Below are 56,429 nucleotides of genomic sequence, written 5' to 3'. Positions count from 1 at the left end.
ACCCGGGTGAGTGATGTGGACAATGGGGATGAATTGCCCGGTCGTGCTGCGCCTGGCAAGGTGGCCCCATGGCTGATCGGGGAGCGAGCGCTCCGTCACTCCCGGACGACTGGCCCGCACACCCGGACCACCCGATCCTGGCACTCAACCGCCTGGGCACCTTCGACTGGGACCTGGACGCCGGTCTGTTCCACATGGACGCGCAGGCGTACGAGGTCTTCGACCTGCTCCCCGAGGAGTACGACGGGCGCCCCGAGAGCCTGGCCGTCCGGGTGCCCCTGTCGGAGGGCAGCCGGCTGGACGCGGTGGTGGCCCAGGCCATCAAGGACGGCAGCGAGAACTACGGGGCGTACTTCCGCATCCGCCGCCGCGACGGCACCCCGCGCTGGACCCACACCCAGGGCTACATCCGGCGGGACGCCACGGGCCGCCCGCGCCGGGTCGTGGGCATCGTCCGGGACGCCACCCGGGAACTGGAGGACAGCGAGGCGCGCAGCCTGCGGGCCGCCCAGGACGAGGCGCTGCGGCAGCAGACCAACGTGGTCCAGGTGATCACCGTCGCGCTCGCGCACGCCCGGAGCGTCCAGGACGTCATCGACGCCCTCAAGGACGCCCAGGGGATCCCCAACCTCGGGGCGGCCAGTCTGGTGATGGGCCTGCTGGAGGCGGGCCGGATCCGGCTGGTCGCGGAGGGGCCGGCGGGCAGCTTCGTACCCGGTACCCGGATCACCCGGGTGGAGGAGCCCTACCCGATGGGCGAGGTGGTGCGCACGCTCAGCCCCCGCTTCATCGAGTCGCCCGAGGACTTCGCCGAGAGCTACCCCGTACTGTGGCCGCACATCACCGGCCTGCGCATCACGTCGGCCGCCTACCTGCCGCTGATCGCGCAGGCCCGTCCGATCGGCGCCATGGGCCTGCTCTACGACGACCGGCTGGGCTTCTCCGACGAGGAACGCGCCGTCCTGGTCGCCCTCGGCAGCAGCATCGCGCAGAGCCTCCAGCGGGCCATGCTCTACGAGCAGGAGAAGGACCTCGCGCAGGGCCTCCAGCAGGCGATGCTGCCGCGCACCATCCCCAGCGTGCGCGGCGCCGACGTCGCCGTCCGCTACCGCTCGGCGAGCGCCGCCGGCACCCTGGGCCGGGACATCGGCGGCGACTGGTACGACCTGATCCCGCTGCCCGGCGGCCGGGTCGGCGCGGTCATCGGCGACGTCCAGGGCCACGACACGCACGCTGCGGCCGTCATGGGCCAGCTGCGCATCGTGCTGCGCGCCTACGCCGCCGAGGGCCACCCCCCGGCCACCGTGATGGCCCGCGCCTCCGTCTTCCTCGACGAACTGGACACCGACCGCTTCGCCACCTGCCTGTACGCCGAGGCCGACCTGTCCACCGGTGTCGTCCAGGTGGTCCGCGCCGGGCACATCGACCCACTGGTCCGCGGCGCCGACGGCGGGTGCCGCCGGGTGCCCGTGGAGGGCGGGCTGCCGCTCGGCCTGTCCGCGGAGTTCGAGAGCCTGGAGTACCCGGTGTCCACGCTGGAGCTGGATCCGGGCGAGACGCTGCTGCTGTGCACCGACGGACTGGTGGAACAGCCCGGCACCGACCTCGGTGACGGGATGCGGGCCCTGACCGCGCAGGTCGCCGCGGGACCGGAGGACGTACGGGACCTCGCCGACCGGCTGATCGAACTCGCCGAGGAGCGCGGCGGCGACGACGACGTGGCCCTGCTCCTGCTGCGCCGCCGCGGCCAGGACAGCACACGGGCCGTCGGCCGCCTCCAGCAGCACGTGGCCTCCGGCGACCCCGAGGCGCTGCGCCTGGCCCGGCACATGATCCGCGCCGCCGTCCGCGCCTGGGGCGCGGGGGACCGCGCCGACGAGATCGAGCTGGTCGCCGACGAGCTGATCACCAACGCGCTCATGCACACCGAGGGATCGGCGATCGTCACCCTCCGGGTCCTCGGCGGCAGTGAGCGCCGGCTGCGCGTCGAGGTCGAGGACTCCTCCAGCGCCCTGCCGCGCCGCCGCGAGGCGGGCGAGAACGGGGTGTCCGGGCGGGGGCTGCTGCTGGTCGACCTGATGACCGACGCGTGGGGCGTGGAGGCGCGCGGCGGCGGCAAGGCCGTGTGGTGCGAGTTCCGGATGCCGGAGAAGCCCGCCGGGAGCTGACCCCCGGCGCCCCGGGTGGCACTCTGGACGCATGCCCGAACTGCCCGAGGTGGAAGCGCTCAGGGAATTCCTGACCGAGCACCTGGTCGGCCACGAGGTCATCCGCGTGCTGCCGGTCGCCGTCAGCGTGCTGAAGACGTACGACCCTCCGGCCACCGCCTTCGAGGGCAGCGAGGTCGTCGCGGTGCGCCGGCACGGCAAGTTCCTCGACATCGAGGGCGACGGCGGCCTGCGCCTCGTCATCCATCTGGCCCGTGCGGGCTGGCTCCAGTGGAAGGACCGGCTGCCGGACGGTCTGCCCCGGCCCGGGAAGGGCCCGCTGGCGCTGCGGGCGGCCCTGGAGACCGGTGCGGGCTTCGACCTCACCGAGGCCGGCACCCAGAAGAAGCTGGCCGTGTACGTCGTCCGCGAACCGCTGGAGGTCCCCGGCATCGCCCGGCTCGGACCCGACCCGCTCGCCGCCGACTTCGACGAGGCCCGGCTCGCCGCGCTGCTCAAGGGCGAACGGCGGCAGCTCAAGGGCGCCCTGCGCGACCAGAGCCTGATCGCCGGGGTGGGCAACGCCTACAGCGACGAGATCCTGCACGCGGCGAGGATGTCCCCGTTCAAACTGGCCGCGTCCCTGACGCCCGAGGAGACGCACGGCCTGTACGAGGCGCTGCGCGGCACCCTCACCGAGGCGGTGGAGCGCTCCCACGGCCTGGCGGCGGGCCGGCTCAAGGCGGAGAAGAAGAGCGGGCTGCGCGTCCACGGCCGGACCGGCGAAGCCTGCCCGGTGTGCGGTGACACCGTCCGCGAGGTCTCCTTCAGCGACTCCTCGCTCCAGTACTGCCCGACCTGCCAGACCGGCGGCAAGCCGCTCGCGGACCGCCGGATGTCCCGGCTGCTCAGGTGAGGGGCGGTCATTTGGGATCGACGGTCACGAGGCGCTGTCCGTCCGCGCTGCGCACCTCGTAGTGGTCGATCTCGTCGGGATGCATCGAGGAGCCGCCCGACATGGTGCTCGTCCGGTCGTCGTGGTCCCGTTCGGCCCAGGTGGTGACGATCTGCTCGGACCCGTCGGTGCCGACGGCGATCAGCCGGCAGGAACGCGGTCCGGCCGCGTCCTTCACCTTCAGCTCGACCACGGTGCCGGAGTCCGTGTCCGCCTCCTTCACCTGCGCCCACACGCCCGACTGGGCGTCGGTGGTCGCGGCGACCTGCACGGTGGGCACGGTCTCGTGACCGGCGTACGCCATGATGCCGGGGCCCGCGACCGCGAACACCACGGACGCGGCGAGGCCGTACAGCAGCCTGCGGCGCTTGGCGCGGTGCCGGGTGGCGACCTCGGCGAGCAGCCTGTCCAGCAGCCGGGGACCCGGCTGGGCCATGGGGTGCACGAAGCGCGGCGTGGCCCTGCGGTACAGCATCAGCTGCCGTGCCGCGGGGCCGAACTCTGTCACGTGTGCCGCGCAGCGAGGGCACTCCATGAGGTGGTCCTCGAAGCGGAAGGCCTCCGCCTCGTCCAGCACGCCGAGCGCGTACGCGCCGACGTCGCGATGCCTTTCCAGGGACCTCATGCCGAATCCTCGTGCCGAAGGGTGGGGGTGGTGTTACTCGTTGCTCCTTGCTCCCACCCGTACGCAGTCGGCAGAGGATTCACTCAAGGCACGTACAGAATCGTAATCAACGGATTCGGAGCGGCCCCGCCCGCGGATTGGTCCTGAATCAAAAAAGATGGATGGCGAGGTGTCCGAGGGGCAGACCGAGCCGCCAGGCGGCCGTCCACACCTTCGGTCCGTCGTCCTCGCCGAAGACCGAACCACCGCCCGGCACCGCGTCCAGGTCGGGCGCGAGCAGCTCGGTCTCCTCCAGCCAGCGCCACGCGGCGACGGCCAGGTCCAGGTCGGGCGAGGGGCCGCCCGACTCGGCCGTCTCGGCCGCCAGCCCGGCCATACGTTCCCTTACCCAGTCCTGCCACGGCTGGTCGTACGCCGTGAGCGAAAGCCAGGTCTCCAACTGGGACACGACCCGGATGCCCGACAGTTCGCCGTCCGTGTCGGAGAGGAAGATGGTCAGCGCCAGCGCGTCACGGCCGGCCCGGAACTCGAAGGACGTCGGTGGCATGAGATCGCCGGTGCGCAGCAGCTCGTCGGCGATGTACTCGGCGTACAACCAGGCCATCGGGACCGCCAGTTCCCCGCTCCCGGCCCCGCCCGTGCTCTCTTGACCTCTGTGCAGCATCCCGTCCTGCCTTCCTCCGGTGCGCGCGTGGCCCCGACCCCGGGTCCGTCCCTCTCCCGGTGCGGAACACGGATGAAGACAGCTGATTGCTCGAACACGGTCCTCAGCAAGGCGCTTTACCGAGGTTTGACCTGGCTCACGGTTTCATCCCAGGTCGGGTGCATAACCGGGAAGGACCCGGCGCAGGGCACGCAGCGCGTAGTACGCCCGCGATTTCACGGTACCGGGAGGAATCCCGAGCGTCCGCGCGGCCTCCGCAACACTCGCCCCTTGGAAATACACCAGCACCAGGACGTCACGGTGTTCCGGGGTGAGAGTCTTCACAGCCTCCCGGACGTCCAGGGCCGCGGCGGCGCGTTCGGCGTGGTCGCCGACGGCCCGGGTGTTCTCCAGGACCGCGTCGTGCACCTCGGGCGGGCGGGCCTGCCGGGCCCGGCGCGCGTCGATGGCGAGCCGCCGGCCCACGGTCAGCAGCCATGGCAGCACGGAGTCGAACTCGTCGGCGCGCAGCGCCTCGGGGTGCTGCCAGGCGCGGACGAGGGTCTCCTGCACGAGGTCCTCGGCGCGCTGCCGGTCCCCGTCGCTGAGCCGCAGCAGCAGCGCGAAGAGGGGTCGGCCGTGCTCGCGCTGGAGTGCGGCGAGCTCGTGCTCGGCGGTCGTCGTCCCGTCGCGAAGCCCGTCGGGAAGCCCGTGGGGAAGGGTGGTTCCGGCCGTCATGGCCGTATGGCATCGCAGGGCCGGGCGCCGGGACAGGGGGCGCACAGGGATCTGCGGCGGACGGTCGATCGCGTCGGCGAACGGTGCGACGAACGGTCCGTCCTGCCCCGTACCCGACCCGGATGGGTCAATCGGGGCGCCTGAGTTGTTTGGGTTCCCGCCCACCTTCGTACCCATTGATCTGTAAATAGGACGAGCCTTGCGACTCTGGGGTGCTCCTGATGATCAATCGCAGACGCCAGGCGGCCCTGGCCCTGACCGCCCTCCTCGCCACCGCGGCCGCCTGCACGAACCACGAACGGCAGGAGCGTGCGGCGCCGTCCGGCCGGCCGGCCCCCACCGCGGCCGCCGCCGGGGCCTTCACGCTCGTCGCCTCGGGTGACGTCATGCCGCAGAAGTCCGCCGTCGACCACGCGAACTTCGACGCGGGCGGCAGCGGCTACGACTTCCGTCCGATGTTCTCCGGTGTCGAACCCGTCGTCTCCCGGGCCGATCTGGCGCTCTGTCACCTGGCGACGGTCACCGGGGCCGACGGCGCTCCCGGCGGCCTCACCTCCCCGGCGCAGCTCCTCCAGGGCCTCGCCGCCGCCGGGTACGACGGCTGCTCCACCGCCTCCGACCGGGCACTCGACGACGGCGCCGCCGGCATCCGGCGCACCCTCGACGCCATGGACCGGGCGGGCCTGCGGCACGCCGGCACCGCCCGCACCGAGACCGAGGCCGGCACCCTCACCCTGCTGAGGGCGGGCGGCGCCCGGGTCGCCCAGCTCTCCTACACCTACGACGTCAACGGCAACGAGCTGCCGCCCGGGCAGCCCTGGGCCGTCGGCCTCCTCGACGAGAACCGCATCCTCGCCGACGCCCGCGCCGCCCGGCGGGCCGGCGCCGACGTGGTCGTGGTCTCCGTGCACTGGGGCACCGAGGGCCAGGACGCCCCCGACGAACAGCAGCTCACCCTCGCCAGACGGCTCACCGCGTCGGAGACCGGCGGCCGCCCCGACATCGACCTGATCCTCGGCACCCACGCCCACATCCCGCAGGCCTACGAGAAGGTCAACGGCACCTGGGTCGCCTACAGCCTCGGCGACCAGCTCGCCGGCGAGCTCAACGACAGCCAGGGCCGGCCGGACCCGCGCGGCAACGAGTCCACCATCGCCCGCTTCACCTTCGCCCCTCCCACCCGGCCGGGCGGCCGCTGGGAGGTGACCCGGGCGGAGTTCGTCCCCCAGCTGTACGACCTCGACGCCGGCCGGGTCGTCGACCTCGACGCGGCCATCGGCAAGGGCGCCGACTACACCGCCGCCCGGGACGCCATCCGGGACGTCGTGCTCAGCCGCGGAGCCGCCAAGGACGGGCTGACCATGGGGGAGTAGCCGAGGTCACTCGACGTCCACGTGGTCGAACGTCTTCAGCAGCTCCCGCAGCACCCGTACGCACGCCGTGAGGTCGGCGTCGGTCAGATCGCCCCCGACCTGCCGGTTCAGGGCGTGTTCACGGGCGAGGACCGCGGTGATGGTCGTCCGGCCCTCCTCCGTGAGCCGGATCAGCGAGGAGCGCTGGTGCGCCGGGTTGGGCGTGGCCTCGGCCCAGCCGCGCGCCACCGCGTCGTTCACCGTGCGCTGCACGAACTGCCGGCTCAGCGCCATGATCTTGCCCATCTGGGGCACCGTCATGGGCTCGTACCGGCGCAGCAGGTCCAGCACCGAGCGCACGCCGACGGAGGCTCCTTCGATCAGCTCGCCCTGCTCGATCTTGCGGAAGGCGCGCCGGTACAGCGGGCCGATCAGGTCGAACACCTCGGTGACGCGCTCGCCCAGCTCGTCGGGGTCGAGGGGTTCGCCGGGGGTCGGGGGCTCGTCGATGTCGTTCACCCGGCCATCATGCACCCCGCCCAACATGACAACCCAGTTGTCAAAACTCCGTGAAGATGACACCTTGGTTGTCATGAATGGTGCTGCGGACGTCCGCCTCTTCCCGTCCTCCGACGGCGACCTCGCCTACCTCGACACCGGCTCCGGCGACCCCGTGGTCCTGCTCCACGCCGGATACGTCGACCACCGCTTCTGGCACCGGCAGATCCCGGCGCTCGCCGCCGAGTACCGGGTGATCGCCCCGGACGTGCGCGGCCACGGCTTCTCCGCCAACGCGAGCAGGCCGTTCCGCTGGGCCGACGACCTCGCGGAGCTCCTGCGGCACCTCGACGCGGGGCCCGCCGTGCTCGTCGGCGTCTCGATGGGCGGGGTGATCGCCACCGACACCGTGCTGGAACACCCGGAGCTCGTCCGCGCGGTCGTCACCTGCGGCGCCGCCACCGGAGACTTCCGGTACACGGACCCCTGGCACAAGGAACTCCAGGCCGAGTACGCCCGCACCCTGGGCGCCGGAGACATCGCGGGCTGGCTCGACGCGTTCGTGAAGCTCGTCCCCGGCGAGCACCGCACCCTCGACGCGATCGACCCGGAGATCCCGCGCCTGCTGCGGGAGCTGGCCCTGCACTCCATCTCCAAGCACACACCGGACGAGCCGGACCGGCTCGTGCCCGTCACCGGCTCCTGGCCCCGGCTGCCGAAGATCGACGTCCCGGTGCTCACCGTCAACGGCGGCCTGGAACCGGCCGACCTGCTCGCCGCCGCCGAACGCCTGGCCCGCGAGGTGCCCGACGGCCGCGCCGAGATCGTCGAGGGCACGGACCACTACCCGAACCTGGAGAAGCCGCGGGAGTTCAACGCCCTCCTGCTCGACTTCCTCCGCGCGCTCTAACGCCCCGCCAGCCGGGACCTCTTGTACGAGTAGCCGAAGTAGACCACGCACCCGACCACGAACCAGACCGCGAACCGCACCCAGGTCTCCCACTTCAGGAACGTGATCAGCCAGAGCGAGAAGACGACACCCAGCGCCGGCACGAACGGCATCCCCGGGGTACGGAAGCCGCGCGGCAGGTCGGGCTGCCGGTAGCGCAGCACGATCACCGCCACGCACACCACCACGAACGCCAGCAGGATCCCGATGTTGGTGAGCTCGGCCGCCTCACCGATCGGCACGAACCCGGCGAGCAGGGCGGAAGCCACCCCGACGATCCAGGTCACCCGGGTCGGCACGTGCCGCGTCGGGTGCGTCTTCGCGAACCAGGCGGGCAGCAGTCCGTCCCGGGACATCGAGAACCAGACCCGGGTGACGCCCAGCATGAACGTGAACATCACCGTGAGGATGCCGATGATCGCGCCCACCGCGATCACGTCCGCGAGCCCGCTCAGCCCCACCGACTTGAACGCGGTGGAGAAGCCGCTCTCCGGATCGATGTCCTTGTAGTTCTGCATGCCGGTCAGGACCAGGCAGGCCGCCACGTACAGCACCATCGAGATCGCCAGCGAGTAGATGATCGCCTTCGGCATGTGCCGTTGCGCGTCCTTGGACTCCTCGGCCGCCGTCGACATCGCGTCGTACCCGAACACCGCGAAGAACACGGTGGCCGCGCCCGTGAACGCGCCGCTGACGCCGAACGGGAAGAACGGGTGGTAGTTGTCCGAGTTGATGTGGAAGACGCCGACGCCGATCACCAGCAGCACCACCAGCACCTTCAGCACGACCACGAAGGTCTCGAACCGGGCCGCGCTGCGGATGCCGAGATTGAGCAGGTAGGCGATCAGGAGGCAGAGCACCGCGGCGAACAGGTCGACGCGGTGCCCGGCGCCGGTGCCGGGGGCACCCAGCATCCAGTGCGGCAGGTTCGCGCCCATCTCCTCGACCAGGAAACTGAAGTACCCGGAGATGCCGATCGCGACCACCGCCACGATCGCCGTGTACTCCAGGAGCAGGTCCCAGCCGATGAACCAGCCCGCGAACTCGCCGAGCACCGCGTAGCCGTACGTGTAGGCCGACCCCGCCTTCGGGATCAGCCCGGCGAACTCCGCGTACGACAGCGCCGCGCAGGCGCTCGCCACACCGGCGATCAGGAACGAGACCAGGACCGCCGGTCCCGCCGTCTCGTTGGCCACCGTGCCGGCCAGGGTGAAGATGCCCGCGCCGATGATGCCGCCGACGCCGATCGCGGTCAGCTGCACCAGCCCCAGCGATCTGTCCAGCCGGGGGCCCTCGGTGACCTCGGTCTCCTCGATGTGCTCGATGGGTTTGCGACGGAGAATTCCTTCACCCATACGGAGCTTGGCCATGTGCCTCACCTCTTCGCCGATCGCGAACGGCCGCCGGCGGATCATGATGGCGCAGGGGCGTCACGGACGGAAGACGCCACGCACGGTCTCGGCCCAGCCGGGCACCCAGGTCCCGGTCACGGGCCGGGGCGGCCGGGTGTCCGTGAGATGGGCGCGCAGCGCGACCAGCCCCGGATGCGGATTGGCGGTCGTCCACACCAGGGAGTGCGGGTAGAGGGGGGTCGGTCCGGTCAGGGGGATCCGGCGCAGTCCGTGACCGTCCGGCCAGGCCAGTCCGGTGCGCTCGCTCACCAGGGTGGCCACGGTGCCGGAGCCCGCCAGCGCCTCCTGGAGGGCCCCGGAGAAGTTCGGGCCCGAGGCGTCGATGGTGAGACCGAACTCGGCGGCGAGGGAGGCGTAGTAGGCGGCCCACTCGGTGCCGTCCACGATGCCCGGCATCCAGATCCGGTGCCCGGCCAGCTCCCGGGGTGTGACCGAGTCCCGGCCGGCCAGGGCGTGCCCGGGGCCGGTGAGCAGCTGCACCGGCTCGTCGTACACCCGGACGGCCTCGACGCCCCTCGGCAGCGGCCGGCCGGGCATCGCGACGGCACGGAAGGACGCGTCCACCGCACCCGAGCGCAGCGCGGCCAGCGCCGAGTCCACGTCGAAGAGGGTGACCACGTCCAGCGCGACCCCGGGGTGCGCCTCGTGGAAGCCGCGCAGCAGCGCCGCGGGGGCCAGCCGGGCGCCGATCACGTCCACCCGCAGCGCGCGCCGGCCGGGCCGTACCGACGCCGCCGCCCGGTCCGCGGCCAGCAGCAGCTCGCGGGCGTGCGGCAGGAAGGTGCGGCCGTCCACGGTCAGGTCGGCTCCCCGGGCGGTCCGGGTGAACAGCCGCACGCCCAGCTCCCGCTCCAGGGCGGCGACCCGCTTGGACACGGCCTGCTGGGTGACCTCCAGCACCGCCGCGGCCTCCTGGAACTGCCCCGAGTCGGCCACCGCGACGAACGTCCGCACTGCTGTGAGGTCCACCCCGCCACCGTACAACCGCTGGTTGTGGCAGCCGGTCCGCCGGTTGTTTGATTCGGCGGCCACCTGCGCGTTTTCATATCCCGGGTCAACGGGAGGTTGTACATGGGACGGCGGTTCGGGTGGCTGTGGGCCGCCTACGCGGTGAGCGCGCTCGGCACCTATCTGGCCTTCGACGCGTTCTCGGTGATCGCCGTCGTCGCGCTGCACGCCGGCCCCGCCCAGGTGGCGCTGCTCGCCGCGACGGGGCCGGCCGTGGGCGCGGCCGCGGCGGTGCCGCTCGGGCCCTGGGTGGAGTTCCGGCAGAAGCGGCCGGTGATGATGGCGATGGACCTGGTCAGGTTCGGCGCCCTGCTGACCGTCCCCGCCGCCTACGCGCTCGGCGGCCTGGGACTCGGCCAGATGCTGCTCGTGTCCGTCGTCGTGGCCGCCGCCGACATCACCTTCGGCGCCGCCTCCGGAGCCTTCCTGAAAGGGCTGGTCCCCGCCGACCGGCTGCTCACCGCGAACGCCCGGTTCGAGTCCACGAACTGGACCGCGCTGGTCCTCGGACCGCCCCTCGGCGGCGCCGCGATCGGCCTGTTCGGACCCGTCACCACGGTCACGGCGAACGCGGTCAGCTTCCTGCTGTCGGCGCTCGGCATCCGCGCCGTCGGCGGCGGCGAGCCCCGCCCCGCGCCGCGCGGGACGGACCGGCTGCGCGCCGCCGACCTGGCGGAGGGCTGGCGGCACATCCTCGCCAGCCCGGCCCTGCGGCCCCTCTTCCTCAACAACCTCGCGGCCAACGCCCTGATCATGGTCGCCGCCCCGCCGCTGGCCGTCCTCATGCTCGGCCGGCTCGGCTTCACCCCGTGGCAGTACGGCCTCGCCTTCGCCGTGCCCTGCCTCGGCGGTCTCCTGGGCGCCCGGCTGGCCCGCCCGCTGGTCGCCAGGTACGGGCAGTGGCGGGTACTGCGCGCCACGAGCGTCCTGCGCGCCGTCTGGCCCCTCGGACTGGCCTTCGTCGGACCCGGACTGCCCGGACTGCTGCTGGTGATGGCCCTGGAGCTCGGGGTGATCACCTGCTCGGCCGTCTACAGCCCGGTGTACGCCACCCGCCGGCTGGAGCACACCCCGCACGACCGGGTCGCCCGCACCCTGTCCGCCTGGTCGATCACCGGCAAGGCCACCACGGCCGCCATGACCGCCCTGTGGGGTCTGCTGGCGAGCCTCACCGGCCCGCGCACCGCGATCGCCCTCGCCGGAGTCCTGCTCCTGGCGACCCCGCTGCCGCTGCTGCGGCGGACAGCTACGGCACCACCGTCACCGGCCACCGTCCCGCCTTCACCAGACGGATCGCCACAGAGCCGATGAACCGGTGCCCGGCCTGCTCGGAGGCCCCCACCACGACCGCGTCCGCCTTCAGCTCGTCCGCCGCCTTCACCATCCCGTTGTAGGCGTCGCCGCGGAACGTGTGGAACTCCCAGCGCACCTCGAATATCCCCTTGACCCGTTCGGCCGCGTCCCTGATCTGCCGGACCAGGTCCTCCGCGATCTCGTCGGTGGTCTCCGCCACCGGCGCCCCGAGCACCGCCCCCGCCGCGAGCACCGGCTGCACGTACACCACGGCCAGCAACGCGCGCTGCCGTCGCGCCAGACCGCCGGCATAGGAGAGTGCGCGCAGGGAGGAGTCGGAGCCGTCCACCCCGACCACGATGACCTTGGGCCCGTCCGTGCCCCGCTCGAACTGGTGTTGTTCCGCCACGGGCCAGAGGCTATCGGAATCCGCAGGTCCGGTGGGGGTCCGGGGCCGCTCGACGGGCGCGCCGGGCGCGCCCTTCCTAGAGTCGGAACATGGGTGCCGCCGTGGCGCCCGCCACGGGCAGGGCCCCGGCGGGCCCGACACGCCCGCCCGGCGGCGGGCGAACGACCTGGGTGCCGGAGGCCTTCGGGACCTTCTTCGGCGTCCTCGCCCTGCTGTGCGCCCTGCTCTCCTTCCTGGCCCCGCTGCGGGTACTGCTCCGGCCCGTCGTGCACTTCCTCAACGCCGTCGTGGTGCCGGTCAGCCCCAACCTCGCCTACGCCGTCTTCCTGTTCCTGCTCGGCGGCGCCACCGCCGCCCGCAAGAAGGTCGCCTGGTGGCTGGTGGTGGTCTACCTCGGCCTGCTGGTGCTGGCCGACATCGTGACGGTCGCCCTCGGATTCGACTGGTACTCGTTCAGCTCACTGCTGGTGTGCGGGCTCGCCCTGGCCCTGCTGATCGTGGCCAGGGGCGAGTTCTACGCCGCCTCCCGCCGGGCCGCGGTGCGCCACGCCCTCGCCGTCCTCCTCGTCGGCCTGCTGCTGGCGATCCTGGCCGGCTGGGGGCTGGTCTCGCTCTTCCCCGGCTCGCTCCCGCACGGCCAGCACCTCGCCTACGCCGCCGACCGGGTCTGCGGCGGCCTGGTCTCCGGCTACAGCTACGGCGGCCGGCCGCCGCGCTTCGTCGCCTTCCTGCTCGGCCTCTTCGGCGCCCTGGCCCTGCTCGACGCCGCCGCCACCCTGTTCCGTTCACAGCGCCTGGAAGCGGCCCTGCACGGCGACGAGGAGACCCGCATCCGCGCCCTCCTCAAGGTCTACGGCGACCGGGACTCCCTCGGCTACTTCGCCACCCGCCGCGACAAGGCCGTGGTCTTCTCACCCAGCGGCAAGGCCGCCGTCACCCACCGCGTCGAGGCCGGTGTCTGCCTGGCCAGCGGCGACCCCGTCGGCGACCCGGAGGCCTGGCCGCACGCCATCGCCGCCTGGCAGGACATGGCCCGCCGGCACGCCTGGGTGCCCGCGGTGATGGGCGCCTCCGAGGACGGCGCCAAGGCCTATGTCCGCGCCGGACTCGGGGCCCTGCAACTCGGCGACGAGGCGATCCTGCACGTCGCCGAGTTCGACCTGGGCGGCCGGGAGATGCGGGTGACCCGGCAGGCCGTCAACCGCGTCCGGCGGGCCGGCGCCACCACCCGGGTCCGCCGCCACGCCACGCTCACCGAGAGCGAGATGGAGGAGGTCGTCGACAAGGCCGACGCCTGGCGCGACACCGAGACCGAACGCGGCTTCTCGATGGCCCTGGACCGGCTCGGCGACCCCGCCGACGGCGACTGCCTGCTCGTCGAGGCGCTCGCCGAGGACGGCCGGCTGCTCGCCCTGCTCTCCTTCGTGCCCTGGGGCGGCGACGGCATCTCCCTGGACCTGATGCGCCGGGACCGCGCCGCCCCCAACGGGGTCATGGAGTTCATGGTCGCCGACCTGTGCGCCGCCGCCCCCAAACTGGGCGTCCGCCGCATCTCGCTGAACTTCGCCGTCTTCCGCTCGGTGTTCGAGGAGGGCGCCCGCATCGGCGCCGGACCGGTGCTGCGGCTGTGGCGCCGGCTGCTGCTGTTCTTCTCCCGCTGGTGGCAACTGGAGGCCCTGTACCGCTCCAACGCCAAGTACCGCCCCGAGTGGTACCCGCGCTTCCTCTGTTACGCCGACGCCGGCTCCCTAGCCCGGATCGGCCTCGCCTCCGGAATCGCCGAGGGCTTCGTCTCCGTACCGTCCCTGCGCAAACTCTGGGGAAAGGGGCACCCGAAGGCCGGACCGCGTCCCGTCGAGGGGCCGCGGTCCGCGCCGGTGCCAGGTCTCGACGGAGGGGACGGGGCCGGGCCCGGCGCCCCGGACACCGGCCTGCCGGACCAGTTCCGGGTCCGCCGCCGCAAGCTGGAACGGCTGCGGGCGGCCGGCACCGACCCCTACCCGGTGGCGGACGGCCGGCCGGTCCGCGCCCTCGCCGGGATCCAGGACGGCGAGACGGCCACCGTCGCCGGACGGGTCATGCTGGTCCGCGACTTCGGCGGCATCCTCTTCGCGGTCCTGCGCGACTGGTCGGGCGACCGCCAGCTCGCCCTCACCCGTGACACGTCGGGCCCCGCCCTCGACCGGTTCAGGACCGACACCGACATCGGCGACCAGATCACCGCCACCGGCCGGGCCGGCCGCAGCGACCGGGGCGAACCGACCCTCTTCGTCACCGACTGGCAGCTCACCGCCAAGTGCCTGCGCCCGCTGCCCGACAAGTACCGGGGCCTCGCCGACCCCGAGGCCAAGGTCCGCCGCCGCTACCTCGACCTCGCCACCAGCCCCGCCGCCCGGGACGTGGTCCGCGCCCGCTCCACCGCCCTACAGTCCGTGCGCCAGGGCCTCCTCGACCGGGGCTACCTGGAGGTCGAGACCCCGATGCTCCAGCAGATCCACGGCGGCGCCAACGCCCGCCCCTTCACCACCCACATCAACGCCTACGACCTCGACCTGCACCTGCGCATCGCCCCCGAGCTGTACCTGAAACGGCTCTGCGTCGGCGGCCTGGAGAAGGTCTTCGAACTCGGCCGCACCTTCCGCAACGAAGGCGTCTCGCACAAGCACAACCCCGAGTTCACGATGCTGGAGGCCTACCAGGCGTACGCCGACTACGACGTGATGCTCGACCTCGCCCGCGAGCTGATCCAGGGCGCCGCGACCGCCGCCTTCGGCGCCCCGGTGGCCCGCAGGGACGGGCAGGAGTACGACATCTCGGGCAGCTGGCCGGTCAGGACCGTGTACGGGGCGCTCTCGGAGGCGCTGGGGGAGGAGATCGGACCCGGCACCGAACTGCTGCGGCTGCACCGGCACTGCGACCGCGTCGGGGTGCCGTACACCGCCGACGACGGGCCCGCCGACGTGGTGCTGGAGATGTACGAGCGGCTGGTCGAGGAACGCACCGAACTGCCCACCTTCTACAAGGACTTCCCGACCGGAGTCGCCCCGCTCACCCGGCAGCACCGCACCGACCCGCGGCTCGCCGAACGCTGGGACCTGGTCGCCTTCGGCACCGAACTCGGCACCGCCTACTCCGAACTGACCGACCCGCTGGAACAGCGCCGCCGGCTCACCGCCCAGTCGCTGCTCGCGGCCGGCGGGGACCCCGAGGCGATGGAACTCGACGAGGACTTCCTCGACGCCCTCGAATACGCGATGCCCCCCACCGGCGGGCTCGGCATCGGCATGGACCGGCTGGTCATGTTCCTCACCGGCCTGACGATCCGGGAGACACTGCCCTTCCCGCTGGTCCGCCGCCGCTGACGGCTGCTTCGCCCGGAGGCCCACCGCTTCCCCCGCACCTCCTTGACCGTTTCTTTTCGAAACCTCTCTCCGCTGGTCCGTGCGGGTGTTTTCGCGCCGCCGCACCGGTGTCGAAGCGGTGCCCCGGAGCCCCGCCGGGCGACTGATGAGTCATGCAGAAGGATCAGTTGTTCACCCGGCGCCGGCTGCTGCTGGCCGGCGCCGCCGCCCTGGGGGCCGCGGGCACCGCCGGGATCGTCGTGGCCGGCAGCGGCGAGGAGGCGGGCCCCGCGGCCCCCGCGGCCGCCCCGGCCGCCGGGCCCGCGGCCCGCCAGGAGCTCAAGTCCTCCGCCTTCCGGCTCCAGCCGCTCACCGGATACGGGGCGCCGCGCACCAGGCCGCGCAAGCTCAAGGTCCGTAAGGAGCCCATCCTGAAGATCTCCGAACGCGGCAGGCAGATGATGCTGACGTTCGACGACGGCCCCAACCCGAACTACACCCCGCACATCCTGGACACCCTCGCCAAGTACGACGTGCGGGCGATGTTCTTCCTGTGCGGTGAGTGCGTCGTGGAGAACCGCGAGCTGGTGGCGCGGATGGCCGAGGAGGGGCATGTCGTGGGCAACCACACCTGGACGCATCCGCTGCTCACCACCCTGGACCGCGGCGAGATCCGGGACGAGATGGAGAGCACCAGCGACGCCATCGAGGACACCTACGGCGAGCGCCCGCAGTGGTTCCGCGCGCCCTACGGCGCCTGGAACAAGGCCGCCTTCCAGCTCGGCGCCAAGATGGGCATGGAGCCGATGGCCTGGACCGTCGACAGCACCGACTGGACGACCCCGGGCACCCGGACCATCGTCGACATCGTGGAGAACGGCGCCGCCCCCGGTGTCGTGGTGCTCTCCCATGACGCCGGGGGCGACCGCTCGCAGAGCGTCAGCGCCCTGCGCCAGTACCTGCCCTACCTGCTGGACAACGGCTACCGCCTGACCGTGCCGCGCCGGCGCACCTGAACCGCGCCCTCGCCCGCCCGGTCGCGCCGCCTCAGTGGACCTCGACCAGGCGGGCGAAGACCACCACGTTCCCGTCGTAGCCGTTCTGTTTGGAGAAGCCGCCGCCGCAGGTGATGACCCGCAACTCCGGTGTGCCCTTGGAGCCGTAGACCCGGTCGCCGGGGAAACCGGACTTCGCGAAGACCTCGATGCCGTAGATCTCGAACACGGCGGTACTGCCGTCGACGCGGTCGACCTCGATGCGGTTCCCCTTCTTCAGCGAACCGAGACCGTAGAAGACCGCCGGACCCTTGGTGTTGTCGACATGGCCGACGATGACGGACGTGCCCTTCTCCCCGGGGGAGACACCCCCGGTGAACCAGCCGGCCAGATTCGGGTCGTCCGGCGGCGGGGCCGCGACCCAGCCGTCCGTGTCCAGACCCACCGGCATCACCGGCGCGTCGACCCGGATCGCGGGGATACGGACCCGGTTCGCCGCCGAGAACGGCAGCGCCGCGGGTGCTGTGGCGAAGGTGCCCGGGATCGTGGTACGGCTGTCCGGGGCGGCGGCCGAGGCCGGTTGCGGCGGACCGACGTCGAACTCTCCGGAACCGTTTCGGATGAGTGCCAGACCGGTCAGCAGAACCAGCGCTATCACGCCCCAGGGGGCACGCTTCCGCCGCCGTTCCTCCTCTTCGGCGAACTCGGAGAATCCGGACGCAGACATTCGCCATCCCCTTTCCACGCGGCCGCCGCCACGTCCGTGTCGCGCATGGGAAAACGCTAAGTCCCACGCACGCGGGCGGCGACGGGGCGACGGGCGAACGGGTGGCCCCCCGCTGTCGTGGTGAGCCATCCGAGTTGCCGTTCCCAGGTTTTTTCTGACGGTCCGTGACCTGCGGCAATATCCGATTGTGCGCTTTTCCGTCGGCGTGTCCCCTCACCAGGACGGACCATTCTCGAAATGCGGGCGTGTTCCCGGCATCTGAGGGTCTGTTCGGGAGGTGCTTTCTCGCCGATCGACCGGGGACGGTTCCCGGGGCGCCTTCCGCGGAGGAAGAGATGCGAAACTCACGTGCGCTGGCGGTCGCGTGCACAGTGGTCGCCGTTCTCGGGGCCGCCGCCCCCATGGCCGTCGCGGACGGCATGGGCAACGGCGGCGGCCCCGCCAACACCCAGGCCCCGGTCGTCGGCGGAGCCGGCGTCAACCCGGGGGTCGGCGTCGCTCCCGGCACCGGTGTCGGTGGCGTCGGGGTCGCCCCCGGCGTCGGTGTCGCCCCCGGAGTCGCGGCGGTCCCGGGAATCGCGGTCCCCGCGGTCCCCGGGTTCGGCGTGGGCGGATTCAACGGGCGGGGCAGGGACGACTTCAACGGCCGGGGCAGGGACGACTTCAACGAGCGGGGCAGGGACCGCTCCGACTGCCGGGACGAGGAGCGATTCGAGGGCGGACGCGGCGACGACGGACGCGGAGACGACTTCGGCGGCCCGGGCGACGACGGGCTGGAGAACGACTTCCGGTGCCGGGGCGGCGAGGGCGCCCGCGACATCGTCGCCCAGCCCAGGGCGATCGCGAGCGGCGCCCAGCTCACCGTCACCGTCAACGGCTGCCGCGAGGGCGTCATGAGCTCGCGGGCCTTCCGGACGACCCGGTTGTTCCCGTTCGGCGGGAACATGGCGCGAGGTGTCGCCACCATCGAACGGGGCACCCGTCCCGGCCCGTACAACCTCACGGTCCGCTGCGACAACCGGACCCTGACCAGGCCGAACGCGTTCACCGTACTGGGCGGGGTGCGCGGCGGTCTCGGCGGCAGCGTCTCCAGCGGGGCCACCCAGGCCGACATGGCGATCGGCGGCGGGCTGGTGGGCGCGTCCGTGCTGGCCGGTTGCGGGTTCTGGCTGCGCCGCAGGCACGAGAAGCGGTACTGACGCTCGCGCGCGGGCCTGTTGCTCCGGTCTCCCAGGAGACCGCGGCGCGGGTCCCGCGCGGCCGCGGAGCGCCGGCCGCCGGGAGCGGGTCAGGCGCCGTCCTCGCCGGTGCGTGCGCGGGCGCGGCGGTACGCGGTGCCGACCGAGCCCGCCACGAGCGCCGCGCCGAGCCCGATCTCCTTCAGGTCGAACCCTCCGAAGCTGCCGCCCTCGCCGGCCCGCACACCCCGTGAGGGCGGCAAGGGCTGCGGGTTCAGCGCCTCGTCCCGGCCGGTGCCGCCGCCGTCTTCGGTGCCGTCGTCGGCGCGTCCGTCGGCACGACCGCCGGTGTCCTCGTCGGTACGACCGTCCGTACGGCCGCCGGTCCCGCCGACGGCGGGGCTGTCCGCGTGCCCGTCGGTCCGTCCGTCGGTCCGTCCGTCGGTGCGGCCGCCGGTCTGGTCGTCCGCGCGTCCGTCGCCGTGGCCGTCCGGGGCGCCGCCCGCGACGGCCAGTTCGGCCGACCCGCTGGTCCCGTCGCAGTCGAACGTCACCCGGTACGAGGACTGCGACCGCGCGTCCCGGCCCACGGTGGCCGTCCCCGAGTCCTGACCCGCCGGGATCCGGATCGTGTCGAACACGCTGGAGGCGACGGTCGCGATGCCGCGGCAACCGTCGTCGCGGTCCAGGTGGAAGTTCACCCGGCCGCCCGCCGCCACGGTGGTCGGTGTGACCCGGAATCCGAAGGGCGCGGTCTGCCGGCCGCCGTCCCCCGGCCCGTCGCCGCTGTCGTCCGCGAGGATGGCCGGAGCGGACAGGGCGAGGGCGCCGACGCCCAGCAGGGCGACGGAAGCGACGCGTATCGCACGCATGATGGTTCCTCCGGTCCCCGGGGAGCGGCATGCGGACCTGTTCCGCCGGCGCCGGAAACGTGCCCCGGTGATCGGAACGCTAGGAACGTCCGCACACGCACGCGAACGCAGTAGCGCGAACGGGGGAGGCCGGTCGGCCGTCCGGGGGACGTCGCTACGGCGACCGGGGGACACCGGCGGCGCGCCGCCGGTGTCCCCACCCCGGGGCCGGGCCTCGCGGGCCCCTACCCCTTGATCTGTGGGAAGAGGTTCAGGAAGGGCTGCACCGACGCGGTGATGCCCCGGCTGTACGGTTCGTCGAAGTCCCAGATCAGGAACAGCATGAAGGCGATGGTCGCGGAGAACAGGCCTGCCAGGAGCAGCTCCCGCCTGGTACGCCGGATCTGAAGCGCGAAGACCATGCCGACGGTGATCACCGCCCCCGTCAGCAGTCCGCCCCAGACCACGTTCGGCATCGTCGCCCCGGTCGCGTCGGCCCGGGCGCTGCGGGCCTGGTCGAGCGCGGCCACCTGGTCCACCAGCGGCTGGTAGGCCTGCGCCTGGAAATCGGTCTTCGGCTGGTAGTCGGTGACGTCCTGACGGATCTGCGCGAGCAGGTCGGCACCGCGTGGGGTGAGACGACCGTGGTCGGTCATCTCCTTCCACTCCTTGCCGACGACCTGCCGGGCGTACGCGTCGACGTCCGCGCGGATGCGGTCGCGGGCATCGGGCGGATACACCCGTACCCGCTCGTAGATCTCGTGCAACGCCTGTGCCTCCGACTGCACGTGGTCCTGGGCGGCGCTGCGGGCCTCCCACACGCCGGCCACGGCCAGGCCCAGCACGATCGCGTAGATGACACCGATCCACATCGTCATGTACTCGATGACGTCCGGCGTCTCGGAGGGATCCTCGTCCTCCGACGCCCTCTTGTCCCGGACGAGGGTGATGACGACCACCACGGCGCAGGCCGCGAGGATCGCGAGGACGAGAACAAGCCAATCCGGCAACGGATTCCTCCAGGTATCGGTGGCCGCTCGTCAGCGCGCGCGGAACGCGGCGACGGCGACGATCGCGGGTACGGCGATGAGCAGGACGTAGGTGACCGGAGAGTTCCGGTGCGGAGCCTTCGAGGCGGTCGACTGAACGTGGTACGGCGGGTAGGTCACCGGCGTCGGTGACGGCCGCGGAGTGGGTTTCGGCGTCGGCGTGGGGGTCGGTGTCGGCGTCGGCCTGGGCTTGGGCGCGGGCGCCGGTGGCGGGACGAAGGCCGGGGCCGGCTTCGCCGCCGGGGCCCGCCGGGGCGGTGGCGGTGCCGGACGCGGCGGCGGTGGCGCGGGGCGCGGCGGCTCGGGCTTCGGTGTGGGTCTGGGTTCGGGGGTGGGCTCCGGCGGCGGTGGTGGCGGTGCGGGCGTCGGGGTGGGTGGGGGGCAGGGCGGCGGTGTCGGCGCCGGACACGGCGGCGGAGCGGGCCAGGAGTCTCCGGTGCCGGACACGGCGACGACGTCGCCCGCGACGGCCACCGCGTGGACACCGTCGGGGCCCGCCGAGGCGTAGGCGCAGGCGTCGGCCGAGGCCGTGCCGACCGGGCAGCCCACGAGGGTCCACGTCAAGGTCAGCAGAGCCAACACCTTTGAGGCGGGCGCACGTCGGATCGCTTCGGGTGCATGCACGACCGAGATCATGAGGTGCCGCGAGCCGTCGCACGCCGTAGTACCGGAGGATTGATCCGAACGGGGGACATGTGGCGTAAACCGGTTTGAATCACGCCGGTCGGCAGATGGCTCGAAGCGTACGCCCGTGCGGAGCGCGTCCCGAGCGCACAGTGCTCCAAAAGAAATTTGTGCGCCGGTTGAACACTCCGGCCCCCCGGATCCGTACCTGGTGTCGTGCGGCGGCGCAGAGGCGCTGCAATATCCAGGCGATTATGGGGAGTTGACGATGAAGACCTCGTGGAGGAGCGCCTCTCTGGTGGCCACGGCCGCGGGGGTGATGGTGTTCGCGACGGCGTGCGGTCAGGACAATCCGACCACTCCGTCCTCGGCGGCCCAGAACGTCGGAGCCACGGCTCCGGCAGGCATCGGCAGCATCACCAGCCCCACCGCCTCGAGCGGCGCCGGCAACGGCTACGGCGCCGACGGCAGTCAGGCCTCCAGCTCCCCGGCCGCGGTCCAGCCCGCCGGCAAGCTGACCGTCGCCAGCAACCCCGACCTGGGCAATGTGCTGACCGACGGGAGCGGGCTCACCCTCTACCGCTTCGACGCCGACACCGCCAATCCCCCGAAGTCGAACTGCGACGGCGACTGCGCCACCGCCTGGCCGCCGGTGCCCGCCGACGACGCCACGGCCGGTGCGGGCATCGACAAGGCGTTGCTCGGCGAGGTCACCCGCACCGACGGCAGCAAGCAGCTGACCGTCGGCGGCTGGCCGGTGTACCGCTACGCCAAGGACGTCAACGCCGGTGACGTCAACGGTCAGGGCGTGGGCGGAAAGTGGTTCGCGCTCGCCCCCGACGGCAAGAAGGCCACCCTGGCCTCCCTGCCCGGCCTGTCCGTCCGCAAGGACGCCAAGCTCGGTGACATCGTGGTCGACAAGAACGGCCACACCGTCTACCGCTTCATCAAGGACAAGGCGTGGCCCAAGGTCGTCTCGAACTGCACCGGTGCCTGCCTGGAGAAGTGGCCTGCCGTCGCCGAGGTCGCGTCGAGCGACACCAAGGGCATCGTGAAGAAGGGCCTGATGGGCTTCTCCCGGCCGGACAACGGCCAGAAGCAGCAGACGGTCGACTGCTGGCCGATCTACACCTTCTCCGGTGACACGAAGGCCGGGGACACCAACGGTCAGGGCGTGGGCGGCACCTGGTACGCCGTCTCGCCCGAAGGAAAGCTGGTCGGCGCGCCGAGCAAGTAGGGATCACCTCCCCAGGGTTGATCGCCCCGCCCGAGTCCACATTCGCACATCGCGGAAGGGAGGGCAGAGGCCAGCGAGAGTCCCGGACGACGAGACACAACGGCGCACGACCGCCCGCCCCCTCCACACCGCACGGAGGGGGCGGGCTTCTTGGCGTCCTGGCGGCGGCTGTCGACGTGCGCGAGCAACCACGAACCACCCGCACCCGACGAACAAACCGAACGCGCCCCAAACCGCGCATCGAATCCCCAGCTCCTGACCGGGAACGGATGGTCAATTTCCGTTTCGGCTACCCCCGTTCGCGGGCGATCAGTAGCCTCAGCTCGAACACCGGATCGCCTCAGCCTTGGAGAGATACATGGAGCGTCCCGCCTGGGCCCCACGAAGCATCGACATCTCGGTGCCGAGCGTTTCGCGTATCTACGACTACTACCTGGGCGGTTCGCACAACTTCGAGGTCGACCGGGAGGCGGCCCGCAAGGCGATGGCGCACATGCCCGGCCTGCCGAAGATCATGCAGGCCAACCGGGCGTTCATGCGCCGCGCCGTCCGGCACGCGGCGGCCGCCGGCATCGAGCAGTTCCTGGACATCGGCTCCGGCATCCCCACCTTCGGCAACGTCCACGAGGTGGCGCAGCAGGCGCACCCCGGCGCACGCGTGGTGTACGTCGACCACGACCCGGTGGCCGTCGCGCACAGCGACGCCGTGCTGGAGGGCAACGAGCACGCGGACGTGGTCGCCGCCGACCTCCGCAAGCCGCAGGAGATCCTGTCGAGTCCTCAGGTGGAGCGTCTCATCGACCTGAATCAGCCAGTGGCGTTGCTTCTCGTTGCCATACTGCACTTCGTGGAAGACGCGGACGACCCGTACGGGGCAGTGGCACAGCTGCGCGACGCACTCGCGCCCGGCAGCCTGCTTGTTCTCACGCATGCCTCGTACGAGGGAATCCCGCTGCCCGCGGAGCGGGCCGAGGGCGCGGTGGACGTATACAAGGACATTCGCAACCCGCTGATCATGCGCTCGCGCGACGAGATCGCGCGGTTCTTCGAGGGGTACGACATGGTGGAACCCGGACTGGTGCCGATGCCGCACTGGCGGCCGGAGTCGGCGCCGGAGGACGAGGATCCGTATGCCTTCTCCGGATTCGCCGGCGTGGGGATCGCCGCGTGATCGCGGAGCCGGACGGGCCGGAGGACAGACTGCGCCGGTTCGCGACGATCTGGAGCCGTACGGTCTTCCCGGTGACCTCGACGTCCCTGACCCGGCCGGAGTTCGAGGAGCAACTGCTGCCGCTGGCACGCCGGCTGAGCGAGATCCTGCGGGCGCACGGCTTCGACGCCGACGAGGCCCGGCAGGTGGGCGCCGCGCTGATCGACGCGCACTGCACCGATCCCGAGGCGCTCACCCGCACCCTCGACTGCGTCGACGCGTACCTGGTGCTGTACTGCGGCGAGGACGGTCCGCAGGACGAGCTGCGGATGCGTTCCTCGCGGATCCAGCACGCGATGGCCGCCGGGTTCGCCCAGGCGCTGCGCGAGCGCACGCTGGCCGAGCAGGAGGCCATCGCCCAGGCCGCGTTGCGCGCCCAGGGCGTGGTCGCGCAGGCGCTGCACGCGAGCGAGGCCCGGTTCCGCGCGGTCTTCGAGGGCGCGGCGATAGGGATCGGCATCGCCGACCTCGAAGGCAACGTCCTCCAGGTGAACGGCGCGCTGCTGCGCATGTTCGGCGGCTCGGAGCAGACCCTGCGCAGCCGCAACGTCCTGGAGTGGGCGCACCCCGAGGACGCGCCGCAGACCTGGCGGCTCTACGAGGAGCTGGTGCGCGGCGAACGCGAGCACTACCACGTGGAGAAGGCGTTCAACCGCTCCGACGGTACGGTCCTGTGGACCAACCTGACCGTGTCCCTGCTGCGGGACGCGGACGGCGAGCCGCAGTACCAGCTGGCCCTCATGGAGGACACCACCGAGCGGCGGCTGCTCAACCTCAGGCTGCGCTACGAGGCCACCCATGACGCGCTCACGGGCCTGCCCAACCGCACACTGTTCTTCGAGCGCCTGGAGAAGGCCCTCGCCGCGGGGGAGGGACAGCGCTTCGGGCTGTGCTACCTCGACCTGGACGGCTTCAAGACCATCAACGACAGCCTCGGCCACTCGGCCGGCGACCGGCTCCTCGTGGAGGTCGCCGACCGGCTCCAGTCCTGCGCGACCGCGCCCGGCGAGATGGTCGCCCGGCTCGGCGGCGACGAGTTCGTGGCGCTGACCACCGGCGCCGCCACCCAGCGCGAGGTCGACGACCTGGCCGACCGGATCATGAACGCCCTGGTCACCCCGATCAGCATCGACGGCCGTGAACTCCTGGTGCGCGGCTCCATCGGCATCGTCGAGGGCCCGGCCGGCGAGCGCACCCCGGCCGAGGTGCTGCGCAGCGCCGACATCACGATGTACCGGGCCAAGTCGGCGGGCGGCAACCGCTCCGAGCTGGCCGACCCGGAGGCGGACGCCCGCGCGATCACCCGCCACGGCCTGACCACGGCACTGCCGGCCGCCCTGGACCGGGGCGAGTTCTTCATCGAGTACCAGCCGCTGGTGCACCTCGGTGACGGCAGTGTCCGCGGCGCCGAGGCGCTGGTCCGCTGGCTGCATCCGCAGCACGGGGTGCTCGGCCCCGACCGTTTCATCCCGCTCGCGGAACACACCGGTCTCATCGTCCCGTTGGGCCGCTGGGTGCTGGAGGAGTCGATCCGCCAGGCCCGCGAGTGGCGAGAACGCTACGGCGAGGACACCGCCGGGGGGCCGCTGCGCATCAACGTCAACCTGTCCCCGTGCCAGCTCACCCATCCCGGTCTGGTCCAGGACACGGTGGACATCCTGGAGCGCACCGGGGTGTCGCCCGACGCGCTGTGCCTGGAGGTCACCGAATCGGCCCTCATCGGCGCCGACGACGATCTGCTCAAGCCGCTGCGGCGGCTCGCCGAGATGGGTGTCGACATCGCCCTGGACGACTTCGGCACGGGCTACTCGAACCTCGCGAACCTCCGCCGCCTCCCGGTCAGCATCCTCAAACTGGACCGCTCGTTCACTCAGAGCATGCAGCAGTTCCCGGCCGACCCGGTGGACCTCAAGATCGTGGAGGGCATCGTCACCCTGGCCCACAGCCTGGACCTCGCGGTCACCGTGGAGGGCGTGGAGACGGGCGCCCAGGCCGAACAACTGCGCATACTCGGCTGCGACACCGCCCAGGGCTGGTACTACGCCCGCCCGGGCCCACCGGAGAGGCTCCACGACCTCGCATTGGTGGATGCGACGGGCTGAGTCGTCGGTGCGGGTGCGTGGGGGCTGGTCGCGCAGTTCCCGCGCACCTTTCAGGCGCGCCGAGGTGGACGCCCCTGAAAGGGGCGCGGGGAACTGCGCGAGCAACCACCCATAACCCGCACCCGACCACGCTCCGTCACCTCTCCGCGCCACCTTTCTCCCCGTCTCCTCTCCACGTCACCTCTTGCCGTCTCCTCTCCACGTCACCTCTCCAACAACATCCGCTGCAACTCCCTGGCGGCCCGAGGCGGAGCCACATCGCTCCGGTGCGCCAACGCGATGGTCCGGTGCAGCCCCGGCTTGGCCAACGGAGTGACCCGCAGCCCCCGCCCCGACCGCGCCGCCACCATCCGGGGCACCACGGCCACCCCGAGACCCGCCCGCACGAACCCCAGCACCGCGTCCATCTCGCCCCCCTCCACCGCGAAACCCGGCTCGAACCCCGCGGAGCGGCACGCCGCGACGGTCAGTTCCCGCAGGTCGTAGCCGTGCCGGAACATCACAAGACGCTCGCCCTCCAGATCGGCGATCCGCACACCACCCCGGCCTCGCCCGGGCACCGTCGCCTCGGGCGCGGACACCACCACCAGGTCCTCCCGCAACAGCTCCACCGTGGTCAGCGCGGGCGACGCCGGCGGCAGCGGCAGCACGATCAGCGCCAGGTCCAGTGCCCCGCGGGCCAGTTCCCGTACGAGATCGTGCGACCCGCTCTCCTCGATCAGCAGCTGGATCCCCGGGTACCGGTCGTGGAAGGCCCGCAGCACGTCCGGCAGCAGCCCGGTGCACAGACTCGGTGTCGCCCCCAGCCGCACCCGCCCGCTGCGCAGCTGCACCAGCTCCTGCACCTCGTACCGGGCCGTGTCCGCGTCCGCGAGGATCCGCCGGGCCAGCGGCAGCAGCGCCTCGCCCGCGTCGGTGAGGGTGATGTTCCCGCGGGCCCGCAGGAACAGGTCCGCCCCCAGCTCCCGCTCCAGCGCCTTGATCTGCTGGGACAGCGACGGCTGGGCGACGTGCACCCGCTCGGCGGCCCGGGTGAAGTGCCGGGTCTCGGCGACGGCGACGAAGTACTGAAGCTGCTGGAACTGCATGGTGACACGATAGCCCTTGGCTATCGAATCAAGCCGGACCATGTCTTGGACCGATCGGCTCGTGGCGGCCTACCGTCATCGGCATGGCTCTGGCAACGCGGACGGACCGACGGCCGTCCATGGCGCGCACGATGTGGGACAGCTCCGTCGGCAAGAAGACCGTGATGGCCGTCAGCGGCCTGATCATGCTGCTCTACCTGGTCGTCCACATGATCGGGAACCTGAAGATCTTCTTCGGGGCCGGCGAGTTCAACCACTACGCCCACTGGCTGCGCACCATCGGCGAACCGTTCATGCACTACGAGTGGACGCTCTGGCTCATCCGGGTCGTCCTGGTCGTCGCGGTGGTCGCCCACGCCACGTCCGCCTACCAGCTCAGCCGCCGCGACATCAGGGCACGCCCCAGCAAGTACGTGCACAAGAAGGCCCGGGCGTCCTACGCGACCCGCACCATGCGCTGGGGCGGGATCATCCTCGGCCTGTTCATCGTCTGGCACCTCCTCGACCTGACCACCGGCACCGTGCACCCCGGCGGCTTCCAGGAGGGCCACCCGTACCAGAACGTCGTGGACACCTTCTCCACCTGGTACGGCGACGTCGTCTACATCGTCGCGATGCTCGCCCTCGGCCTCCATGTGCGGCACGGCTTCTGGAGCGCCGCCCAGACCCTCGGCGTCGGCAGCCGCACCCGTGACCGCGCCCTCAAGATCACGGCCGACGTCCTCGCGCTGCTGCTCACGGCCGGATTCATCGCCGTACCCGTGGGTGTCATGACCGGAGTGGTGAGCTGAACATGACCGAATACGTGAACTACACGACCGGCGAACCCGTCTCCGACGGCAAGGCCCCGGCAGGGCCGGTCAACGAGCGCTGGGACAAGCGCCGTTTCGAGGCCAAGCTGGTCAACCCCGCCAACCGGCGCAAGCACACGGTGATCGTCGTGGGCACCGGTCTGGCCGGCGGCTCCGCCGGGGCCACCCTCGCCGAACAGGGCTACCACGTCGTCCAGTTCTGCTACCAGGACTCCCCGCGCCGCGCCCACTCGATCGCCGCGCAGGGCGGGATCAACGCCGCGAAGAACTACCGCAACGACGGCGACTCCGTCCACCGGCTGTTCTACGACACCGTCAAGGGCGGCGACTTCCGGGCCCGCGAGTCCAACGTCCACCGCCTCGCGCAGATCTCCGTCGAGATCATCGACCAGTGCGTGGCGCAGGGCGTGCCGTTCGCCCGTGAGTACGGCGGGCTGCTCGACACCCGGTCGTTCGGCGGTGTCCAGGTGTCCCGGACCTTCTACGCCCGCGGCCAGACGGGCCAGCAGCTGCTGCTCGGCGCCTACCAGGCGCTGAGCCGGCAGATCGCCGCCGGGAACGTGGAGATGCACCCGCGCACCGAGATGCTCGACGTGATCGTGGTCGACGGACGGGCGCGCGGGATCGTGGCCCGGGACCTGATCACCGGGAAGATCGACACGTACTTCGCGGACGCCGTCGTCCTCGCCAGCGGCGGCTACGGCAACGTCTTCTACCTGTCGACGAACGCCATGAACTCCAACGCCACCGCCATCTGGCGGGCGCACCGGCGCGGTGCCTACTTCGCCAACCCCTGTTTCACGCAGATCCACCCCACCTGCATCCCGCGCACCGGCGACCACCAGTCCAAGCTGACCCTGATGAGCGAGTCGCTGCGCAACGACGGCCGGATCTGGGTGCCCAGGGCCAAGGGCGACACCCGGCCCGCGAACCAGATCCCCGAGGACGAGCGCGACTACTACCTGGAGCGCATCTACCCGTCCTTCGGCAACCTGGTCCCGCGAGACATCGCCTCCCGCGCCGCGAAGAACGTCTGCGACGAGGGCCGGGGCGTCGGCCCCGGCGGGCAGGGTGTCTATCTGGACTTCGCCGACGCCATCGAGCGGATGGGGCGGAAAGCCGTCGAGGCCAAGTACGGCAACCTCTTCGACATGTACCAGCGGATCACCGACGAGGATCCGTACCAGGTGCCGATGCGGATCTATCCCGCCGTGCACTACACGATGGGCGGGCTCTGGGTCGACTACGACCTCCAGACCACCGTGCCGGGCCTGTTCGCGGTCGGCGAGGCCAACTTCTCCGACCACGGGGCGAACCGGCTCGGCGCGAGCGCGCTGATGCAGGGCCTCGCCGACGGCTACTTCGTGCTCCCGGCCACCATCAACGACTACCTCGCCCGCCACCCCCACCAGGACCCGGTGACGGACGGACACCCCGTCGTACAGGAGGTGCTGGCGGAGACCGAGGACCGGCTGAACCTGCTGCTGTCCGTCGACGGCGACCGTACGCCCGACTCCTTCCACCGCGAACTCGGCGAGCTGATGTGGGAGTTCTGCGGCATGGCCCGCACGGACGCCGGACTGCGCAAGGCACTTGAGCGCATCCCGCAGATCCGTGAGGAGTTCTGGCGGCGGATCAAGGTGCCGGGGACCGGCGAGGAGTTCAACCAGTCCCTGGAGAAGGCCAACCGCATCGTCGACTACCTGGAACTGGCCGAGCTGATGTGCCTCGACGCGCTGCACCGCGCCGAGTCCTGCGGCGGCCACTTCCGGGAGGAGTCCCAGACGCCCGACGGCGAGGCCGCCCGCAGGGACGACGAGTTCGCCTACGCGGCCGCCTGGGAGTTCACCGGCACCGGGGACGCCCCGGTACTGCACAAGGAAGACCTGGTCTTCGAGTACGTCCACCCCACCCAGCGGAGCTACGCATGAAGCTCACCCTGCGCGTCTGGCGGCAGAAGAACGCCGACGCCGACGGCGCGATGTCCACGTACGAGGTGGACGGCATCTCCTCCGACATGTCCTTCCTGGAGATGCTCGACACCCTCAACGAGGAACTCATCCTGCGCGGCGAGGACCCGGTCGCCTTCGACCACGACTGCCGCGAGGGGATCTGCGGCGCCTGCTCCCTGGTGATCAACGGCGACGCGCACGGGCCCGAGCGGACCACCACCTGCCAGCTGCACATGCGGTCCTTCGCGGACGGCGACACGATCGACATCGAGCCGTGGCGGGCGTCCGCGTTCCCGGTGATCAAGGACCTGGTGGTGGACCGGTCGGCGTTCGACCGGATCATCCAGGCCGGCGGGTACATCACGGCGCCGACCGGGGCCGCGCCGGAGGCGCATGCGACGGCGGTGCCGAAGGCCGACGCCGACTTCGCGTTCGAGCACGCCGAGTGCATCGGCTGCGGGGCGTGTGTCGCCGCCTGTCCGAACGGGGCGGCGATGCTGTTCACCTCCGCCAAGGTGAATCACCTGAACGTGCTGCCGCAGGGGGCGCCCGAGCGGGAGACGCGGGTGCTGGACATGGTGGGGCAGATGGATGCGGAGGGGTTCGGGGGGTGCACGCTGACGGGGGAGTGTGCGACTGCTTGCCCTAAGGGGATTCCGCTGGTGTCGATCACCAGTATGAACAAGGAGTGGCTGCGGGCTACCCGGAAGGCCGGGAAGCGGTAGCGCCGTTGCGGGGTGCGGGTGCGTGGGGGCTGGTCGAGCAGTTCCCCGCGCCCCTCTCAGGGGCGCTGTTGCGAGGGGCGCTGGAAAGTCAAAGTCGTTCGCCGAGAGGTGCGGACGGGCGGGGTCGGTGTGGTGCTCACCGGCCCCGTCTCGCGTCTCCTTACGGCCGTCTGATCACGGGAGCGCTACTCTCGGGCATCCGTGAGTGACCGGAAACGGTCCGACTCCCGGCATTCAGCAGTCGCACATCCACGGGTCCCGCGCATGTCACGCCGAGTCCAGCCTGCCACGGAAGAAAGCAGGTGCAGATTTCCTCAGCTTCCGCTCGGCGCAGGAGACCTCCATGACCGCCATGCCCGCCTCACCCCCCGCTCTCGCCGCCCCGACCGGGGACTCCGGCTACCTGGTGCAGCTCGCCCGTGACGAGGACGACGTCCGGGCCGCGCAGCGGCTGCGACACCAGGTCTTCGCCGGAGAGATGGGCGCCCGGCTCGACGGGCCGGAGCCGGGTCTGGACGCGGACGCCTTCGACGCGTACTGCGACCACCTGCTCATCCGCGAAGCCCTCACCGGCGAGGTCGTCGGCACCTACCGGCTGCTGCCGCCGGAGCGCGCCGCGGTCGCCGGGCGCCTGTACTCCGACGGCGAGTTCGACCTGTCCCGGCTCGACGGCATCCGCTCCGGCCTGGTCGAGGTCGGCCGCTCCTGCGTGCACCCCGCGCACCGCGACGGCGCCGTCATCGGCCTCATCTGGGCCGGCATAGCCCGCTACATGGTGGACCGCGGCCACGAGTGGCTGGCCGGCTGCTGCTCCGTCCCGCTCGCCGACGGGGGCGCCCTCGCCGCCGCCACCTGGGACCGGGTCCAGGCCAAGCACCTCGCCCCGGAGGAGTTCCGGGTACGGCCGCTGAACCCCTGGATCCCCGGCGCACCGGCCCCCGAGGGCCGTACCGAACTGCCCGCCCTGCTGCGCGGTTACGTCCGCCTCGGCGCCTGGGTGTGCGGGGAGCCCGCCCACGACCCGGACTTCGGGGTCGCCGACCTGTACGTGCTGCTGTCGATGCGCCGGGTCAACGCGCGCTACCTGCGGCACTTCCTCTCGCTCGTCCCGGCCTGATGAGCGTCTGGCTGCCCAGCGCGCCCTGCACCCCGGGCGCGTGCGTGGAACGTGCGGGGTCCCTCACGGCCGTACCTCGGGCCGTGCTGCGGTTCGCCGCGGTCGTGGCCCTGATGCTGACCGCGATCGCGCTGCTCCCGTTCGGCGGGAGGATCCCCGCCGAGTGGGTGCGGCGGTTCTGCCGGCTGCTCGTGCGGGCCGCCGGCGTCCGGGTCCGGATCACCGGCCGCGCACCGGGCACGGGCGGGGTGCTCCTGGTCGCCAACCACATCTCCTGGCTGGACATCCCGCTGCTGGCCTCCGTACGGCCCGCGCGGATGCTCGCCAAGCAGGAGATCCGCGCATGGCCGGTGGCCGGGGCGCTGGTGGCCGGGGCCGGGGTCCTGTTCATCGACCGGGACCGGCTGCGCGCGCTGCCGGACACCGTCGCCCGGATCGCGGGTGCCCTGCGGGAGGGCGCCGCGGTGGTCGCCTTCCCGGAGGGCAGCACCTGGTGCGGCCGGGCCCAGGGCCGGTTCCACCGGGCCGTGTTCCAGGCCGCGCTGGACGCCGGCGTGCCCGTGCAGCCGGTGCGGCTGCGGTACCGGCGGTCGGCGGGCGAGGCCAGTACCGTGCCCGCGTACGTCGGCGAGGACACCCTGCTCGCCTCCCTGTGGCGCGTGGCGTCGACCCGTGGACTGGTCGCCGAGGTGGACATCCGGCCGCTGATCCCGGCGGGCAGCCACGCGGACCGCCGTGCCCTCGCCCGTGCCGCCCAGCCCGTGACCCACGAACCGGCCTGGACGCACACGGCCCTGGTGAACTCGGTACGGGTCGCTCCCTGGCCGGCCGCCGAGTGGCGCCTGAGCAGGCCGGCGCCGTAGCCGCCGCCGGGCGAGCCGCCGCCGCAGCCGCCGCCGGGCGCATCGGCGGCGGGGGCATCGGCGGCGGGCGCGCGGTGGCCCGGGGCGTTCCCGGTGATCAGTGGTGGAGGACGCGGGACAGATAGGGCGCCGTGACACTGTCCCGTGCCCCCGCGACCTCGGCCGGCGGCCCCGCCGCGACGATCCGGCCGCCCCGGTCGCCGCCGCCGGGTCCCAGGTCGATCACCCAGTCGGCGCCCGCCACCACCGTCATGTCGTGCTCCACCACCACGACCGTGTTCCCGGCGTCGACCAGCCCGTGCAGCTGCCGCATCAGCACCTCGACGTCGGCCGGGTGCAGCCCTGTCGTCGGCTCGTCGAGCAGATACAGGGTGTGGCCGCGCCGACCGCGCTGCAACTCACCGGCCAGCTTGATGCGCTGGGCCTCGCCACCGGACAGCTCGGTGGCGGGCTGCCCGAGCCGCAGATAGCCGAGCCCCACGTCCAGCAGCGTGCCCAGGCTGCGTGCCACGGCCGGGGTGTCCGCGAAGAACCCCGCGGCCGCCTCCACGGTCAGGTCCAGCACCTCGGCGATGTTCCGTCCCCGGTAAAACACTTCGAGCGTCTCGGGGTTGTAGCGGGCCCCGCCGCAGTCCGGGCAGGGCGCGTAGGTGCTCGGCAGGAACAGCAGCTCCACGCTGACGAAGCCCTCGCCCTGACAGGTCTCGCACCGCCCGCCGGACACGTTGAACGAGAACCGCCCGACGCCGTAGCCGCGCTCCCGGGCCTGTCCGGTGCCCGCGAACACCTTCCGGACGACGTCGAACAGTCCTGTGTAGGTGGCCAGGTTGGACCTCGGAGTACGGCCGATCGGCCGCTGGTCCACCGAGACCAGCCGGTCCACCCCGGCCTGTTCCCCGGTGATCTCGCCGATCAGTGTCGACTTGCCGGACCCGGACACGCCCGTCACCGCGGTGAGGACACCGAGCGGGAACTCCGCGGTGACCCCGCGCAGGTTGTGCCGGTCGACCGGCCCGACCGCCAGCCGGCCCGTGGCGGTACGGGGGCCGCGTGACGGCACGGGGGAGTCGTCGAACAGGTAGCGGGCGGTGGCCGACCCGGTGGCCGCCGCCAGCCCTGCCACCGGTCCGCTGTACACCACCTCCCCGCCGTGCTCACCGGCGAGCGGGCCCACGTCGACGAGCCAGTCCGCGCCGCGCATCACGTCCAGGTGGTGCTCCACCACGAACACCGAGTTCCCGGCCGCCTTGAGCCGTTCGAGGACCGTGAGCAGCGCCTCGGTGTCCGCCGGGTGCAGTCCGGCCGACGGCTCGTCCAGGACGTAGACGACGCCGAACAGACCGGAGCGCAGCTGGGTGGCCAGACGGAGGCGCTGGAGCTCGCCCGCCGAGAGGGTGGGCGTGGCACGGTCCAGGCTGAGATAGCCGAGGCCCAGCTCGACCACCGGGGCGATCCGGGAGGTGAGGTCCCCGGTGAGGACCCGCACGGTCTCCGAACCGCCCTGGCCGCCGAGGAGCTCGGCCAGCGCGGTCAGCGGCAGGGCGACGAGTTCGGCGATCGTACGGCCCCCGAAGGTCACCGCGAGTGCCTCCGGACGCAGCCTGCTGCCCCCGCACACCGGACAGGGCGCACTGGTCAGGAACCGCTCCGCCCGCGCCCGCAGAGCCGGGCTCCTGGAGTCCGCGAAGGTCTTCATCACGTACCGGCGGGCGCTCATGTACGTGCCTTGGTACGGGCGTTGGATACGGTCGGCATCCCGGACCGGGTGCACGGTGACCACCGGCTGCTCGTCCGTGAAGAGGATCCACTCCCGCTCCGCGGCGGGCAGCTCGCGCCAGGGCCGGTCCACGTCATGGCCGAGGGCGTCCAGGATGTCCCGCAGGTTCTTGCCCTGCCAGGCGCCGGGCCAGGCGGCGATCGCGCCCTCGCGGATCGACAGCGCGGGGTCGGGGACCAGGGATTCCTCGGTCGTGCCGTGCACCCGGCCCAGGCCGTGGCACTCCGGGCAGGCGCCGACCGCCGTGTTGGGGGAGAACGCGTCGGAGTCGAGCCGTTCGGCGCCCGGCGGGTAGTCACCGGCGCGCGAGAACAGCATGCGCAGGGAGTTGGAGAGGTTGGTGACCGTGCCGACCGAGGAGCGGGAGGTGGGGGCCGACCGGCGCTGCTGGACCGAGACTGCCGGCGGCAGCCCGCTGATCTCCGCGACCTTCGGCGCCCCGACCTGGTGGATCAGCCGGCGCGCGTACGGCGCGACCGACTCGAAGTAGCGCCGCTGGGCCTCGGCGTAGATCGTGCCGAAGGCCAGGGACGACTTCCCCGAGCCGGACACGCCGGTGAAGACGGCCAGCACGTCCCGGGGGACGTCCACGTCGACGCCCTTGAGGTTGTGCTCCCGGGCACCACGGACGCGGACGTAGGGATCGTGGGCGCTGTGCATCGGGCGGGAACTCCGTGTCGGGGCGGGGGCAAACCCGGCGATCGTAGCCCGTGCGCCGTCTACTGCGGAGGCGGGTTGCCCTGGTTCCGGCTCCGGTCGATGTAGTCGTCGGCCTGCTTCTGGGCCGCGTCGACCTGGGACTGGTACTTGTTCCCGGTCCGCTGGTCGATCATGTCACCACCCTTGCCGACACCCCGTTTGGCCTGGTCCTCGTGGCCCTTGAGCATCCCCTTGAGCTTGTCCAGCATGGACATGGCAGCCCTCCTCGCTGGTTGCGGCTTTCTCCCCAGCGTCACCGGCCCGGGCCGGGTCCGCATCTCGACGGGTGTCCCCGTGCGGGCCCGGCATGCCTGTGCCAGCTTGGAAGACGCGGAATTCCGCCGTGCAGAGCCGTCCGCAGAAAGGCCCGGCCCATGAACACTCCCGGTTTCGGATTCGGACGCAGTCCCTTCGAGGAGTTCGACGAGCTGATGTCCCGTTTCTTCGGCGGATCCGGACCGGGCGCCCCGGCCCGCCGCCCCCAGCGGGTCGACATCGGCAGCCTGCTCTCCGAACGGGCCCGGGAGCTGGTCGCCGAGGCCCGTGACCTGGCCGCCGCCGAGGGCAGCGAGGAACTGGACGCCCGGCACCTGCTGGCCGCCGCCACCACCCATGACTCCACCCGCCGGCTGCTCACCGAGGCCGGTGCCGACCCGGACCAGCTCCGTGAACGGCTCACCGCCGGTCAGGGCGGCGGCGAGCGGACCGAACCCGGCACCCTCACCCCGGCCGCCAAGCGCGCCCTGCTCGACGCCTACCAGGTCTCCCGCGCCGAGGGCGCCTCCTACATCGGCCCCGAGCACCTGCTGCGCGCGCTCGCCGCGAACCCCGAGTCGGCGGCCGGCCGGGCGCTCGGCGAGACCGGCTGGGAGCCGGCCCGGATGCCCGTCGAGGGCGCGGCGGAGCGGAAGAAGCCCAGCAGCACGCCGACCGTCGACGAGTACGGCCGTGATCTCACCGAGGACGCCAGGGCCGGCCGGCTGGACCCGGTGATCGGCCGGGACGAGGAGGTCGAGCAGACCATCGAGGTGCTCTCCCGGCGCAGCAAGAACAACCCGGTGCTCATCGGCGACCCGGGCGTGGGCAAGACCGCCATCGTCGAGGGCATCGCCCAGCGCATCGTCTCCGGCGACGTGCCCCGGACCCTCGAGGGCAAGCGGCTGGTCTCCCTGGACCTGGCCGCGATGGTGGCGGGCACCAAGTACCGGGGCGAGTTCGAGGAGCGGCTGAAGAAGCTGCTGGACGAGGTCCGCGAGCACGGCGACGAACTGGTGCTGTTCCTCGACGAGTTGCACACCGTGGTGGGTGCGGGCGGGGGCGGCGACGGAGCGCTGGACGCGGGCAACATCCTCAAGCCCGCGCTCGCGCGTGGTGAGTTGCACCTGATCGGGGCGACCACCGTCGACGAGTACCGCAGGCACATCGAGAAGGACGCGGCGCTGGAACGCCGGTTCGCGCCCATCCTGGTCGGCGAGCCCGCCGTCGACGACACCATCGAGATCCTGCGCGGTCTGCGCGACCGCTACGAGGCCCACCACCAGGTCCGCATCACCGACGAGGCGGTGGTCGCGGCGGCCGAGCTGTCCGACCGGTACATCACCTCCCGCTTCCTGCCCGACAAGGCGATCGACCTCATGGACCAGGCGGCGGCCCGGGTACGGCTGCGCGCCAAGACCCCGCCCACCGACACCCGGGACATCGAGGACCGGATCGCCGCCCTCAACCGGGAGAAGGACCAGGCCGTCGCCGACGAGGAGTACGAGCGGGCCAAGGAACTCCGCGACCGGATCAGGGAGACCGAGGCCGAGCTGGACCGGGCGGGCACCGCCGAGGAACACGCGCCGAAGGTCACCGCCGAGGACATCGCCGAGGTCGTCTCCCGCACCACCGGCATCCCGGTCGCCCAGCTCACCGAGGAGGAGCGGGAGCGGCTGATGAAGCTGGAGGAGCACCTGCACGAGCGGGTCGTCGGCCAGGACGAGGCGATCACCGCCGTCGCCCGCGCGGTCCGCCGTGCCCGGGCCGGCATGAGCGACCCGGGCCGTCCCGTCGGCAGCTTCCTGTTCCTGGGCCCGACCGGCGTCGGCAAGACCGAGCTGGCCCGTGCCCTGGCCGCGGCCCTGTTCGGCGACGAGACCCGCATGATCCGCCTCGACATGAGCGAGTTCCAGGAGCGTCACACCGTCTCCCGGCTGGTCGGCGCCCCTCCCGGGTACGTCGGTCACGAGGAGGCGGGCCAGCTCACGGAGGCGGTCCGCAGGCAGCCGTACGCGGTGCTCCTGCTGGACGAGGTGGAGAAGGCACACCCGGACGTCTTCAACACCCTGCTCCAGCTCCTGGACGACGGCCGCCTCACCGACTCCCAGGGCCGCACCGTCGACTTCAAGAACACCGTCGTCATCATGACGTCGAACATCGGTGCCGACCGCATCCTGGCCGCCGGGACCGAGGACTACACCAAGGTCCGCGAGGCGGTCATGCCGGCCCTACGGCAGCACTTCCGGCCGGAGTTCCTCAACCGCGTCGACGAGATCATCGTCTTCCGCGGCCTGGACCGCACCCAACTGCGGGAGATCGTGGACCTGTTGCTGGAACACACCCGGCGTCGGCTGCACGCCCAGGACGTCACCCTCGAAGTCACCGACGCGGCGGCCGGGCTGCTCGCCGACCTCGGCCACCAACCGGACTTCGGCGCCCGGCCCCTGCGGCGCACCATCCAGCGCGAGGTCGACGACCGCCTCGCCGACCTCCTCCTGTCGGGCCAGCTCGTCGCGGGCGACCGGGCGGTGGTGGACGCGGCCGACGGCCGGATCGAGATCCGCTCGGACAAGCCGGCGACGGTCTAGGACGTCTAGGGCGTCGGGGACGTCCGGGACACAGGGGAGTTCACGAGCGAGGCCAGCCGCCGGTAGGAGTCGAGCAGGGCCGTGCGGTCGTAGGTGCTGGTGGTGACCAGCACCTCGTCCGCCCCGGTCTCCTCGATGACCGTCGCCAGCTCGTCCGCCACCTGGTCCTCCGTCCCGGCGATGTGACCGGCGAGCCCGGACTCGTAGAAGTCGCGTTCCCTCGCGGTCATCGTCCGGGCCTCGACGGCCTCCGCCGGGGGGAGCGGGGGGAACGTGCCGTGCGTGCGGGAGTACGCCATCGACCAGGCCTCCGGGACCAGCAGCCTGCGGGCCGCCTCCGGGGTGCCGGCGACGGCGATCGTCCCCGAGACCACGACGTACGGTTCGGCGGCCCACGGCGAGGGTCGGAAGTGCTCGCGGTAGCGTTCGACGCCGCGCCGCATCCGCTGCCGGTCGCGCAGGTCGCCGATGACCATGGGCAGCCCGGCGCGGGCCGCGACCTCCGCGCCCTCGCCCATCGCCAGCACGAACGGCGGCACCCGCAGACCGTCCGCCGGGCGGGCCCGTACCCCGGTCGGCGAGGTCCCCTCGAACCAGCCGAGCAACTCGGCGAGCTGGGCCGCGAAGTCCTCGGCGTCGCCCTTGTCGCGTCCCAGCGCCCTGCGCACGCCGTCGGTGAAGCCCACGGACCGGCCGATCCCCATGTCGATCCGGCCGGGGAACAACGACTCCAGCACCCCGAACTGCTCCGCCACCACGAGGGGCCGGTGGTTGGGCAGCATGACCCCGCCGGTGCCCACCCGGACGGACCGGGTCGCCGCGGCCACGGCGGCGGCCAGCACCGTCGGAGCCGATCCGGCGACCCCGGGCACCCCGTGGTGCTCCGACACCCAGAAGCGGTGGTAGCCGAGGGCCTCCACCTCCCGGGCCAGCGCCACGGTGTCCCGAAGCGCCTCGCCGGGCGTGTGTCCCGCACGGGTGCGCGAGCGGTCGAGGACGGAGAACCGGGTCCCGGCGATGACAGTGTTCACAGCGGGTTCAACACCCGGGCTGCCGCAGGATTCCCGGCGCCGCCCGCACCAGCCGCTCGCCGGGGGGGGTCCGGCACTCCGTTCTAGGCTTGCCGGGTGACAGAGAACAGGAAGCGTCCGGTCGCCGTGTTCGACATCGACAACACCCTCGCCGACACCGCGCACCGGCAGCGGTTCCTGGAGCGCGCACCGCGGGACTGGGACGCGTTCTTCTCCGCCGCGCGGCTCGATCCGCCGCTCGCCGAGGGGATCGCGCTGGCCGTGGCGAGCGCGGCGGAGTGCGAGATCGTCTATCTGACCGGCCGTCCCGAGCGCTGCCGCCGGGACACGCTGGACTGGCTCGCCGCCCACGGGCTGCCCGAGGGCCGCGTGCACATGCGGCGCGACTCCGACCGCAGGCCGGCCCGGCGCACCAAGCTGGAGATCCTGCGCCGTCTCGCCGAACGGCGTGCGATCCAGGTCCTGGTCGACGACGACGAGCTGGTGTGCGACGACGCCGAACGGGCCGGGTTCACCGTCGTACGGGCCCGCTGGGCCGACCGGTCGGCCACGCTGGAGCAGGCCCAGGAGGGGGAGGGGCGGACCTGAGCCGGCCCCCTCACTCCCCGTCGTCGATGCGGAAGCCCACCTTCAGGCCCACCTGGTAGTGCTCGATCTGCCCGTTCTCGATCTGGCCCCTGACCTGCGTGACCTCGAACCAGTCCAGGTTGCGCAGGGTCTGGCCGGCACGGGCGACACCGTTGCGGATGGCCTGGTCGATGCCTTCGTGCGAGGTGCCGACGATCTCGGTGACCCGGTAGGTGTGGTTCGTCATCGAAAAGCTCCTCTCGTGGTCACTCCACCGTGCCGCATCCGGAAGCGGAGCGCGAGCCATCGGTTCCCGACCGCCGACAACCCTTGACCCTCCGCATTGGTCCATACCAAAATCCCCCGTACACCCGTACGGGCACCCCTGCTCGTTCCCCCACGCCGGGCCCCTCCGCTGTCCGCCAGACAGAACAGGATCCCCGTGAGACGTCGTCGCCCACTCGCCCTCGTCTGTGTGTCCGCCGCCCTGCTGAGCGCCTGTGGGGTGCTGCCGGGCGGCGGGGAGGGGCGGCACACCGTCACGGTGTGGCTCATGCAGAACAGCGCCTCGAAGGACTTCCTGGACCGGTTCACCGCGGACTTCGAACGCACCCACGAGGACATCCGCCTCGACATCCGGATCCAGCAGTGGACCGGGATCGTGGACAAGGTCCAGGCCGCGCTGAAGGACGGCTCCGGTGCCGGACCCGACGTCATCGAGGTCGGCAACACCCAGGTCCCGGAGTACGTCGAGGACGGCCGGCTCACCGACCTCACGCTGGAGTCGATGCGCGACTGGGGCAAGGAGCACTGGCTGCCCGGTCTCGCCGAACCCGGCCGGGACGACTCCCGCCAGTACGGCATCCCCTGGTACGCCGCCAACCGGGTCGTCATCTACCGCAAGGACCTCTTCGCCAAGGCCGGGATCACGTCCCCGCCGAAGACCCGCGCGCGGTGGATGACCGACACCGAGAGGCTCGACTCCGGCGGGAACCAGGGGATCTACCTCGCCGGACAGGACTGGTACACCCTCTCCGGGTTCGTCTGGGACGAGGGCGGCGACCTCGCCGCGGAGACCGACGGCGAGTGGAAGGGCACCCTGGACAGCCCGGCCGCGCTGCGCGGGATGGACTTCTACCGGCGTCTCCAGGCCCTCGGCCGGGGACCCGCCGACGCCGACGAGGAACACCCGCCGCAGGCCCAGGTGTTCGCCGGCGGCAAGGTCGCGCAGATCATCGCGGTGCCGGGCCTCGTTCAGTCCGTAGTGCAGGAGAACCCCGAACTCAAGGACAAGATCGGCTACTTCCCGGTCCCCGGCATCACCGCCGGCCACCCCGGCGCCGTCTTCACCGGCGGCTCCGACCTCGTGGTGCCGCAGAACACCGACCGGCCCTACGACGCCACCGCCGTGGTCGGTGCGCTGACCGGCGCCAAATGGGACACCGACCTGGCCCGCACCATGAACTACGTGCCCAACAAGACCACGCTGGCCGGCGCGGTCGCCGGGGAGCAGGGGGTCGCCGCGATGGCGGCGGGGGCCGCGCGGGGACGCGCGACCCCCCACACCCCGGACTGGCCGGCGGTCGAGGCCGACAATCCGATCAAGGGCTACATGACGAAGGTGCTCGGCGGTGCGGACCCCGCGACCGAGGCCCGCCGCGCCTCGAACCGGATCACCGAACTGCTCGCACCGAACTTCGGCTGAGCGCCCCGAAGGGGTGCGAGGCCGTATCGCGGTGCGGCCGCCGCCGCGCGGGCGCGACCGGCCACGACGACGCCGCGGACGACCGGCGAAGCGGCTCGGCACTCCCGGCGGAGCGGCTCGGCACTCCCGGCGGAGTGGGGCGGTCGGCTCAGCGGGCGACGCTCAGCGACAGCGCGAAACGCCCCTCCGAGTCGGTCCACCAGTGCGTCAGCTCGAGCCCCGCGCCGGCCAGTTCGGCGGACACCCCGTCCCGCCGGAACTTCGCCGACACCTCGGTGCGCAACTCCTCGCCCGCCGCGAAGTCCACGGCGAGATCGAGCGCCGGCACCTTCACGGTCTGCGCGACCCGCGAGCGCAGCCGCATCTCGATCCACTCCTGCTCCGGGTCCCACAGGGCGACGTGGTCGAAGGCGTCCGGGTCGAAGTCGGCGTCCAGCTCCCGGTCCACGACGGCCAGCACGTTCTTGTTGAACTCGGCCGTCACGCCGGCCGCGTCGTCGTACGCCCGGACCAGTACGCCCTCGTCCTTGACCAGGTCGGTGCCGAGCAGCAGCGCGTCGCCCGGCGCGAGCAGCCGGCGGATCCGGGCCAGGAACACGGCCCGTTCGGCGGGCAGCAGATTGCCGACCGTGCCACCGAGGAAGGCCAGCAGGCGGGGCCCGGGAGTCTCCGGCAGTGCCAGCTGCCCGGTGAAGTCGGCGATCAGGGCGTGCACGGTCAGCCCCGGCCGCTCTGCGACGAGCGCCCGCCCGGCCTGTGTCAGCGCGCTCTCGCTGACGTCGACCGGGACGTACACCTCCAGGGCGGTGAGCGCGTCGATGAGCAGCCGGGTCTTCTCGGAGGAGCCCGAGCCCAGCTCCACCAGCGTGCGGGCGCCGCTCGCGTCGGCGATCTCACCGGACCGGGCGGTCAGGATCTCCCGCTCGGCCCGGGTCGGGTAGTACTCCGGCAACTCGGTGATCTCTTCGAACAGTTCGCTGCCCCGGGCGTCGTAGAACCACTTGGGCGGCAGCGTCTTGGGGGTGGCGGTGAGGCCGTTCAGGACGTCGGCGCGCAGCGCGGCGTCCGTCGCGTCCTCGGGAAGGGTGCGGGTGACACGGAGGGGACTCACGTACAGGGCTCCTTCGGGGTTACGGAGGCCGGGTCCTCGGCCCGGACGTGCTCGACCGGAGCGAGCTCGACGCCCGCGCGGCTCGCGAGGAGCAGCGTGCGGTCGGGGACCTCCCGCCAGTGCGGGTCGTCGTCGTACGGCTCGGAGGCGACGACGGTGCGGTGGCCGGGTTCCGAGAGGTAGAAGAGGCTGTCGCCCCAGGTGGTGGCGGCGATGGTCGCGCCGTCGGTGAGCAGGAGGTTGAGCCGGGCGGCGGGGGCGGCCCCGGCCACCTGGAGAACCGTTTCGGCAAGGGCGGGGCCCGGTTCCGTGCCGGACCGCAGCCGGTGCAGGGCCAGCGCCCAGACGAACGCCGAGTCGGTGCGGGCCTCCATCGCCAGCAGGTCGGCCGGGGGCAGCAGCGGCGCCAGGGGCGCCACGGACCGCGGCCAGTCGGGGACCGCCCCGTTGTGGCTGAAGAGCCAGCGGCCCGCGGCGAACGGCGCCGCCGCGGCCTCCGCGTCCGCGCCGGCCAGCGTCGCGTCCCGGACGGCTGCCAGCAGCGCGCCGGCGCGCACCACCCGCGCCAGGTCGGCGAAGGACTGGTCGGCCCAGATCGGCCCGGCGCGCCGGTAGCGGGCCGGCTGCGGATCCTCCGGGGCGTACCAGCCCACCCCGAAACCGTCGGCGTTGACCGTCCCGTACCGCTGCCGCCGCGGTGCCCACGACTGCCGGTACAGGGAGTGCGCGGGCTCCACGAGGAGCCGGCCGAGCGGCTCCTCGGGTCCCAGGCAGGCCAGGTGGCGGCACATCAGGCGGTCTCCGCGGTCCGGGCGGTGCGGAAGCCGGAGAAGATCTGCCGCCGGATCGGGTAGTCCCAGTTGCGGAAGGTGCCCCGGCAGGCCACCGGGTCCACGGCGAACGAACCACCGCGCAGCACCTTGTACTCGGGTCCGAAGAACACCTCCGAGTACTCCTTGTACGGGAAGGCGCTGAAACCGGGGTAGGGGAGCAGATCGCTCGACGTCCACTCCCACACGTCGCCGATCAACTGCCGTACGCCCAGCGCCGACTCGCCCTCGGGGTAGCTGCCCGCCGGAGCGGGCCGCAGATGGCGCTGCCCCAGGTTGGCGTGGGCGGGGCCCGGGTCGGCGTCGCCCCACGGGTAGCGGCGTGAACGGTTCTCCGCCGGGTCGTGCCGGGCGGCCTTCTCCCACTCGGCCTCGGTGGGCAGCCGGCGCCCGGCCCAGCGGGCGTAGGCGTCCGCCTCGTACCAGGAGACGTGCAGCACCGGTTCCTCGGGCGGTACGACCTCCGTGACCCCGAACCGGCGCCGCAGCCACTGGCCGTTGTCGCGGTGCCAGAACAGCGGGGCGTGGATGGCGTGTTCGCGGATGTGCGCCCAGCCGGCGGGCGTCCACCAGCGCTCCTGCTCGTAGCCGCCGTCCTCGATGAACGCCAGGTACCGGGCGTTGGTGACCGGGGTCGTGTCGACCCAGAAGGACGCCACCTCCCGCCGGTGCGCGGGGCGTTCGTTGTCCAGCGCCCAGGGCTCGGTGGAGGTGCCCATGGTGAACGGGCCGCCGGGTACCAGGACTTCGGCCGGGCCGGTGAACGGCGGGACCGGGTCCGGGTCGGGGGCGGTGAGGGCCTGCGGGCCCTTGCGGAGCTGATGGGTGATGAGCATCGTCTCGTCGTGCTGCTGTTCGTGCTGCGCGACCATCCCGAACGCGAAGCCCGCCTCGGTGAGCCGGCTGCCGGTGAACGCGGCGCCCTCCAGCAGGTCGAGCGCCCGGCCGCGCACCTCCGCCGCGTACTGCCGGGCCTCGTCGGGCGCCAGCAGCGGCAGCGAGGGCCGCTCGGACCGCGGGTGCTCGAAGGCGTCGTAGAGGCTGTCGATCTCGGGGCGCATCGGCTCCCGGCCGCCCACGTTGCGCAGCAGCCAGAGCTCCTCCTGGTTGCCGATGTGCGCGAGGTCCCAGACCAGCGGGGACATCAGCGGGGAGTGCTGGGCGGTGAGGTCGGGCCCCTCGACGCAGTCGGTGAGGAGCGCGGTGCGGGCGCGGGCGGTGGTCAGGGACCTCAGCGCCCGGTCCCGCAGGGTCTCGATATCGATGTCGAACTCGGTCTCGGTCTCGGTCATGCGCTGAGTTCCCTCTCCTGGGCGCGACCCGCCGTGTCGCGCACTCGGTCCAGCAGGTCGTCGGCCGGGCTGCGGCCGCGCAGGACGTACCGCTCCAGGTACCCGCGTACGGCGTCCACGACCTCGGGGGTCGCGCCGAGCCGCGGGAGGGCCTGCAACGCCGCCGTGAAACAGGTGACGGCCGCCTCCCGGAGCTCCGGGTCACCGAGTCCGGTACGGGCCGCGTCGAGCCACAGCGGGTTGTGCGGGGCGGGCCGCGACTCCGCCCGTTCGGCCAGCGGTTTCACCGTCCGGTAGGCGGTCTCGGCGGCCTGCGGGTCGTCGAACAGCGCCGCCGTCACCGCCAGCGGCACGATCCACCCGTCGTCACCGGGCTGCGCGTCGATCATCCGCAGCTCCAGGTGCCCGCGCGGCCTGACCGGCGGGAACAGCGTGGTCAGGTGGTACGCGAGATCCTCCGTGGTGGGCGACCCGGACCGGGTCCACTCGCGGAAGGTGAGGCCCTCGGGGACCTCCCACGGGCCGCCGTCCCGCCGTACGCACATCACCGGCGCGTCGAGCACGTGCCGGGCCCAGGCCGCCCGCGGATCGCCGTCCAGCGGGGGCGCGCCGGCGCGGCCCGCGTCGATCTCCATCCACAGCAGCTGCCGGGTGGAGGCCCAGCCGGTGGGCCGCCGCCCGACCAGCGGGCTGTTGGCGAACGCGGCCACCAGCACCGGGCCCAGCTGGTGGGCCAGCCACCAGCGGCGCGTGTGCCCCAGCGGGCCGGGCTCCTCGTGGCCGGCGTCCAGGCAGACCTGTACGGAGGCCGAGGAGCACATCATGTGGCGGCCCGCGGTGCCGGTGCGGTCCAGGCAGGCCTCCATCGCGTCGTAGCGCGGTTCGCGCAGGTAGCGACGGGGGGTGTGCCAGGGATCGTGACCGACGCCCACGAGGCCGAGGCCCTGCTGGGCCAGGACCGTACGGACGGCGTCCAGGTCGGCGGAGACGGTGCCTATGCACTCCATCAGGGAGGCGGCGGGCGGCGAGCTGAGCTCCAGCTGGCCGCCGGGTTCGACGGTGAGCGCCGACCCCAGGGGCACCGTGCGCAGTGCGGCGTAGGCCGCTTCGAGTCGTTCGGGTGTCACCGGGAGCTGCGGTCGCCGCAGCTCGTGGACCAGCCATTCCACTTCGACCCCGAGGGTGCGGGGCGGACCGGTCTTGAAGCAGATGCCCTTGACCAGGGCCTCCACCTCGGCTTCGGTGACGGCGGTGCGGTCGTCCGAGAAGTCGGTTCTCACCGACCCGTCGGTACAGTCGCCGCCGTCGGATATTGAGTCGGACATGTCGGGATCCTCCTGAGATTCCACCATGCCACCGTCCCGGCCGCGGGTGGCTCGGGACGGCATCGTCCATCCCACCCAAGACCCCTACGCGGATTCGCACAAGGGTGCCAAACGGCACGTTCGCGATCGGTAATCTCCGTTTCCTCCAGTGTTTCCGGCCGTTACCGGCGGTTTCGGGCCCGGGAAACCCCGTTGCAGGGCATCACCAGCATCACCCAGGATGCTGATATGAGCACGACGGGGGAGGCCGCGCGAGCCGCGCTCATGGCGTCCACGGGGGTGGCGCCATGAGCGCGCGCCTGCGCGGCATCGCGCAGCAGACCGAGCAGATCGTGGCGAGGGGGGCGTACCAGGCACCGGACGGCCGGGAGATCCCGCTCGCGGCCGACATCGCGGCCGCACAGGCCGGGACGCGGCTGTACGGCCCGGAACCGGTGCCGGCCGTAGCCGGTGGCGACGCGGACACCGTCTTCGACGCGGACACCGTCTTCGAGGTGACCGGCGAGAGCAGCCTGGAGGCCGCCCGCCGGCTGGCCGACGCCCCGGTGGCCGTCCTGAACTTCGCCTCGGCCCGCAATCCGGGCGGCGGCTACCTGAACGGCGCGCAGGCGCAGGAGGAGGCCCTGTGCCGTGCCTCCGCGCTCTACGCCTGCCAGTTGCGCGCCCGCGCCTTCTACGACCACCACCGCGCCCACCGGGACCCGTTCTACTCGGACCGGGTGATCCACTCCCCGGCCGTCCCGGTCTTCCGCGACGACCGTGGCGCCCTGCTCGCCGAGCCCTACCGGGCGGGCTTCCTCACTGCCGCCGCGCCCAACGCGGGTGTCATCCGCCGAACGGCCCCGGAACGCGTCGGCGAGGTGCCCGCCGCCCTCGCGGTCCGGGCCGGGCGGGTGCTGGAGGTGGCCGCCGCGCACGAGTACCGGCGACTGGTCCTCGGCGCGTGGGGCTGCGGGGTCTTCCAGAACGACCCGGTGCAGGTCGCGGCGGCCTTCCGAAGCCTGCTGGGCCCCGGCGGGCGGTTCGCGCGGAGCTTCGCGCACGTGGTGTTCGGGATCCTCGACCGCACACCGGGATCCACGGTCCGGGCCGCCTTCGCGGAGTCCTTCGGGGTCGCGGCGGGCTGAGCGGACCTCGTACGGCCGGCCGCGGGACGGCGCCCCGCTGGGGGCGCGGGGACCGCGGGACCGGCCTCCGCCGGCCGGCGCCGCGTGACCGGCGCGGGGAACCGCGCGATCAGCCCCACCGGACCGCGGTGAGGGAACCGCGTGCCCGGCGGGGTGTCCGGCTCAGTTCCAGCCGTAGCGTTCGTGCAGCCGGTTGCGTACGAGGTTGAAGCGGCCCCGGTCCAGCGCGCAGGCCTCCCGGCGCATCCCTTCCTCGTGCAGCCGCAGCACGCGGTCCACGTCCACCCAGGAGTCGCGTCCGGAGCGGTCCCAGGGGCCGCTGCCGATCGCCACCCACTCGCGGTCGTCGTCGTGCCGCTTGCTGGACAGCTGCACGGCGAGCAGCGTGCCCGCCGCCTCGCGGGCGACGACCAGCACCGGCCGGTCCTTGCCCCGCCCGTCGTTCTCCTCGAAGGGCACCCAGGTCCAGACGATCTCGCCCGGGTCGGGGTCGCCGTCGTGGGCGGGGGAGTACTCGGTGCGCACCCTGCCGACCTCGCGCGGGTCGGCCTCGGTGGTCGCGGTGCGGCCGTGACGGCCGGGGATGTCGTCGTCGATGTACGCAGTCACGAGGGCACCCTAAGCTGCCTCAGCCTGCGACAACAGGCGGGGTCCCGGTACGGCGCAGCTCGCCTTCGATCAACTCGGCGGTGACGTCGGGCCGTTCCAGGTGCGGAAGGTGTCCGGCCGCCGGGACGGGCTCGAACCGGCCGCGCGGGAAGGCCTTCGCGTAGGCGGCTCCGTACGCGGGCGTGACGATGCGGTCGCTCTCGCCCCAGATCACCAGTGCGGGCTGCCGTACCCGTCCCAGCCGGGGAAGGAGCTTCGGGTCGGTCATCCGGCCACCGTCCGTGAGCAGCCGCATGGTGGCCATGTTGGCCTGGCGCCGGGCGAGTTCGGCGGCGGGGAGGGTGGCCGGGTCGACGTAGAAGCGGTCCGGGTCGTGCCAGGAGTGCTCTGCCTGGGCGCGCGGGTCCAGTGCGAAGAAGTCGGTGACCTCCTCGCCGTCGATGTCCGCGCCGACCGCGTTGACGAGGACCAGGCCGGTGATCAGCCCGGCCGTGTCGAGTATCGCCATCTCGGCGGCGAGCCGGCCGCCCAGGGAGGAGCCGATGACCATGACGTCGCTCAACTCGCTGTCCTGGAGCAGGTGGAGGTAGGCGACGGCGAGGTCGTCGACGCCGGTCAGCCAGTCGGGGCGGGGGGTGCCGTCCCAGCCGGGGTGGACCGGGGTGATGGTGTGGGCCGACCCGGCGAGGCGGGCGGCCAGGCCGGCGACCGTGGCGGGGCCGCCGCCTCCGTGCAGCACGAGCACCGGGCGGCCGGAACCGGCCTCGGTGAGGGAGACGGGGAGATCGGGGTACACCTGGGCGGTGCGGTGCGTCGTCATGCCGTCAATCTAACTAAGGATGTTTATATAAACAAGCTTAGTCGTCGGCTACAGTGAGGTCATGCAAGACGACCTGCAAGTTCTCGGACGAGCGGTGAAACAGGCTCAGTACCGGCAGCACCGGGCGATGGACAGCGCGCTCTCGGCCGTCGGCACCACCCTCGCGCAGTGGGACGCGCTGCGCGCCATCGACCGGTCACCGGGTGCCTCGGCGCGCGAGCTGGCCGCGGCCACCTTCCAGAGCGAGCAGGCCTTCGGCACGCTGGTGGGTCGGCTGGCCGCGCAGGGGCTGGTGGAACGCCGGCCGGGCCACGGGCGGCGGATCCAGCACCGCCTCACCCCCGAGGGGGAGCGGATGCTGGCGGCCGGGCACGGGGTGGCCGGCGAGGTGCTCGCCGACTGCTTCGCCGGACTGTCAGAGGCGGACCGGGCGACGCTGCTCGGCCTGCTGGAGCGCCTCAACGCGCGGGAGTGAGCGGGCGGACACCGCGGTGGAGGTGGGCGGCGGGCGCGGCGGTGGAGGCGGCGGCGGGTGGGACGCGGCGGTCTCCCCCTGGTCGGCAGGAGGGTGCGCCGCCTGCCGCCATAAGGGTGCCTCTGCCGTCGGAACGGTGCTCGCCTGTCGTCGGAAGGGCGCGCGCCTGCCGCCGGGTGCGCGCCTGTCGTCGGAACGGCGCACCCCCCTGTCGCCAGAGGGGTGCGCCGCCTCGACCGTCTTCTCACCGGGCCGCTCTGCTGCCCCGGCGCGCTGTCACTCGGCGTCCGGCTCCAGCGGCACCTTCTGGGACCTCGGAGCCGCCGGTACTCCGTTCAGCACCGGTGAGGTCCCGTTCGCCGGCTGCCCGTTCTGGTTCATCGAGGCGAGCAGCTGGCGGGCGAGACCGAGCCCGGTGCCGCCCATGGTGAGGGCCTTGGCGAACAACTCGGCCATGCCGTCGGCTCCGTTGAGGAGCACCATGTTGTCCACGTTGCCGAAGGCGGACGCCCCGGCCTTGACGATCTCCGGCCAGTTCTCGGCGAGTTGCTGGGCGACGACCGCCTCCTGGTTCTCGGCGAGGGCGCCGGCGCGGGCCTTGATGGCCTCCGCCTCGGCGAGTCCCTTGGCCTTGGTCGCCTCGGCGTCCGCGAGACCCCTGGCCTGTGCGGCCGCCGCCTCGGCCTCACCGGTGGCCCGGGTCGCCGCCGCGGTGGCCGTACCCCGGGACCGGGTCGCCTCGGCCTCGGCGCCCGCGGCCGTCTTGACCCGGGTGGCCTCGGCCGCCGCCGCCAGTTCCGTCTCCTTCGCCTTGGCCTGGGCCGCCGAGATGCGCGCGTCACGCTCGGCCTCGGCCAGCGTCCGCTTCTCGTAGGCCTTGGCGTCGGCCGGCTTGCGGACGTCCGCCTGGAGCTGCTGCTCCCGCCGGTGCGCCTCGAGTTCGGCCACCCGGGTCTCCTGGACCACGACCTCCTGCCGGGCGGCCGCGTCGGCGAGCGGACCGGCCTGGCGGGCCTGGGCCGCCGCCTTGTCCCGCTCGGCCTGGTAGCCGGCCTGGAGGATCTCGCTGTCCCGGGTGGCCTCCGCCATCCGGGCGAACGACTGCTGCTCGGCCTCGGTGGCGAGACGGTTCGCCTCCGCCTGCGCGATCCGCGCGTCCCGCTGCACGGCCGCCGCGTGCGGCATCGCCAGGTTCCGGATGTACCCGGTCGGGTCCTCGATCTCGTGGATCTGCAAGGAGTCCACGATGAGCCCCAGCTTCTCCATCTCCGTGCCGCAGGCGGCCCGGGTCTGCCCGGTGAGCTTGTCCCGGTCGCGGATCATGTCCTCGACGGTCAACCCGCCCACGATGGAACGCAGATGACCGGCGAACACGTTGTGCACCCGCTCGGACATCATCTTCTGCTGGTCCAGGAAACGGCGGCCCGCGTTGGCGATCGACACGAAGTCGTCGCCCACCTTGAAGATGACCACACCCCGCACCTTCAGCGGAATGCCCTGCTGGGTCACGCAGTCCACCGACAACTCGGTCTCGTTCAGGTCGAGCGAGAGCTTGCGCACCGCCTGCACGCCCGGCAGCACCAGCGTGCCGCGCCCCGTGACGATCCGGAACCCCATGCCCTCTTCGAGACCCTCGGTCCGGTGCTTCGAACCGGAGATGATGAGCGCCTCGTTCGGCTCGGCCACCCGCCACATCATCTTGAACAGACCGATCAGCACGAGCACGGCGAGAACCGCCGCCCCCGCAACGACGCCGACAACCATCGGCATACGCCCCCTTTGGATGGTGCCCTTTCGGCACCGAACGAAGGGAGTGTGCGCCCGCCCGGGCGCGGGGTGAAGGGACCGGTGAATCCTTGTTGCAATCTTGACGCATGCGCCCCTCACCTGGGGCTACACCTGCTCAACTGTCGTATGCGGGCGTGACGTAGACCGTCCTCGGCGGCAGGTACTCGACCACCATCACCACCGTGCCCCGCTCGAACCGGCCGGTGCCGTCGGCGGCGTACGCGAGGAAGTGCTCGGCACCCCCGCGGACCCGCACGATCACCTCGCCGACGAGTCCGGGCCCGACCGTGCCGGTGACCCGCCCCATCAGCCCCACCATCGACGCATCGTCCATGGCCAGAGGGTACGGGCAGGTCAGTCGACGGGAAAGCGGCAGGCCGTCACGGCGCGGGGGAGTCCGTGACCAGGGCCCGCGGCGGCCACCGCTCGTGCCAGCGCGACTCGGACTCCAGCTGGGCCGCGACCGAGACGAGCAGCGGCTCGCTGTTCGCCGGCCCCAGCAACTGCGCGCCCACCGGCAGCCCGGCACCGACGAACCCGGCCGGCACGTTCACCCCCGGCCAGCCCAGCACGTTCCACGGCCAGGCGTAGGGGCAGGCGGCGATCATCGCCCGGTCGGTGGCGAACTGTCCCAGGCCCAGCATCGCGCCCACCCGGGGCGGGGGAGCGGCGGTGGTCGGCGCGAGGATCAGGTCGTACGACGTGAAGAAGCCGCCGATGCGCCGTCGCAGGCCCGCCTCCGCGCGCCGGGCGGCCCGCAGCGGGGCCCCGCCGAGCAGCCGGCCCAGGCGGGCGGCCTCCAGCGTGCGCCTGTCGAGCAGGGCGGGATGCGGTGCCTCGCGGACGCGTTCGGCGATCCCCGCCGTGGCGCGCGGCACGAAGGTGAGCCCGATGCGGCCGTAGGGCGGGTCGGCCTCCTCCACCGTGTGACCCAACGCCTCCAGTCTCCCGGCGAGTTCGACGACACGGGCGCGGACGTCCGGGTCCAGGCGGGCGGGCAGCGCGGTGAACGGCGGCTTCAGGGAGAGCGCGACGCGCAGCCGCCCGGGATCGCGGCCGACCGCGTCCGAGACGGCCGACTCCGGTGGCCGGTGCGGGTCCCGCGGGTGGTTCCCGCTCGCCGCGTCCAGCAGCAGGGCGGCGTCGGCGACCGTACGGGCCAGGGTGCCGTTGACCGTGATGCCCTGGAAGGACTCGCCGCGCGGCCAGGTGGAGATGCGGCCGCGCTGCGGTTTGATGCCCACGAGGTGGGTCCAGGCGGCCGGGATGCGCACCGAGCCGGCCCCGTCCGAGCCGAGCGCGGCCGGCACCAGTCCCGCCGCGACGGCCGCCGCCGATCCGCCGGAGGAGCCGCCCGGGGTGTGCTCCGGGTGCCACGGGTTGCGGGTGGCGCCGAAGGCCGGTCCCTCGGTGAACGGCCACTGTCCCAGCTCGCAGGCGTTGGTCTTGCCGATGATCACGGCACCGGCCGCGCGCAGCCGCCGCACCGCCTCGGCGTCCCGCGGCGCGGGCGGGAAGTCGCCGCGGCAGCCGAAGGCGGTCGGCTCGCCGGCCACCTCCATGTCGTCCTTGACCGCGACCGGTACCCCGAGCAGGGGGCGCCGTACCCCCGCCGCCAACTCCCGGTCGGCGGCCTCGGCTTCGGCGAGCGCCGCCGAAGTGCGCACGATCCGGAAGGCGTTGAGGGAGCCCTGGGTGGCCTCGATCCGCGCCAGAGACTCCTCGACCAGCTTCCGGGAGGACAACTCGCCTGCGGCCAGGGCGCGTACGGACTCGGCGAGCCCGGCGGAGCGGTCGTACGGCATGGCTTGCCCACCTCCGGCGGCACGATGTCTACCGGAGAGTAACGTCGATTGGGGGCGCGGGGGACAGCTTTCGCACAGCCGGCGTCCAGCCGTGCCCCAGTACCGCTCAAAGCATTGACGTGAACCTGTCGCCGCTCTTACTTTCTGCGCGACTTGTCGAACTTCGTTCGAAATTCCGGACGCTGCCTGTCTGCGATCCGGATCTGCACGAGCCCCCCGGGAGAGCCGCCGTGACCGTACGTCCCCCCGCCCCGTCCCGTCGCACCCTGCTCCGCGCGCTGGCCGCGCTGCCGGTGTCGGCCCTGGTCCTGCCCGGACTGGCCGGCACGGCCGAGGCCGCCGCCCCCGCGAGCGGATACGCCACCCGCTACACCATCGTCCCGTTCCTGGACAGTGACGACGGCACGGTGAACGTCTACCAGTCCGACGACGCCACGGACTTCCGCCTCCTCCAGGCCTCCGCCTACACCCCGCCGAGCAACCGCATCCGCGACGCCAGTGTCCTCAAGCACACGGACGGCTACTACTACATCACCTACACCACGCACACCTGGCAGGACGAGAGCACCACCATCGGCTTCGCCCGCAGCTCCGACCGGGTCAACTGGACCTTCCTGTACGACTACACGATCCCGATCACCGATCTCTCCCGGGCCTGGGAGCCCGAGTGGTTCGTCGACAGCGACGCCGGTGTCAACGTGATCGTGTCCTGCTCGACCACCGACGACGAGTGGATCTTCACCCCGTACGTCCTCACGGCGACCGACTCCGCGCTCACGGCCTGGACCTCACCGGTCGCCCTGTCCGGCATCGGCTCCAACCACATCGACACGTACATCGTGAAGGTCGGCTCGACCTACCACGCGTTCACGAAGAACGAGACCGCGAAGTACATCGAGTACGGCACCGCCTCGGCCCTCAAGGGGCCCTACACCCTTTCCAGGACCGGCGACTGGGCGGGCTGGGGGAGCTACCGCGAGGGCCCGTCGGTGATCCAGCTCGACAACGGCGGCTGGCGGATCTTCTTCGACGGCTACGGCGACGGCACCTACTACTACAGCGACAGTTACGACACCTTCGCCACGTGGAGCACCCCCACCGCCCTGCCCACCCTCTCGGGCACGGCCCGCCACTTCACGGTGATCAAGGAGACGGTGCCGGGCGGCGCCTCGGTGACGAAGAACGCGACCCGCTCCTTCCAGTCGGCCAACTACACCACCCGCTACTGGGAGGAGCAGTCCTCCCTCCTCAACCTGCCGGTGGTGACCGGCTCCAGCGCCACCGCGGACAAGCAGGCCGCCACCTTCACCGTCGTCGCGGGCCTCGCCGACGGCAACGGCTACTCCTTCCGCGACGCGTCCGGCAACTACCTGCGCCACTACGACTTCCGTGCCCGCTTCGACGCGAACGACGGCACGGCGACCTTCGCGAAGGACGCCACGTTCATCGCCCGCACCGGCGCGACGAGCGGCTCGGTCCGCTTCGAGTCGTACAACTACCCCGGCTACTACCTGCGCCACTACAACTACCAGCTGCGCGTGGACATCTCGCCCGGCACGGACCTGTTCCGCCAGGACAGCTCCTTCGCGGCGGTGACGGCCTGGGCCTGACCGGCGGCATCGCTGCCGGTCAGGCTCAGATCAGTTCGGGCTGCGGTTCCGTGCGAGGGCGCGGGACCGCGGCGGGCGCCGGTTCCCAGCGGCCGGTGGTCCGCACGTAGCCGTAGATCACCGAGAGCATCGCCAGTACCAGGAGCGGTCCGGACAGCCACCGGTGCTCCGCCATCGGCAACGGCAGGAAGCGGTAGGACACCAGGAGGGCGACGAAGACCGCCGTGCCGTACCCGGTCAGGCGGAGCCCCGCCGGGTCCCAGCCACGGTCGTAGGTGCGCAGGGCCGCCTCGATGGTGAGGGTGAACACCACTCCGGCGAGGAGGTCCGCGCCGTAGTGGTAGCCGAAGCCCAGGGTGGCGGTGAGCGTCGCGACCAGCCAGAACGCGCCGGCGAACCGCAGGAACCGGGGGCCGCGGCGGGAGTGGATGAAGATCGCCGTGGCCCAGGCCGTGTGCAGGCTGGGCATGCAGTTGCGGGGGGTGATCGCGTCGTAGACGACGGGGTGCGGCGGGCTGATCGCCGGTGTCGTCCCCGGCCACAGGTCGGGCACCGGCCAGTGCCCGTCGCCCGGCGAGTGGTCCGGCCAGAGGCCGACCGTCGCCCAGTGGTCGGTTCCGGTGCCGTAGGCGAAGACCGGGCCGACCACCGGGAAGAGCATGTAGATGCCGGGTCCGAGCAGGCCTATGAGCAGGAAGGTGCGCACCAGGTGGTGGCGCGGGAAGCGGCGCTCGGCGGCGACGTTGCGCAGCTGGTACAGCGCGACGAGGACCGCGGCCACGGCGAGCTGGCTGTAGACGACGTCGAGGAGGGTGAAGCCGGCCGGGCCGCTGGCCGTCACCAGCCGGCCCATCAGCCAGGACGGGTTCCCCAGCGCGTGGTCGGCGGTCGCCACGTACTGGTCGAGCACCATCGGGCGGCTCTTCGAGGTGATGAGCAGCCAGGTGTCGCCGGTCTTGCGGCCGGCCACCAGCAGCAGGCCCAGCCCGGTGCCCTTCAGGAGCAGGGTGCGCTCGGGGCCGGTGCGGCGGGTCACGGCGACGACCGCGCAGCCGAGGATCACCCACAACGCGCCGTTGCCGAAGGGGTGGCCCTCGCCCGTCCCGACGCCGAACGCCCACCGGAGGGACAGCAGGACGGCGTCGATGCCGACCGCGACGCCGGCCGCGACGAGCCGCTGGCGCGGGGTGAGCACCAGCATCGTCAGTGCGAGACCGGCGTAGAGCAGGAAGCCGGACTTGGGCGGGAACACCAGCTCCCGCGCCTGGACGGTGAGCGGGCCGGGCACGCCGTAGTGGCGTGCCACGTACTCCAGCGCGACGAGGAACGCGAGGGCCGTGACACCTGCCGCGGCCCAGAGTCCCGTACGGGGGCGGCGCCACACGGAGAGCACGGTGCTTCGGTTGTCCCCGGCGGTGGCCCGCGGAACTGACTGCGAAGTTGAAGGTCTCAATTTCGGCCGATGTGTAGGTTTTTGGGTGTTGTCGGTTGTGGGTCGGACTGGGTTCGCCTGCTCGTCATCTTCTGGTCAGGTTCACTTTCTCCCTCACTGTGAGCTTCCTGTCGAGTACCTGGCCGAAGGAAGACGCAAAGATCACAGTTCGGGTTGCGAAGACCGAAGGTCGTTGACGCCGTTCAGTCCCGCTGGACGACGACCATGGCCATGTCGTCGTCCAGCCGGCCACCGGCGTACGCCCGGACTTCCGCGGCCAGCCGGTCGACGAGCGCGGCGGGCGTCCGGTCCGCCCGTGCCGCGGCGCGCTCGGCCAGCGGATAGAACTCACCGGCGGTGTTCCGGGCCTCGCTGACGCCGTCGGTGTACAGCACCAGCCGGTCGCCGTGGCCGAAGGGGAAGGCCGTCGCCACGTAACAGCCGTCCGTGCCGTGCGCGCCGCCGGGCCCGCCGCCCAGGCCGAACGGCGGTGACGGTTCGGGGACCGTCAGGGGCAGCACCGACCCGGTGCGGCCGTCCAGCAGGAGGGGCGGCGGGTGGCCGCAGCTGATCACGTGCACCACCGGCTCGTCGTCCGGGATGTCCAGGACGGCGGCGGTCACGAAGCGCTCGGCGGCGTCCTCCGCCGCCTCGGAGAACTCCGCGAGACCCCACCGGACGGCGTCCTCGATGTAGGCGACCAGCTCCGGCAGCGGGATCGGGCGGTGCGCGGCGGCCCGGAAGGCGCCCAGCACGATCGCGGTGTCGCTGATGGAGGGGAGCCCCTTGCCCCGCACGTCCCCGATGAGCAGCCGCGTGGAGCCGGGGATCCGGGCGGCGGCGAACAGGTCCCCGCCGATGGTCGGGTCCGCCTCGGCACTGCGGTAGTGCGAGGCGAGGGTGACGGGTCCGGCCCGCCGCGGCAGCGGCCGCAGCACGACGCGCTGTGCCGCGTCGGACACCGAGCGCGCCCGCACCAGCTCACGCTCCCGCCGGTCCCGCAGCCGGGTGAACAGGACGAGGAAGACGCAGACGGCCAGCAGGGCGGCGAGCTCGACGAGGACGCTCTCGGTGGTCAGGGTCCCCCGTTCGACGCCCGCGAGGACCAGGGAGAGGACCGCCGCCGCCCCGGTCAGCGCGGTGGCGCGCGGTCCGGAGCCGACCGCTGCGACCGCCACCGCGACGACCAGGAGGTGGGCGAGGTGGATGTCCGGCGGCAGGAACGCGTCCGCCACCGGGATCGCGACGATCAGCAGGAGGGGTCCGGCCGGCCACAGCGGCGCCGGCACCGAACGGCGCCAGGTCCGCAGGGTCTCGACCACGGAAGCCGTGATCGGCGCATCGCCCATGTCGTGCTCCGGTCCTCTGCCCCCTGCCGCGCCAACACACGACGAGGTGTCTCCCATTCCCGGACACGAAAGGCTCTGGTGCGACGGGGCCGGCATCGGGGCCGGGTGAGCTGGGGAGAGCCGACGGTGCGCGAGGTGTCGCGGGAGGTCGCGCATCGCGGGAGGCCACGCACTGCGGGAGCTTGCGGAGGAAGTCACGTGGGGCGGTCGGGCTGGAGGGGGGGCGGGCGGCCATCGGAGTGCGCGGTGCGGTCGGTCGGGCTGGAGGGGTGGCGGGCGGCCGTGGGAGTGCGCGGGGCGGGCGGACCTGGCGGTGGTCGTGGGGTGGGTG

50 protein-coding genes are annotated in these 56,429 nt (G+C 72.4%); 23 read left to right on the top strand and 27 right to left on the bottom strand.

Going from position 1 to position 56,429, the window contains the following annotated elements; all coding sequences use genetic code 11:
• Positions 1-68 precede the first annotated feature (68 nt).
• Positions 69-2,168, top strand: a complete 2,100-nt coding sequence (locus AAW13_RS36025; protein ID WP_046727875.1) for a SpoIIE family protein phosphatase — start codon at positions 69-71, stop codon at positions 2,166-2,168.
• A gap of 31 nt (positions 2,169-2,199) precedes the next feature.
• Positions 2,200-3,063 (top strand): Fpg/Nei family DNA glycosylase, encoded by an 864-nt coding sequence (locus AAW13_RS36020; RefSeq protein ID WP_046727874.1) that lies wholly within the window; start codon positions 2,200-2,202, stop codon positions 3,061-3,063.
• 7 nt (positions 3,064-3,070) lie between these two features.
• Here AAW13_RS36020 and AAW13_RS36015 read toward each other — a convergent pair whose 3' ends face one another.
• The 3 genes from AAW13_RS36015 to AAW13_RS36005 form a co-directional block, all read right to left on the bottom strand.
• Positions 3,071-3,727: a zf-HC2 domain-containing protein gene (locus tag AAW13_RS36015; protein WP_046727873.1), complete on the bottom strand. Its 657-nt coding sequence runs from the start codon at positions 3,725-3,727 to the stop codon at positions 3,071-3,073.
• Between the two features lie 148 nt (positions 3,728-3,875).
• Positions 3,876-4,391, bottom strand: coding sequence for a hypothetical protein (locus AAW13_RS36010; RefSeq protein WP_046727872.1), 516 nt, complete (start codon positions 4,389-4,391; stop codon positions 3,876-3,878).
• 144 nt (positions 4,392-4,535) lie between these two features.
• A complete protein-coding gene (locus tag AAW13_RS36005; protein ID WP_046727871.1) occupies positions 4,536-5,108 on the bottom strand; it encodes a sigma-70 family RNA polymerase sigma factor in 573 nt (190 codons plus the stop codon).
• Positions 5,109-5,329: 221 nt separating this feature from the next.
• Between AAW13_RS36005 and AAW13_RS36000 the strand changes: the two genes are divergently transcribed.
• On the top strand, positions 5,330-6,481 hold the full coding sequence (locus AAW13_RS36000) for a CapA family protein (protein WP_046727907.1): 1,152 nt from the start codon (positions 5,330-5,332) through the stop codon (positions 6,479-6,481).
• 6 nt (positions 6,482-6,487) lie between these two features.
• Here AAW13_RS36000 and AAW13_RS35995 read toward each other — a convergent pair whose 3' ends face one another.
• Entirely contained in the window at positions 6,488-7,006 is a 519-nt protein-coding gene (locus AAW13_RS35995; protein ID WP_079179103.1) for a MarR family winged helix-turn-helix transcriptional regulator, read from the bottom strand.
• Between the two features lie 46 nt (positions 7,007-7,052).
• Here AAW13_RS35995 and AAW13_RS35990 point away from each other — a divergent pair, with 46 nt between their 5' ends.
• Positions 7,053-7,868 (top strand): alpha/beta fold hydrolase, encoded by an 816-nt coding sequence (locus AAW13_RS35990; protein WP_046727869.1) that lies wholly within the window; start codon positions 7,053-7,055, stop codon positions 7,866-7,868.
• Here AAW13_RS35990 and AAW13_RS35985 read toward each other — a convergent pair.
• Together AAW13_RS35985 and AAW13_RS35980 are read right to left on the bottom strand one after the other, a co-directional pair.
• A complete protein-coding gene (locus AAW13_RS35985) occupies positions 7,865-9,277 on the bottom strand; it encodes an amino acid permease (RefSeq protein WP_046727906.1) in 1,413 nt (470 codons plus the stop codon). The genes AAW13_RS35990 and AAW13_RS35985 overlap by 4 nt on opposite strands.
• A gap of 60 nt (positions 9,278-9,337) precedes the next feature.
• Positions 9,338-10,288: a LysR family transcriptional regulator gene (locus AAW13_RS35980; protein WP_046727868.1), complete on the bottom strand. Its 951-nt coding sequence runs from the start codon at positions 10,286-10,288 to the stop codon at positions 9,338-9,340.
• A 102-nt stretch (positions 10,289-10,390) separates the two neighbouring features.
• Here AAW13_RS35980 and AAW13_RS35975 point away from each other — a divergent pair, with 102 nt between their 5' ends.
• Positions 10,391-11,638: an MFS transporter gene (locus AAW13_RS35975; protein ID WP_046727867.1), complete on the top strand. Its 1,248-nt coding sequence runs from the start codon at positions 10,391-10,393 to the stop codon at positions 11,636-11,638.
• On the opposite strand, the gene AAW13_RS35970 is transcribed toward AAW13_RS35975, so the two are convergent.
• Positions 11,574-12,029: a universal stress protein gene (locus tag AAW13_RS35970; protein WP_046727866.1), complete on the bottom strand. Its 456-nt coding sequence runs from the start codon at positions 12,027-12,029 to the stop codon at positions 11,574-11,576. The genes AAW13_RS35975 and AAW13_RS35970 overlap by 65 nt on opposite strands.
• Positions 12,030-12,118: 89 nt before the next feature.
• Here AAW13_RS35970 and lysX point away from each other — a divergent pair, with 89 nt between their 5' ends.
• The gene (gene lysX / locus AAW13_RS35965; protein ID WP_079179102.1) at positions 12,119-15,391 is read left to right on the top strand and encodes a bifunctional lysylphosphatidylglycerol synthetase/lysine--tRNA ligase LysX; all 3,273 of its coding nucleotides are present in this window, start codon (positions 12,119-12,121) and stop codon (positions 15,389-15,391) included.
• Positions 15,392-15,543: 152 nt separating this feature from the next.
• Positions 15,544-16,386, top strand: coding sequence for a polysaccharide deacetylase family protein (locus tag AAW13_RS35960; RefSeq protein WP_046727864.1), 843 nt, complete (start codon positions 15,544-15,546; stop codon positions 16,384-16,386).
• A gap of 31 nt (positions 16,387-16,417) precedes the next feature.
• On the opposite strand, the gene AAW13_RS35955 is transcribed toward AAW13_RS35960, so the two are convergent.
• The gene (locus AAW13_RS35955) at positions 16,418-17,092 is read right to left on the bottom strand and encodes a class F sortase (RefSeq protein ID WP_046727863.1); all 675 of its coding nucleotides are present in this window, start codon (positions 17,090-17,092) and stop codon (positions 16,418-16,420) included.
• Between the two features lie 335 nt (positions 17,093-17,427).
• On the opposite strand from AAW13_RS35955, the gene AAW13_RS35950 reads away from it, so the two are divergent.
• On the top strand, positions 17,428-18,291 hold the full coding sequence (locus tag AAW13_RS35950) for a hypothetical protein (protein ID WP_046727862.1): 864 nt from the start codon (positions 17,428-17,430) through the stop codon (positions 18,289-18,291).
• An 89-nt stretch (positions 18,292-18,380) separates the two neighbouring features.
• On the opposite strand, the gene AAW13_RS47965 is transcribed toward AAW13_RS35950, so the two are convergent.
• The 3 genes from AAW13_RS47965 to AAW13_RS47520 form a co-directional block, all read right to left on the bottom strand.
• Entirely contained in the window at positions 18,381-19,142 is a 762-nt protein-coding gene (locus AAW13_RS47965) for a hypothetical protein (RefSeq protein WP_046727861.1), read from the bottom strand.
• Between the two features lie 224 nt (positions 19,143-19,366).
• Positions 19,367-20,131: a bestrophin-like domain gene (locus tag AAW13_RS35940; RefSeq protein ID WP_046727860.1), complete on the bottom strand. Its 765-nt coding sequence runs from the start codon at positions 20,129-20,131 to the stop codon at positions 19,367-19,369.
• A 30-nt stretch (positions 20,132-20,161) separates the two neighbouring features.
• Positions 20,162-20,290: a hypothetical protein gene (locus AAW13_RS47520; protein ID WP_276207626.1), complete on the bottom strand. Its 129-nt coding sequence runs from the start codon at positions 20,288-20,290 to the stop codon at positions 20,162-20,164.
• Positions 20,291-20,312: 22 nt separating this feature from the next.
• Here AAW13_RS47520 and AAW13_RS46480 point away from each other — a divergent pair, with 22 nt between their 5' ends.
• The 4 genes from AAW13_RS46480 to AAW13_RS35920 all read left to right on the top strand — a co-directional run bounded on the left by AAW13_RS46480 (position 20,313) and on the right by AAW13_RS35920 (position 25,343).
• Positions 20,313-20,678 (top strand): hypothetical protein, encoded by a 366-nt coding sequence (locus AAW13_RS46480; RefSeq protein WP_063777046.1) that lies wholly within the window; start codon positions 20,313-20,315, stop codon positions 20,676-20,678.
• 384 nt (positions 20,679-21,062) lie between these two features.
• Positions 21,063-22,031, top strand: coding sequence for an SCO0930 family lipoprotein (locus tag AAW13_RS35930; RefSeq protein WP_046734245.1), 969 nt, complete (start codon positions 21,063-21,065; stop codon positions 22,029-22,031).
• A gap of 358 nt (positions 22,032-22,389) precedes the next feature.
• Positions 22,390-23,202 carry an SAM-dependent methyltransferase gene (locus AAW13_RS35925; protein ID WP_046734246.1) on the top strand — a complete coding sequence of 271 codons (813 nt, stop codon included), beginning with the start codon at positions 22,390-22,392 and terminating at the stop codon, positions 23,200-23,202.
• Positions 23,199-25,343, top strand: coding sequence for a putative bifunctional diguanylate cyclase/phosphodiesterase (locus tag AAW13_RS35920; protein ID WP_046734247.1), 2,145 nt, complete (start codon positions 23,199-23,201; stop codon positions 25,341-25,343). The genes AAW13_RS35925 and AAW13_RS35920 overlap by 4 nt, the downstream gene beginning before the upstream one ends.
• 203 nt (positions 25,344-25,546) lie before the next feature.
• On the opposite strand, the gene AAW13_RS35915 is transcribed toward AAW13_RS35920, so the two are convergent.
• On the bottom strand, positions 25,547-26,431 hold the full coding sequence (locus tag AAW13_RS35915; RefSeq protein WP_046734272.1) for a LysR family transcriptional regulator: 885 nt from the start codon (positions 26,429-26,431) through the stop codon (positions 25,547-25,549).
• A 119-nt stretch (positions 26,432-26,550) separates the two neighbouring features.
• Here AAW13_RS35915 and AAW13_RS35910 point away from each other — a divergent pair, with 119 nt between their 5' ends.
• The 5 genes from AAW13_RS35910 to AAW13_RS35890 all read left to right on the top strand — a co-directional run bounded on the left by AAW13_RS35910 (position 26,551) and on the right by AAW13_RS35890 (position 31,900).
• The gene (locus AAW13_RS35910; protein ID WP_046734248.1) at positions 26,551-27,222 is read left to right on the top strand and encodes a succinate dehydrogenase; all 672 of its coding nucleotides are present in this window, start codon (positions 26,551-26,553) and stop codon (positions 27,220-27,222) included.
• Between the two features lie 2 nt (positions 27,223-27,224).
• On the top strand, positions 27,225-29,174 hold the full coding sequence (locus tag AAW13_RS35905; protein WP_046734249.1) for a fumarate reductase/succinate dehydrogenase flavoprotein subunit: 1,950 nt from the start codon (positions 27,225-27,227) through the stop codon (positions 29,172-29,174).
• Positions 29,171-29,920, top strand: coding sequence for a succinate dehydrogenase/fumarate reductase iron-sulfur subunit (locus tag AAW13_RS35900; RefSeq protein ID WP_046734250.1), 750 nt, complete (start codon positions 29,171-29,173; stop codon positions 29,918-29,920). Before AAW13_RS35905 ends, AAW13_RS35900 begins: the two co-directional genes overlap by 4 nt.
• A gap of 343 nt (positions 29,921-30,263) precedes the next feature.
• Positions 30,264-31,037 (top strand): GNAT family N-acetyltransferase, encoded by a 774-nt coding sequence (locus AAW13_RS35895; protein WP_046734251.1) that lies wholly within the window; start codon positions 30,264-30,266, stop codon positions 31,035-31,037.
• Positions 31,037-31,900: a lysophospholipid acyltransferase family protein gene (locus tag AAW13_RS35890; protein ID WP_046734252.1), complete on the top strand. Its 864-nt coding sequence runs from the start codon at positions 31,037-31,039 to the stop codon at positions 31,898-31,900. Before AAW13_RS35895 ends, AAW13_RS35890 begins: the two co-directional genes overlap by 1 nt.
• A gap of 97 nt (positions 31,901-31,997) precedes the next feature.
• On the opposite strand, the gene AAW13_RS35885 is transcribed toward AAW13_RS35890, so the two are convergent.
• Positions 31,998-34,337, bottom strand: coding sequence for an ATP-binding cassette domain-containing protein (locus tag AAW13_RS35885; protein WP_046734253.1), 2,340 nt, complete (start codon positions 34,335-34,337; stop codon positions 31,998-32,000).
• 59 nt (positions 34,338-34,396) lie between these two features.
• Entirely contained in the window at positions 34,397-34,591 is a 195-nt protein-coding gene (locus AAW13_RS35880) for an antitoxin (protein ID WP_046734254.1), read from the bottom strand.
• A 159-nt stretch (positions 34,592-34,750) separates the two neighbouring features.
• On the opposite strand from AAW13_RS35880, the gene AAW13_RS35875 reads away from it, so the two are divergent.
• Positions 34,751-37,222 carry an ATP-dependent Clp protease ATP-binding subunit gene (locus tag AAW13_RS35875; RefSeq protein WP_046734255.1) on the top strand — a complete coding sequence of 824 codons (2,472 nt, stop codon included), beginning with the start codon at positions 34,751-34,753 and terminating at the stop codon, positions 37,220-37,222.
• A 5-nt stretch (positions 37,223-37,227) separates the two neighbouring features.
• Here the strand turns inward: AAW13_RS35875 and AAW13_RS35870 are convergent, their stop codons facing one another.
• A complete protein-coding gene (locus AAW13_RS35870; protein ID WP_046734256.1) occupies positions 37,228-38,253 on the bottom strand; it encodes an LLM class flavin-dependent oxidoreductase in 1,026 nt (341 codons plus the stop codon).
• Positions 38,254-38,349: 96 nt separating this feature from the next.
• Here AAW13_RS35870 and AAW13_RS35865 point away from each other — a divergent pair, with 96 nt between their 5' ends.
• Entirely contained in the window at positions 38,350-38,841 is a 492-nt protein-coding gene (locus tag AAW13_RS35865) for a phosphatase domain-containing protein (protein WP_046734257.1), read from the top strand.
• A gap of 10 nt (positions 38,842-38,851) precedes the next feature.
• Here the strand turns inward: AAW13_RS35865 and AAW13_RS35860 are convergent, their stop codons facing one another.
• Positions 38,852-39,067 carry a dodecin gene (locus AAW13_RS35860; RefSeq protein ID WP_046734258.1) on the bottom strand — a complete coding sequence of 72 codons (216 nt, stop codon included), beginning with the start codon at positions 39,065-39,067 and terminating at the stop codon, positions 38,852-38,854.
• A 195-nt stretch (positions 39,068-39,262) separates the two neighbouring features.
• Here AAW13_RS35860 and AAW13_RS35855 point away from each other — a divergent pair, with 195 nt between their 5' ends.
• Positions 39,263-40,525, top strand: a complete 1,263-nt coding sequence (locus AAW13_RS35855) for an extracellular solute-binding protein (RefSeq protein WP_046734259.1) — start codon at positions 39,263-39,265, stop codon at positions 40,523-40,525.
• 148 nt (positions 40,526-40,673) lie between these two features.
• Here AAW13_RS35855 and egtD read toward each other — a convergent pair whose 3' ends face one another.
• From egtD to egtA, 4 genes are read right to left on the bottom strand one after another with little or no spacing between them, the layout of a single operon-like run.
• Complete coding sequence (gene egtD / locus AAW13_RS35850) at positions 40,674-41,636, bottom strand: L-histidine N(alpha)-methyltransferase (protein ID WP_046734260.1); 963 nt, start codon at positions 41,634-41,636, stop codon at positions 40,674-40,676.
• Positions 41,633-42,427 carry an ergothioneine biosynthesis protein EgtC gene (egtC, locus tag AAW13_RS35845; protein WP_046734261.1) on the bottom strand — a complete coding sequence of 265 codons (795 nt, stop codon included), beginning with the start codon at positions 42,425-42,427 and terminating at the stop codon, positions 41,633-41,635. The genes egtD and egtC overlap by 4 nt, the downstream gene beginning before the upstream one ends.
• Complete coding sequence (gene egtB / locus AAW13_RS35840) at positions 42,427-43,758, bottom strand: ergothioneine biosynthesis protein EgtB (protein WP_046734262.1); 1,332 nt, start codon at positions 43,756-43,758, stop codon at positions 42,427-42,429. Before egtB ends, egtC begins: the two co-directional genes overlap by 1 nt.
• Complete coding sequence (egtA, locus tag AAW13_RS35835) at positions 43,755-45,083, bottom strand: ergothioneine biosynthesis glutamate--cysteine ligase EgtA (protein ID WP_046734263.1); 1,329 nt, start codon at positions 45,081-45,083, stop codon at positions 43,755-43,757. Before egtA ends, egtB begins: the two co-directional genes overlap by 4 nt.
• 287 nt (positions 45,084-45,370) lie before the next feature.
• Between egtA and AAW13_RS35830 the strand changes: the two genes are divergently transcribed.
• A complete protein-coding gene (locus tag AAW13_RS35830; protein ID WP_046734264.1) occupies positions 45,371-46,210 on the top strand; it encodes a TIGR02452 family protein in 840 nt (279 codons plus the stop codon).
• Between the two features lie 162 nt (positions 46,211-46,372).
• On the opposite strand, the gene AAW13_RS35825 is transcribed toward AAW13_RS35830, so the two are convergent.
• A complete protein-coding gene (locus AAW13_RS35825; RefSeq protein ID WP_046734265.1) occupies positions 46,373-46,819 on the bottom strand; it encodes a type II toxin-antitoxin system PemK/MazF family toxin in 447 nt (148 codons plus the stop codon).
• A gap of 19 nt (positions 46,820-46,838) precedes the next feature.
• Positions 46,839-47,639, bottom strand: coding sequence for an alpha/beta fold hydrolase (locus AAW13_RS35820; RefSeq protein WP_046734266.1), 801 nt, complete (start codon positions 47,637-47,639; stop codon positions 46,839-46,841).
• A gap of 61 nt (positions 47,640-47,700) precedes the next feature.
• Between AAW13_RS35820 and AAW13_RS35815 the strand changes: the two genes are divergently transcribed.
• The gene (locus tag AAW13_RS35815) at positions 47,701-48,114 is read left to right on the top strand and encodes a MarR family winged helix-turn-helix transcriptional regulator (RefSeq protein ID WP_046734267.1); all 414 of its coding nucleotides are present in this window, start codon (positions 47,701-47,703) and stop codon (positions 48,112-48,114) included.
• A gap of 276 nt (positions 48,115-48,390) precedes the next feature.
• Here AAW13_RS35815 and AAW13_RS35810 read toward each other — a convergent pair whose 3' ends face one another.
• From AAW13_RS35810 to AAW13_RS35800, 3 genes are all read right to left on the bottom strand, one after another.
• A complete protein-coding gene (locus AAW13_RS35810; RefSeq protein WP_046734268.1) occupies positions 48,391-49,884 on the bottom strand; it encodes a flotillin family protein in 1,494 nt (497 codons plus the stop codon).
• A 133-nt stretch (positions 49,885-50,017) separates the two neighbouring features.
• Complete coding sequence (locus tag AAW13_RS35805) at positions 50,018-50,236, bottom strand: hypothetical protein (protein WP_206306337.1); 219 nt, start codon at positions 50,234-50,236, stop codon at positions 50,018-50,020.
• 46 nt (positions 50,237-50,282) lie between these two features.
• Positions 50,283-51,707 (bottom strand): amidase, encoded by a 1,425-nt coding sequence (locus tag AAW13_RS35800; RefSeq protein WP_046734270.1) that lies wholly within the window; start codon positions 51,705-51,707, stop codon positions 50,283-50,285.
• 230 nt (positions 51,708-51,937) lie between these two features.
• On the opposite strand from AAW13_RS35800, the gene AAW13_RS35795 reads away from it, so the two are divergent.
• Positions 51,938-53,317: an AbfB domain-containing protein gene (locus AAW13_RS35795; protein WP_046734271.1), complete on the top strand. Its 1,380-nt coding sequence runs from the start codon at positions 51,938-51,940 to the stop codon at positions 53,315-53,317.
• Between the two features lie 25 nt (positions 53,318-53,342).
• On the opposite strand, the gene AAW13_RS35790 is transcribed toward AAW13_RS35795, so the two are convergent.
• Both AAW13_RS35790 and AAW13_RS35785 read right to left on the bottom strand, forming a co-directional pair.
• Positions 53,343-54,701: a phosphatase PAP2 family protein gene (locus AAW13_RS35790; protein ID WP_046734273.1), complete on the bottom strand. Its 1,359-nt coding sequence runs from the start codon at positions 54,699-54,701 to the stop codon at positions 53,343-53,345.
• Positions 54,702-54,952: 251 nt separating this feature from the next.
• Complete coding sequence (locus AAW13_RS35785) at positions 54,953-56,098, bottom strand: PP2C family protein-serine/threonine phosphatase (protein ID WP_107483490.1); 1,146 nt, start codon at positions 56,096-56,098, stop codon at positions 54,953-54,955.
• Positions 56,099-56,429: the final 331 nt, after the last annotated feature.

It is taken from the genome of Streptomyces humi (assembly GCF_001005085.2).
Lineage (GTDB): Bacteria > Actinomycetota > Actinomycetes > Streptomycetales > Streptomycetaceae > Streptomyces > Streptomyces humi.
Note: the sequence above shows the minus strand (reverse complement) of the source record. Positions and strands in the feature narration are given on the sequence as shown.

Bases quoted from the DNA above. Each gene is read 5' to 3' on its own strand.
- AAW13_RS36025 (WP_046727875.1), top strand. From the start codon at position 69: ATGGCTGATCGGGGAGCGAGCGCTCCGTCACTCCCGGACGACTGGCCC.
- AAW13_RS36020 (WP_046727874.1), top strand. From the start codon at position 2,200: ATGCCCGAACTGCCCGAGGTGGAAGCGCTCAGGGAATTCCTGACCGAG.
- AAW13_RS36015 (WP_046727873.1), bottom strand. From the start codon at position 3,727: ATGAGGTCCCTGGAAAGGCATCGCGACGTCGGCGCGTACGCGCTCGGC.
- AAW13_RS36010 (WP_046727872.1), bottom strand. From the start codon at position 4,391: ATGCTGCACAGAGGTCAAGAGAGCACGGGCGGGGCCGGGAGCGGGGAA.
- AAW13_RS36005 (WP_046727871.1), bottom strand. From the start codon at position 5,108: ATGACGGCCGGAACCACCCTTCCCCACGGGCTTCCCGACGGGCTTCGC.
- AAW13_RS36000 (WP_046727907.1), top strand. From the start codon at position 5,330: ATGATCAATCGCAGACGCCAGGCGGCCCTGGCCCTGACCGCCCTCCTC.
- AAW13_RS35995 (WP_079179103.1), bottom strand. From the start codon at position 7,006: ATGTTGGGCGGGGTGCATGATGGCCGGGTGAACGACATCGACGAGCCC.
- AAW13_RS35990 (WP_046727869.1), top strand. From the start codon at position 7,053: ATGAATGGTGCTGCGGACGTCCGCCTCTTCCCGTCCTCCGACGGCGAC.
- AAW13_RS35985 (WP_046727906.1), bottom strand. From the start codon at position 9,277: ATGGCCAAGCTCCGTATGGGTGAAGGAATTCTCCGTCGCAAACCCATC.
- AAW13_RS35975 (WP_046727867.1), top strand. From the start codon at position 10,391: ATGGGACGGCGGTTCGGGTGGCTGTGGGCCGCCTACGCGGTGAGCGCG.
- lysX (WP_079179102.1), top strand. From the start codon at position 12,119: ATGGGTGCCGCCGTGGCGCCCGCCACGGGCAGGGCCCCGGCGGGCCCG.
- AAW13_RS35960 (WP_046727864.1), top strand. From the start codon at position 15,544: ATGCAGAAGGATCAGTTGTTCACCCGGCGCCGGCTGCTGCTGGCCGGC.
- AAW13_RS35955 (WP_046727863.1), bottom strand. From the start codon at position 17,092: ATGTCTGCGTCCGGATTCTCCGAGTTCGCCGAAGAGGAGGAACGGCGG.
- AAW13_RS35950 (WP_046727862.1), top strand. From the start codon at position 17,428: ATGCGAAACTCACGTGCGCTGGCGGTCGCGTGCACAGTGGTCGCCGTT.
- AAW13_RS47965 (WP_046727861.1), bottom strand. From the start codon at position 19,142: ATGCGTGCGATACGCGTCGCTTCCGTCGCCCTGCTGGGCGTCGGCGCC.
- AAW13_RS35930 (WP_046734245.1), top strand. From the start codon at position 21,063: ATGAAGACCTCGTGGAGGAGCGCCTCTCTGGTGGCCACGGCCGCGGGG.
- AAW13_RS35925 (WP_046734246.1), top strand. From the start codon at position 22,390: ATGGAGCGTCCCGCCTGGGCCCCACGAAGCATCGACATCTCGGTGCCG.
- AAW13_RS35915 (WP_046734272.1), bottom strand. From the start codon at position 26,431: ATGCAGTTCCAGCAGCTTCAGTACTTCGTCGCCGTCGCCGAGACCCGG.
- AAW13_RS35910 (WP_046734248.1), top strand. From the start codon at position 26,551: ATGGCGCGCACGATGTGGGACAGCTCCGTCGGCAAGAAGACCGTGATG.
- AAW13_RS35905 (WP_046734249.1), top strand. From the start codon at position 27,225: ATGACCGAATACGTGAACTACACGACCGGCGAACCCGTCTCCGACGGC.
- AAW13_RS35900 (WP_046734250.1), top strand. From the start codon at position 29,171: ATGAAGCTCACCCTGCGCGTCTGGCGGCAGAAGAACGCCGACGCCGAC.
- AAW13_RS35895 (WP_046734251.1), top strand. From the start codon at position 30,264: ATGACCGCCATGCCCGCCTCACCCCCCGCTCTCGCCGCCCCGACCGGG.
- AAW13_RS35890 (WP_046734252.1), top strand. From the start codon at position 31,037: ATGAGCGTCTGGCTGCCCAGCGCGCCCTGCACCCCGGGCGCGTGCGTG.
- AAW13_RS35885 (WP_046734253.1), bottom strand. From the start codon at position 34,337: ATGCACAGCGCCCACGATCCCTACGTCCGCGTCCGTGGTGCCCGGGAG.
- AAW13_RS35880 (WP_046734254.1), bottom strand. From the start codon at position 34,591: ATGTCCATGCTGGACAAGCTCAAGGGGATGCTCAAGGGCCACGAGGAC.
- AAW13_RS35875 (WP_046734255.1), top strand. From the start codon at position 34,751: ATGAACACTCCCGGTTTCGGATTCGGACGCAGTCCCTTCGAGGAGTTC.
- AAW13_RS35860 (WP_046734258.1), bottom strand. From the start codon at position 39,067: ATGACGAACCACACCTACCGGGTCACCGAGATCGTCGGCACCTCGCAC.
- egtC (WP_046734261.1), bottom strand. From the start codon at position 42,427: ATGTGCCGCCACCTGGCCTGCCTGGGACCCGAGGAGCCGCTCGGCCGG.
- egtB (WP_046734262.1), bottom strand. From the start codon at position 43,758: ATGACCGAGACCGAGACCGAGTTCGACATCGATATCGAGACCCTGCGG.
- egtA (WP_046734263.1), bottom strand. From the start codon at position 45,083: ATGTCCGACTCAATATCCGACGGCGGCGACTGTACCGACGGGTCGGTG.
- AAW13_RS35830 (WP_046734264.1), top strand. From the start codon at position 45,371: ATGAGCGCGCGCCTGCGCGGCATCGCGCAGCAGACCGAGCAGATCGTG.
- AAW13_RS35820 (WP_046734266.1), bottom strand. From the start codon at position 47,639: ATGACGACGCACCGCACCGCCCAGGTGTACCCCGATCTCCCCGTCTCC.
- AAW13_RS35815 (WP_046734267.1), top strand. From the start codon at position 47,701: ATGCAAGACGACCTGCAAGTTCTCGGACGAGCGGTGAAACAGGCTCAG.
- AAW13_RS35810 (WP_046734268.1), bottom strand. From the start codon at position 49,884: ATGCCGATGGTTGTCGGCGTCGTTGCGGGGGCGGCGGTTCTCGCCGTG.
- AAW13_RS35805 (WP_206306337.1), bottom strand. From the start codon at position 50,236: ATGGACGATGCGTCGATGGTGGGGCTGATGGGGCGGGTCACCGGCACG.
- AAW13_RS35800 (WP_046734270.1), bottom strand. From the start codon at position 51,707: ATGCCGTACGACCGCTCCGCCGGGCTCGCCGAGTCCGTACGCGCCCTG.
- AAW13_RS35785 (WP_107483490.1), bottom strand. From the start codon at position 56,098: ATGGGCGATGCGCCGATCACGGCTTCCGTGGTCGAGACCCTGCGGACC.